Source organism: Runella zeae DSM 19591, from assembly GCF_000423565.1.
Classification (GTDB): Bacteria; Bacteroidota; Bacteroidia; order Cytophagales; family Spirosomataceae; genus Runella; species Runella zeae.
The window spans coordinates 344,609-402,279 of sequence record NZ_AUIF01000003.1 but is presented as its reverse complement, the minus strand read 5'-3'; the positions used below and the strand labels follow the sequence as shown (position 1 = coordinate 402,279).

Sequence of the window (57,671 nt, the reverse complement as noted above, 5' to 3'; positions counted from 1 at the left end):
TTTTTCTTTTCCAACGACTTGGCATCTACTTTTCTTACTACTTCATTCTTTAAAAACTTAATACGCCAAACCCCCAAATGTGTGGCATCATCCTTAAAGCATTCCTTACAAATCATGTGGTCTTGGGGGATAGGAGAAGTATATATCAATACCGAATCTCCTAGTTTTTGAATGTTTGTGATTTGGGAAATTTTATTTTCGGCATTATAGACATAAGCATCCATTACTTCTTGTTCTTTGCTAGAGAGATTAGGGTTTTTGACGTCCTTTTGTCCCAACAACATAATCTGCACTCCATATAAGGCTTCCAACGAATCTATTTTTTTGACACCTTCGAGCTTACACAATTGGGTTAGCTCCCCCTTTGGAGACTGCCGCTGTGCTGCATCCCAAGAGGCTTGAGCTTGCTTTACTATGCGCGCACCCCAATCGTCTACTATTGCTACTATTTGCTGAGGAGTAACCCGCTTTATCTGCATACTTTTTATTTTGTCTACTGCTTCTTTCGAGCCTTCAAGTCGCTGCTCCGAATGGCATCCGACAAAAAACAGGCCAAAACTTAATACGTACCCAATAAATAGTCTATGATTCACCGCAATTTTTTGGTTCAAAGTTAGTGCATTATCCTTAGCACCATAAAAACGCCGCACGCCAATGTTTGGTTCAAGCCAAAATTTGGTAAATTGCCCTTTATGCTTAAGTAATGTGTTTTTTGGAGTTTTGTTTTTCTAATAGCCATGACTTTCACCACCCTTCTCATCGACGACGAACCTCTCGCCCGCATACGCTTGCGCCGTCTCCTCTCCCAATTTGGCGATACTTTTGAAGTGATAGGAGAAGCAAGCAATGGAGCCGAAGGACTTACTATGATTGAAAGTCTACGTCCAGCTCTTATCTTTCTCGACATCGAAATGCCTCTCTTAAACGGCTTCGAGATGCTAGCGCAGCTTTCGTTTATGCCAATGGTAATATTTGCCACTGCTTATGACCAGTATGCCATTCGGGCTTTTGAAGAAAACTCTATCGACTATCTACTAAAACCCATTGAAAATGAAAGACTTACCAAAACTATTGAGAAACTTAAAAGTAGATGGGCCGCCGCTCCAACCGAAACTACAGTAGCCGCAGGTTTTGATGCTAATTTGTTAAAACTAATTGAACAGCTCAAACCCAAAAAAGAACTCCATGCTATTTCGGTCAAATTTGCTGACAAAATCTTGCTCATTCCTTTTGAAGAAATTAGCTACTTCGAGGCGGAAGATAAATACGTATTTTTAGCAACCAAGGAAGGCCAAAAATACCTCACAAGCTACACTATTTCTATTCTGGAAGAGAAATTACCATCTTACTTTGTCAGAATTAGCCGTGCAGCAATTCTTAATAGCCGTCACCTTAAAGAAGTTCAAAAACATTTTGACGGAAAGTTTATCTTGGTTCTCAACGATAAAAAATCTACAAAACTTATCTCAGGACAATCGTTCTCCGATAATATACGCAGTTTATTAGAACTTTAGTATTGAAATAATTCATCTGTTTGTATCTAAAAAAAATACTATTATTTTCTTGATTTTTGAGGCAAAAGGGCGCTTTTCAGGTTTTCCTTTTTAGGGTATTGGCGAATATAAAAAATAGAAAAGGGAGGATTTTGATAACGTTCCCGATAACGATTGCGTAAATATTTACCTTTTACTCTTTACAAAATTTAATAGTTTCTATGTATATTCCAATATCTTATTCTTTTATGTCATCTTTGATGGTATAGAAGAGTTTCTAGGAAAAGTCAAATTAGGAATTCTTCATGGCAACTATTTTCGCATCGGTTCAACAAAGTCGTAAATCCGCGCATGTCTTCCACGATACCTATCGGCGCAAAGACGGGCCTACGATCTATCAATTGCAATTGAACCCTTTTGACAAAACTCCTAAATACAAACAAATCGTAGAGTCGATTAGAAGGGACATCAATCGGGGGGTTTTGAAGGAAGGTGATCAGCTGCCTTCGATTAGTGAAATGAGTATCGAATATTTGTTGGCTAGAGATACGGTCGAGAAAGCATATCGCGAACTGAGAGCACAAGGGGACATTATTTCAATCCAAGGAAAAGGATATTATATAAAAGCTACCAACGACAAAAAAATCAAAATCCTCCTCATATTCAACAAGTTAAGCTCTTATAAGAAAATTATTTATTATGCTTTTCTGAAGGCTTTAGGCGAACAAGCTAGTGTTGATTTGCAGATTCATCATTACAGTGCTAGTCGCTTTCGCGAAATCATCGACAAAAATCTAGGGAAATACAATTACTATGTCGTCATGCCTCACTTCACTGAAGACACCGACCATATTACCCCCCTAAAAATTTTGGAAACGATTCCTCCAGAGGAGTTGATATTGTTGGACAGAGATATACCCGAATTAGCTCATAAACCTCTGAGTGTCTATCAAAATTTTTGTAAAGACATTTTTGAGGCTCTCGAATCAGCTCAAGATTTATTGAATAAGTACGATCATTTAGCCCTTGTTTTTCCACAAGACGGTACATATCCGCCCGAAATCGTACAAGGTTTCCGTAACTTTTGTATTAATTATCAAAAAGAATTTTCTATTCTACCTTCTATTTCAGATGAAATACCCATCCCTCGTACCGCTTATATTGTAGTAGAAGAAAGCGATTTGGCGGAGCTTGTCAAAAAAGTACGTCAAACTCCCTATCAACTGGGAGAAGAAGTAGGCATCATTTCATTTAATGAAACTACCCTCAAAGAACTACTCGGCATCACGGTTATCACTACCGATTTTGAACACATGGGGCGCGAAGCTGCCCACTTACTACTTGCCCAACAGCGCATCAAAGTCAAAAATCCCTTTTTTATGATTCGTCGTGGTTCCTTGTAGCAGTATTGAAGATTATATAACTGAGAAGAACAGATAATGCTTAAAGTCTCTATCAATATTGGCAGAGACTTTTTTTGGTAGTCCGAAGCAGATAAACAAAAATAGAGGTGCGTATATACACCTCTATTTTTGTTTTTTAGTTCGTTGATGTAAATAACGCAACGCTTAAACTACTTACAATAACGTAATGAAGCTTTTGAAAACAGCCGCCAAACGCACTGCGTCAAAGATTCGCTGCTCCGAAGCACCATGCGATTTTACGGAGGCTTCGTGAGAAGTGACGCACATTTCACAACCATTAACCGCTGAAATCACTAAACTCAACAGTTCAAAAAATTCTTTTCCCAAGACGGGATTCATCATGATAGACATCCGAATCCCTGCTTGCATATTGTTGTAGGATTCTTTGTTCATAAAATGCCGAAAACGATAAAATACGTTGTTGGCATTCATGAGCGACACACAAGCCGCTACCTCATTGAGCTCTTTTTCTGAAACTCCACGCTGCTGGGCCAATGCCTCCAAAGAGGCAATGAGCGCGGTTGATTTCTCGTTGATAGCAACTCCCAAAGCCAACAATACAGCATCTTTTTCGCCCAAAGAAGGCGCTTTCAACGCATTGGCAACGTTGATTTTGAGGTCTTTGATATAACGATGATCAGCTTCATTGAGGCGATCCAAGAAGAGACTTTCAAACTCAGCAGGCAGATTTACTTCGGCCAGTAAGCTTTTTTTGGTTTCACTAATTGTTCCAAACATAGCTGTAGAAAGTTAGTAAAAAGGAGACTTCCCTTTTGATTGAAAATTTATGCTTGGAGGGTAGCCTCGCCCTGTTTCCAGTTGCAAGGACATAGTTCATCTGTTTGGAGGGCATCCAATACACGCAATACTTCATCTACATTACGTCCTACCGAAAGGTCGTTGGCCGACACCCAACGAATAATACCCTGAGGGTCAACAATATAAGTAACACGGTAGGCGATTTTTTCGTTGGCTTCTAGGATACCTAGCTCTTCTGCCAATGACTTGGAAGTATCGGCCAACATCGGGAATTTAAGCCCTGTTAAGTCCTCGTGGTTTTTGCGCCACGCTAAGTGTACAAACTCAGAATCGGTAGAAGCTCCGATAAGGATAGTATCGCGGTCAGAGAAATCTTCTACTTTTTGATTGAACGCTGCGATTTCGGTAGGACATACAAATGTGAAATCTTTAGGCCACCAAAACATCACCATCCATTTGTCGGCGTTTTTGTGATCTTCTGAAGTTATATCATAAAATTCATTGCCTTTTTCCAAAGACACAACTGAAGTCTTTTTGAATGAGGGAAACTGAGCTCCCAATCCCAACATACGGCTAGCCATGATTGCTTCTATTTAATGGTGAAAATTATTTTTGTACAATTTCAATATTTATTTTAACCAAAATTACGCATTTTCGTATTTGAAAAGTATAATTTTGATAACGATGCAAAACTGTACTAAATCACCTCTTATATCAAATCAATATTTTCTATTGATTGATAGATTTTATCAATATCTATTTTTAAAAAATTGATATTGAGAGCATTAATTTTTGAAGCTACCTATAAAAAAATCCCAAATATTGACCAAAGTCACTACTCGGGATTTGAATTATAAAACGAGAAAGATACTACAGCTTGGCTACTTCAGTACCTGCCAACAAAAAACATCCTAAACCAAAATCCTCATAATCGGGCTGTTTGTCATAACTTAGCGGTTGTCCATCTTTAGGCTCTTTTCCAGTACCCTGCACCCATCCCAAAAAACCACTCGGGTGTACGCAGTCTTTCAGCATAGCATTTGTAGCCTTAGCCACAATTGGCAAATAGATTTTCTTTTCTAAAAGCCCCGTACGAATTCCCCACGCCATGCCATATACAAACAAAGCAGTGCCAGTCAGCTCTTTTCCTCCAAAATCATCCTCATCCGTCAGACTTACATTCCAAAATCCATCAGAACGCTGAAGGGGTACAAGTGCATGCATCATTTCAAGGTACGTTTTTTGATATTCGTCGCGGTGGGGAGCATTTTTAGGCATAATATCCAACACCCTCACTAGTGCCGCTACTACCCATCCGTTTCCACGAGACCAGTAGCAATTGTTGCCCTTAGGGGTTTTGTAAGGGGGGTCAAAATCTTTGTCACGCCACCATAGCCCTTCAGCGGGATTGTACAGACCTTTATCACCGTGGTGAGTTTTAGTAAACATGTACATCTGGTACATCTTTTCATAATAGCGGTTGTCATTATAGAGTACTCCCAGTTTTGCAAACACTGGCATTGCCATCTGTAAGGCATCTACCCACCACCAATCATCTTCTTTAGGGCTGTTGACCATATTGTCCATGCTGGCTTTTATATCACGGATTCGTTCTTCTTTTTTGTCCATGAGATAGAGGTCAATGTAAGTTTGACCACAGCATTGGTCATCGCCATTACGAGTAGTAATCCCATTCCGCAAGCCCCACTTGTGGGCTTCTCCCCAGGATAGAGCGTATTCCAAATATTCTTTTTGGGGATGGAGTTGATAGAGCGCCATTAATCCTTCATAATACACTCCACGAGTCCAGATATTGCTTGGACGTGTACGGTCTTTTCCAACAATAGGCTTCCCTACCTCAGGCCATTTGTTCATAAAATAGGCATTGGCCGTAGTCATGGCCTTGAGTAGCTCTTTCCGTTTAGGGAGTTTTTGAGCTAATACGATGGGTGTGGTTATGATAAGTAGCAGTATCGCTTTGTAAAAATCTCTCATGTTTTTGGAAGTATTAAAAACATACACATTTTACTTCTTTTGTAACAGCTGAACGGAGCTATCATTGATTTCAAACTGCTTGTTATTCAACAGATTAATAACTTCGGCTCCTGCCAAAATCACGGGTCCATAACCATGCGCCGCGAAGGGGCTAATAGGACGATGATAATAAAAAGCAGGGTCAAAACCCATACCAGTACCCACGCAGGTTCCCTCTACTTGCCCTTTTTCATTGACCTTGGTAGCCACTGCATTCCAAGCTACAAGTACCGCAGGAGCATACGCAAGGCCATCTATCCAGCCTTTATTGATCGCGTGAGCCAGAGCATAAGTATAAATAGCGGTAGCGGAAGTTTCCAAATAAGAATCTTCTCTATCCAACAATTGATGCCAAAAACCTGAGCCTGACTGATAAGAAGTCAATCCCTTCGCATGGGCTTTCAATAAAGCTAAAATCGCAGGACGTGCTGGATGATTTTCGGGTAATACATCCAATACTTCTACTTTGGTCAAGATAGCCCAGCCGTTAGCCCTTGCCCAGTGAAACTGAGGATGCTCACTCATGCCTTCTATCCATCCGTGCATGTATATGCCCTTCTCTTTGTTAAACATCCTTTTAGAAAATTGTAGAATTTGTTTGGCCGCTTCGTCATAGTATTTTTTATTGCCAGTAAGTTTGCCCATTTGAGCGAGAGCAGGTACTCCCATAAACAAATCGTCGAGCCAAAGCGAATTGGGTTGGGGGCGATTTCGGGCCAGCGTCCCGTCCTTTAAGCGATGTTCTTTGTTTAAGATATAATCAATGTGAATATCAATCAGGGGTCTAAGGTTCGACTGATTTCCTGCACGAGTGGCTTTAATCATGGCGGTACACATTGCGCCACAATCATCCAAAGCATGAGGTGACAACAATCCTCGAAGGGGGCCTTTGGTACCCCAATCGGCGTGTTCCTCGGTTGTTTTTTTAAAATAAGGAGCTGCATTGGCAATAAATGCCAAGCGCTTATCAGTGTATTCTTTGTATCGATTGTCGCCAGTCACCTGACTTGCGAGTAGCATACCAGCATATGTAACGCCCCATTCGTAGCTTACGAGGCGATAGTCTCCTTTTTGTAAAGCAGTGTTTTCATCAATTTTGGATAAATCCGCAACGATTTCACCCGTTTTGGCATTGACAAATGCGGTGGGAGTAACCGTATTTAAATAACCATGAATCCGATCTATTACACTTTTTACCTCTTTTGGGTCCACAATTCCATACGGAACAGGAAAATCAGGCTTTAATAAGTGCAAGGGTGTATTGGAATCATTGGCATTCACCACATTGCGCTGAGCCAAAAGAGGAGTTGCTAGTATCATCATCACTCCCATTAAGAGGAGTTTTTGGTTGGGCATAAGGATTTTCATAGGTTTTTTGGAAATCATTGTTTTGGATAGCTACAAAATACATAGCTTTTAACTCATAAACATTCCCGTACTCACCTGTAATTTTGAGCCGAGTTTCCCAAAACCAAAATCCCCCAACTTTTTGAGTTGAGGGATTTTTAGCAAGGTTATATATTGTAGTTTTTATGCTCTGTCTAAGCTTCCACCATACATGCTCCTACGGTCACGTTGGAGGTTTCGTCTATCAAGATAGCCGCACCATTGGCCCGATTGTTTTGATATGAATCGTAGGCCAACGGTTTTGCCGTACGAATCACCACTTTGGCCACGTCGTTTAGCTTGAGGCTTTCAACATCTTCCAATTGCTCATAATTGTTGATATCGATGCGGTATTCTATTCCTTTAATAGAACAACGAACGCGCGTAGTACCATGCTGCAGGGTGTATTTATTACCTACTTTTAGTTCTTTACGGTCGTCCATCCAACAAATCGTAGCTTCCACATCTTGGCTTAACACGGGCTGATTGCCATTGCCACTAATCAAATCCCCACGGCTAATGTCCACGTCTGTTTCGAGCAAAAGAGTCACCGATTGGGGAGCCGACGCCTCTTCTACTTCTGCGCCATATATTTCAATTTTGGCAATTTTGGAGGTTTGCTCCGAAGGAAGTACGGTGATAGGATCTCCTTTTCGGAAAACACCGCTTTGAATGCGCCCTGCATATCCCCGATAATCGTGCAACTCTTCGGTTTGAGGACGAAGCACATACTGTACCGAAAAACGCGCATCAGTTAGATTAAGGTCGTTCAATACATCCACATTTTCGAGATAATGAAGCATTGTTTCGCCCGTGTACCAAGGCATTGCTTCAGATTTATCAACGATGTTATCTCCCGCCAAAGCACTTACGGGAATGATTTTCAGGTCTTTGATATTGAGTTTACTAGCGAGTTTTTGGTATTCTTGGGCAATCTGCAAAAACACATCTTCCGAATATCCCACCAAATCCATCTTATTGACTGCTACCACAATATGCGGAATCCCTAACAATGAAGCAATAAGAGAGTGGCGGCGAGTTTGCTCTACTACTCCTTGGCGCGCATCAATCAGGATGATTGCCAAGTCGGCATTAGAAGCACCCGTCACCATATTGCGGGTGTACTGAATATGTCCCGGCGCATCAATACTAATAAACTTACGATTGGGCGTTTGGAAATATTTGTAAGCCACATCAATCGTAATTCCTTGCTCTCGCTCCGAACGAAGCCCGTCGGTCAGTAATGCCAAGTCGATTTCGCCATCGCCTCTGGTTTTACTAGCACGTTCTACGGCCTCCATTTGGTCGGCCAAAATACTTTTTGTATCGTAAAGCAAGCGGCCGATAAGGGTACTTTTTCCGTCATCAACACTACCTGCGGTTATAAATCTTAGAATGTCCATAGCCCCTAAATCCCCAACGAGGATTTTTTTATTATTTTAAATGTTTGTTTTTAACTCCCCTACTAGGCAGCTGCCACTACGGGGTAAGAAAGGAAGTTTAAAAATATCCACCCTTTTTACGGTCTTCCATCGCCGCCTCGGTTTGTTGGTCATCGATACGGGTTTCACCACGCTCACTGATACGCGTTGCTTTGATTTCGTTGACTACTTTTTCGATAGTATCGGCCTCTGATTCTACCGCTGCCGTACAAGTCATATCCCCTACCGTGCGAAAACGTACGGTCTTAGTCACTATAACATCTGCCTCATCTTTGTAAATAAAATCGGCATTAGCTAGTAAATTGCCATCGCGCAAAATCATTTCGCGCTGATGTGAAAAGTAAATTGTAGGTAACGGAATTTTTTCACGTTCGATATACGACCACACGTCCAATTCTGTCCAGTTCGAAATCGGAAACGCCCGTACGTTTTCTCCTTTGCTGATTTTGCCATTAAACAAATTCCACAATTCAGGTCGCTGACGTTTGGGGTCCCATTGCCCAAACTCATCACGGAAAGAAAAAATACGTTCTTTGGCACGTGCTTTTTCTTCGTCGCGGCGAGCACCTCCAATACACGCATCAAACTCAAACTCTTCGATAGTATCTAGCAAAGTGTATGTTTGGAGCCAATTGCGCGTAGCATTTTTTCCGGTTTGTTCTTTCAAGCCTTTGGCTTTGATTGTATCTTCTACCTGACGTACAATCAGCTTGGCCCCTACTTCGTTGGCTAGCCAATCGCGATACTGAATAGCTTCGGGGAAGTTGTGCCCTGTATCAATATGTACTAAAGGGAAAGGGATTTTGCCCGGAGCAAATGCCTTTTGGGCTAAACGAACAAGCGTGATTGAATCTTTTCCGCCCGAAAACAACAAGGCAGGACGCTCAAACTGTCCAGCTACCTCACGCATGATATAGATAGCTTCTGATTCGAGTTGGTCTAGATAATTTTTTCGCTGACTACTAGACTCTAAATTTTGGGTATTTGACATGATATATCGTGTCTGATTTTCTAATTTACTTTTACAAAGAGTAACCCCTATATGCTATCTCGCATGTAGGCCGCATTCTTTTTTGCTTTCGTCTTCCCACCACCAGCGTCCCGCTCTGAAATCTTCTCCTTCACGAATAGCACGTGTACAAGGAGCACACCCAATACTTACAAACCCTTTGTCGTGCAAGGGATTATAAGGGACATTGTGAGATTTTACATAATTTTTCACTTCTTCAAAAGTCCAATTCAACAAGAGATTGAACTTAAACAAATCATGCCCGCCATCCCATTCAATAGCTTGCATATCTGTACGGTTGGGTGATTGCTCCGCTCTGATACCAGTCACCCACACTTTAACTCCTTGCAAAGCACGATTGAGAGGTTCTACTTTGCGGATAAAACAACATTCTTTGCGATTTTCGATAGACTCATAAAAACTCAAAGGACCTTTTTCGGTCAACAATTTCTCGACGGCATCGTTTTTCGGAAAAAGCACTTCAATTTTTGAATCATAGCGATTATTGGTTTTCTGCAACGTCAGGTATGTTTCGGGAAACATACGCCCTGTATCCAGTGTAAAGATGCGGATATCGAGGGCATTCCCCAAAATCATATCTGTTATTACTTGGTCTTCGTAGCCCAAACTAGTCGAAAAAGCTACTTGTCCGGGAAACATCTCTGCCAACAAACGCAATGATTCCACTTCCGTTTTGCCTTGTAGTTGTTCTAGCAACGACGAAGCTGTATGAGAAAATACCTCTGTATGCATTTTAATTCTATCGAATTTGTATTGTATATTAATTTCTAAACAACAATATTTGAATGTTCTCTTAAAGAGAGAGCTTCTTCAACTATAAAACTACCCAGCAACCAATGAGGAGATTTGTACTGCCTTAACATTCTTTTGCTACTTATTGGTTCGTTAGTGTTTTGTTTTATACAATTTCCTCAACCTATCATTTTTTCCTAGGCTCGTATTGCCTTTATGGATAGTGAAAGTGAGGAAATTGTAGGCTTATATATCTTCTACACTTTAGCCGTAATCGCCTCAGCGCTTACTACGGCTGCTTGCGTAAAATCTTCTATCAAATCTTCGACCGCTTCCAAACCTACCGAAATACGAATGAGGCCTTCTGTAATACCTAAAGAAGCTTTTTCGTCGGGTTTAAGTTTGGAATGAGTCGTGGTAAAAGGATTGGTAATAATCGTGCGCGTATCTCCTAAGTTGGATGATAAAGTGGGGATTTTGAGGGCTTTCATAAAAGCACTCACTCGCTCAAAACCACCTTCAAGTTCAATCGTCACAATCGCCCCACCTGCATTCATTTGTGCTTTGGCAAGCTCATACTGAGCATGACTTGGCAAATAAGGGTAATTCACCTTTTTGACTTCGGGTAGTGCTTCGAGTGCTTCTGCCAAGCGTAGTGCATTTTGGCTATGACGCTCCATACGAAGCTCAAGCGTTTCGAGGCTTTTGCTCAAAGTCCAAGCATTGAAAGGCGACATTGACGGGCCTGTATGACGGCAGAAAAAGCGAATCGGAGCGATATATTCTGCTTTTCCGACCACAACACCTCCCAAGACACGCCCTTGTCCATCCATAAATTTAGTAGCTGAGTGGACAATCAAGTCCGCGCCAAAATCGGCAGGGGTTTGGATAATCGGCGTTGCAAAGCAGTTGTCAACGTTAAAAATCAAGTTATGTTTTTTGCAAATCCGTCCAATCATCTCCAAATCGACCAACTCTAATCCTGGATTAGAAGGAGTCTCAAGATAAACCATTCGGCTGTTGGGCTGTACGGCTGCTTCCCAAGCGGCCTCCGAAGCATCAGCATCTAAATAAGTATAGGTAATGCCCCATTTAGCCAAAATCTGCGTAATAATCTGATGCGCCGAACCAAACAATGCCCGACATGCAATAATATGATCGCCCGACTTGAGAATCCCTGCCATACTCGCAAAAACAGCCGCCATACCGGTAGCAGTAGCAAGCCCGTCTTCAGCACCTTCGAGCATACATACTTTATCTACAAACTCCTGAACGCTAGGATTTGAAAAACGACTGTAAATATTGCCTTCTTCTGTTTCATCAAAAAGTGCCTTGCCTTGCTCGGCAGATTCGAATGAAAAGCTAGATGTAAGAAACAAAGGCGTCGAATGCTCGCGGTATTGTGTCTTTTTGGTTTGGGTGCGTATTGCTTTAGTCTGACGTTTCATAATTGAGATAAGTCATGAGATAGTCGTAAAATCAAGGACGAGAAGGGAATACCTGCTTTGGAATTTTACGGCTAGCAGTGGGTTTTATATACAGGGTTACAACAGAACCGTTAAAATATTTCGCAAACTTACGATAATTACTACTAATCCGACCATAATCATCATAGCTTTTATGGGCAAGCGGCGTGATAAATGAGCCGCAATAGGCGCTGCAATCGTACCACCTAAAATCAAACCAACAATAATCTGCCAATGAGAGAGACCAATCAACATCACAAACGTAACAGAGCTAGCCAATGACACAAAAAACTCAGCCAAGTTGACCGACCCAATGGTATATTTGGGATGCCGCCCGCTTGCAATCAAGCTCGAAGATACAATGGGGCCCCATCCACCACCGCCGATAGCGTCCATAGTACCCCCAAACAACGCCAATAATCCTACTTTTTTAATAGGTTTTTTCTTAATACGTTTTTGCAAGGCTTTTTGAATAATCAAAATCCCCAAAATCAAGGTATAAACGGCGACAATAGGTTTGATAAAATGGGCATATTGCTCTAAAGAGGTAAGTACATAAGCCCCCAAAGCAGCCCCTATCACACCAGGAATAAGCAATATTTTAAACAATTTGCTATTTACATTCCCAAACTTCAAGTGCATATACCCCGACACCCCACTCGTAAAGATTTCGGACGAGTGTACACTTGCACTCACTGCCGAAGGCGGAATTCCTAGCGTAAGCAAAAATGTAGTGGCTGTCACACCATAGGCCATTCCTAGGGCCCCGTCAATCATCTGAGCTACAAAGCCTGCTAGAAGAAAATAAAAAACTTCGTCGGTGATTTGGAGGGTTTGTCCGATAAGGGTGATACGCTCAATCGTAAAATAACTAAACACCCAATGCCCCACTATCATCAATGCCAAAGCTGCAAAGATATTCATGGCGATTTCGGAGCGAGTACGTTGGCGCAATATGGGAGTTAGGAACTTATCTAACACCCACTCAAAGCTTCCTTTTGGCTGAGCATCCACCTTAGAAGGACTCGAAGCAGTATAAAATACATCCGACTCTTGGGGTAAGTCTTTCAATAAAACTTTGAGCCCTTGCTCACGGGCCAAGGCTGCCAAACGGCGGTCTTCAGTAGCATTGCCAGTGGCAATCAACACTACCTGTAAGCTTTCCCATGCGGCTTGCTCCACGGTATCGTTTTCTATGTTTTTATTTATACCCAAAACTAGATATAGTATATTGATTTTATAGAAATATAAACCTAAATTAAATGCCACGCGTCTGACGTGGCATTACAAAAGTAGAGGCAATATTTAAAAAGTCCAAAAATTACCCTAAAAATCTTGTTAAATTCTTATAAAGATACGATTTCGATACATCCAATGTAGAATCAGCCACTCGACGATGAGTATCGCTGTTCCTCTCACCAACGATTCATAGCTAAGTCCTAAGATTTGGTCGTAGGTTTTGGAAACATGAATTTGGAATGAGTGATGGATAAATTCTACGATTGTGTGGGAGATAATGTAAGCCGCAATAGAATTCATGCCGATTACCATCAGCCAAAAGAAAGCTTTTTTATAGCCTTTGATATCTACTATCCAGTAGAAAAATGCCAGCAAAATAAAACACCAACCTCCGCTAAAAATAGTCCACGTAGGAGTCCAAATACGCTTTACATTCGGGCATATTCCTGTCCAATTGAGCAGTAGCCCAGTCCCTAAAAGTCCAATTCCTATCAATCCAAAACGCTTAACTTTTTGGAGAGGGGCATCTTCATCTTTGAGCCACTGCCCTGCCAATAGCCCCAAAATCATGGTACCAAGCGTAGGGATAAAACTAAGCGTCGAATATCCCCCGCCATTTCGGATGAAAGGCTTTTCGCGGGGAAAGAGATTCATAAACCATTGGTCAAAAGCCCAAGCAGCATTGGTATTTTTGTTCCAATGAGCTGCAAAGCCCGATAAATTATGCTCCCAATCGGCCGCTACACCTACGGCGGCATAATCAAAATTAGCATCAGGAAGTGGATACAAAGCAAACACCAACCAATACCCTACTAAAATAGTGCACAATGCAACCACTTGGGTTTTAAAAGTACGAAAACCAAGCCAAAACAAGATAGGATAGCCCAAACCAATCTGTGTTAGGGTGTCTTCAAAAGTGAAATTGGTTTGCTCGCGATGCGTAGAACGTAAAAAAATTCCCAAAAAAATCAAAATTAATGACCGCTTAAGGGTATGCCCAAACATATTCTTGAACGATTGCCCTTTGGCAAGCCTGCTCGCCACCGAATAAGGTAAGGCTACCCCTACCAAAAATGAAAAAGAGGGTTGAATCAAATCATGTAACGAACATCCTACCCACTCAACGTGGTCTTGATGATAGGCTAAAAATGCCCAAAAACTACTTTCGGGCAATGCTTTGGAAACATGACCAAATTCGAGAACTTCGGCCATCATCAAAAACATAACAAAACCACGGTAAACATCTACCGACGAAACACGAGTGGGTATAGTAGGAGCCATAAAATGAAAAAGGGTTTAGTATCACTAAAAGTACGTTAAGGAGCATTTATAATACCCCAACGAACTATGTAATCAAGTATCCTGTTTTTGATAGTACTTGCTCATCTCGCTTTTATACCCATTTTCCTTTGAAAAATATGCTCTTTGCTTTCGCTGCACTTCTATTTTTTGGGACTATTTTTTATTTTTTTGTGTACGATAACTTTGAATGGAAAGTTACCCAATATCGTACAAACCCTGGCTTACGCATTGTAAGAGATGACTGGAAAGGAAATCCGGTTAATCCAGAAGGTCGGTTTCTAAACGAAAATTTACAACCTTTACCAGGTTTCCAAAAACTGTGGAAATGGCAAACCGAGACCAATCCTCAAAAAGCGGAAAAGAAAGCCGATACTTTTAGACTAAGAGTAATCAATAACAATGATTTTTTGCACTCCCACGAAGATGGCATCATGTGGCTAGGTCATGCTAGTTTTTTTATTCGAATCAATGGTATCAATATCATCACGGATCCGGTATTTGAAAGTCCTTCTCCTCTTATGAAGCGCTATTCTGCGCTTCCTGTGGATGTAACGGAGTTAAAAAACCTTGATTATATTCTTGTTTCGCACGACCACCGCGATCACTGTGACGAAAAAAGCCTCAAAATACTGGCTTCTCAAAATCCCAACGCTACCTATCTTACGGGCTTGGGATTAGATAAAGTATTGTTTGCTTTTACAAAAAGTACCAAAATCCAAACCGCTGGCTGGTACCAAGCTTATCAGACAGATACTTCTAAAATAGAGATTATTTATCTGCCTGCTCAGCATTGGGCAAGGCGCTATTTCAACGATACCAACAAAAGCCTGTGGGGAGCTTACTTAATACGCGCCAATGGAAAAAGTGTATATTTTGGGGCAGACTCAGGATATAGCACTCACTATCAAGATTTTGGAAAATATTTTAAAGAAGTAGATGTGGCCTTATTGGGAGTAGGAGCTTACAAGCCAGAGTGGTTTATGGCATCAAGTCATGCTGGGCCTACGGAGGCATTGAAAGCTGCCCAAGATATGAATGCTCGGCGTTTTGTACCCATGCACTATGGTACTTTCGATTTGTCGGACGAACCTTTAGGAGATGCTTATCGTGTTTTGGAAAATCTAAAAAAAGATCCCCAATACCACGATTTGATTGTGTTGGCAGATATCGGAGAAGTCATCACAATATAAAACAAAAGGGGCTGTCTCAAAAGTAACAGGGCACAAAATATTCTTTGGTTTTAACCTCATCCCAACTCCTGCTAGGAGAAGGGCTTTAAAAATCCCCCTCTCCTTTCTGGAGAGGGGGATTTAGGGGGAGAGGTTGAATATATGCCGAAGATAATTTGGTACTACTAGACTTTTGAGACAGCCTCATTTGGAAGAAAGTCTATCTAAAATCGCTTAACTCACCGTAGTTTTAAAAGCCTTTTTGGCCGCCAAATCGTGAGCTGTGTCATAGTATGAGCGCAGGTTACTCCAATCAAATACATCCGACATATTTTCTACTTTATTGCGTTGTTGGATACGCTCGCGAAGGTTCATCCTCACAAACTTGAAGAGAATATTGGCCAATTGGTCAGCTGCTTGGTCAAAGTTTTGGGTTTTACGATTAATGACATAAATCCCACGATTTTCGTAATCACGCATGATTTGCATGATAAAATCTCCAAAACCCGATAAATCGCTCGTGACCGTAGGAATCCCCCTTACCACGCATTCAAGCGGAGTATATCCCCAAGGTTCATAATAACTTGGAAATATTCCCAAATGACATCCTCTTACAAATTGCCCATAATCCAACCCAAAAAGAGGATTGGTAGAAGCAATAAAATCGGGGTGATACACGATTTTGACGCGGTCTTGTTCATGATTTTTCAATCCCGATTGCTCACAATATTCTGTAATTGAATCAGGTGATTTCAGATCGTGCGTAACATAAGGAGGTAACCGTTTGGTTTTCCAAGTTTGAATGGTTCGACGAAGCCTCAGACGCCAATACTCGTCCACAAACTGATTCAAATCAGGCAAATGATGATCTGTAGAAGAAGCCGAGGCCAAAAAGAGCTTGTCGCCCAATTGCTTCTCAATCGCTTCACAAGTATCTTGGATTTCGCCCAATACCGCTCGCGACTGAAGCACATCAGGATTGATAGAATGGTACGGCTGACGCGTCACAATAAACATCACCACCGTCATGTCCATTTTAGCCTGTACCATTTTCCAATTGAGACGCGCCAATGCTTCCAATGTAATATCGTAGCCTTTGTTGACATACTCATAACGCCCCGAAGTAAAGAAGTAGAGGGTTTTGTCCAAATTGAAAGAATAACTTTGGAAAAAATGCCCCATGATAAACTTATGGATATTCTCCTTATACTTCATGTGCAGGTTTTGGAACTCATGTACTGCAGCAAAACGCTGGATATTGAGTCCATTGGGCAAAACTAAATCGGGATATTTACCCAAAAACACCTCACATTCGCGAGCAGTGACATCGCTGACAGTTGTACTCACGTGCGCACTCAAGTAAGCCAAACGCTCAATAGTAGCCTGAGCTTCGATATTATAATAACGCGCCTCGTGCTTCCAGTCAAAAAAAGGAAGTTTATGGTAAAAATCGCGTTCATTGGAGGCAATATACCTTCCCAACATCGTGGCATGAGTCGTAAATACAGTGGCAATTTTGACATCGTCGCGGCGCAAATCTGGCAATCCAGAGCTTGCCATCCATTCGTGAAAATGAGCCGTGATGTCAAACTTACGTGCATAATCTTCCGCAAATTTCGTCAAGAAAATTCGCACCATTTCGCCAAAAGCAATGGTCTGATTAACTAAGTCTTCGATATTGACGGTAGATATTTGGTGGTGTTCCCAAAGCTCATATTTGATGCGGTTGAGCTGCCCCATCATACTTCGAATATCAAACAACACAACGCGTGGCTTGCCAGTGATGAGCCAGTAGCCATATTCTACGGCAAAACCCTCCTGCCGCATTTTTTCCACGATTTGATAAATCCCCGACCCGTCGTCGGATGTGATAGGTTCGTATTCCGTAAGAGCCCGCTGTGGGAAATAAGGTCCCAAACAGACATAGTCGTCCTCCCATTGATCCACCATAGCCGGAACCTTGCTGCGAATCACGGTATAAATTCCACCCACTTGGTTGCAGACCTCCCAAGCAACTTCAAACAAAAGGGACTTTTTTGCTTTTTTTTCCACGGTAAAGCGAGGTTTTTTATGTACAATTTTTAATTTAAAATGTACAATTTTTTAGGTTTTAAAATGCAATAATAATGCTTATTTCATTTTTGCCAACTAAAATTAAGATTTATGATAGCGAATTTTCAAAAGCATGCAATAGAGCCTTTTCTATCAAATAATGCTATCCTTGAAATACACCCCATGTCTTATTTCTAATGACATAAAATAGGGTATTCTTAGAAAATCACGCTTCTTTAGAACGTGCCTGTTTCTACCCCAACAATACTATGAAAAATTATGATATTATCCCTCAATAATGGGATTGAATTTTGAACATTTAGTACTTGCTAGGATTTGAAGAGATAACCGACGCCTTTTAAAGTAACGATTTCGAGGGTAGTATCCTCTCTAAAATAATCGCGCAGGCGGGTAATATATACATCCAAATTACGAGAATTGAAAAATGAATCATCACCCCATACCCGCTTCAAGATATCGCGGCGATTAACGGTAGAATTGCGGTTTTCGGCCAAAATAGAGAGCAGTTCGGTTTCTCGGTGAGAAAGTTTACGAATCGCTTCAGCCCGATGTAGCTCGTATTTATGGGGAAAAAAAGTGTATGTTCCCAGCACCACCCCTTCTCTTGTAGATGTTGTCTTTTTTTGAAGCGTAAGATTGAGGATATTTTGTATTCTTACAATGAGTTCTTCCATACTAAATGGCTTTCGGATATAATCATTGCCACCATTCTGAAAACCCTTTAGCACATCTTCGGTTTGGGTTTTGGCGGTCAAAAATATAATTGGTACCGTGGGGTTTACTTGCCTAATATCCTGCGCTAATGTGTAGCCATCACGATGCGGAAGCATAATATCTAATACACAAATCGTCGGCTCAAACGCCCTAAACTGCGCCATAACTTCTCTGCCATCAGCTACCATACATACCTCAAAGCCCCGGCTTTCGAGACTTTCTTTTACTATTTTCCCCAAAAAAGGTTCATCTTCAACGTACAGAATTTTAGTCATTGTTTTTTTAAACCGATTTGCGAGGAAGTATGATAACAAATACACTGCCTTTTCCTTCTTCACTTTTTAAGTTAATACTTCCGCCGTGTTCTTTTACTACCGAAGCTACATAGCTCAATCCTAAACCATATCCTTTGACATTGTGGGTGTTGCCGGTAGGAACTCTGAAAAATTTCTCAAAGATTTTTGATTGATATTCGGCTGGAATACCTATCCCTTCATCACTCACCGAAAAGCTAATTTGGGATTCGTTCTCTGTGAGATACAACTTCAATTGGGGTTTATTTTCACTGTACTTAATGGCATTGTCGAGCAAGTTGTAGACCACATTGGTAAGATGAATTTTATCCCCCCAAAATGCAAAGTTTTCTCCAGAGGTTTGATAATCTACGGTAGCTCCACATTTTTCAAACTGTAATTTCATGGAATCCATTATCTGTCCTACTAGCTCCTTCATCTCCAACTCTCCGCGGGTGAGGGTCAACCCTTGCTGCTCAAAAGTAGCCATTTTCAAGACTTTATCCACCAGCAAAGTGAGTCTATTGAGTTCATTTTTAGAAATTTCTAAATACTCTTTTGTGAGTTGCGGGTTTTGGGCCGCGCCGAAGTTTTGCAAAGCCTCAATCGCCACACTGACCGTAGCGATGGGGGTCTTGAGTTCGTGAGTTACGTTGCTGATAAAATCGTTTTTAAGAGCCGTAAGTCGGCGCTGTTGTCGTAAATTGCGATAAATCGCCCCAAAAGCAAGGGCGGTAATCGCCAACAAGAAAACTGAAAAAAGTGCTTGTGGGACAATTTTTTTCAACAAAAAAACTTCATAATCTTTGAACACCGCCCGATAAGTACTCCCAAATGGCATAGTGCTTACTACTGCAGAAGTCAGGAGTTCGTTGGGCAAAAAGGTAGTATCTCCCGCCCACGCTTTCCCTTGGCGAACTACCCGAAAAGAGGCATCAATTTTAGATTTTTGGATTAGCCCTTTGTACTGGACTTGTATTTCGGGGATTTTGAGCGAATCTGCGTCAAATCGAATCACAAAATTATTTTCAATATGGTAACTTTTGGTTTTGGGCGTCTCTTCTTCACGCCTAGGTGATGAAGCTAAACTGTCGTTTATGAGTGACAATTGGAATTTATTTGATTTCGCAAACCGAACATTACCCCGAATACTGTCTTTGGCATCTCGCAAATAAAGCATTACTCTAGCGACTTTACCCACGAGTTTTTGGGCACTATCATGCTCGATAGCTCTCTGGACTATCACCACCTGTGGGGATGGGGCAGCAGCGGAGTCTTTCAACTGAAGCTTGGTAAAATCAATAGGATTGCCGCGATGGATTCTAATCGACTGAATATCTTTGGGATTTATGTTTGCAATACTCGTTTTGTGAAAATCAATAAAACTATCCCGTAGCTGTCGTTGAAGCAGCTGTCCAAGATGCCCCATTACTATACTGTCACTAGATGAAGGCTTTAAATCTACTTTTTTATTCTTTTTCTCTGTAGGCTTTACCGTAGAGCTAAAATTGACCGATACTTTAGTAGATATACCCACTGCTCCTGAGTCTCTATTTAATTTCGAAGGCTTTTTAGTAGACAACTTTATTTTTTTCTGAATCAAAGAGTCTTCTAAGGCTTGAATGGTATTCTTAAATAAAATATCTGCTTCCTTTTGAAGGATTGTTTTTTGTTCCGTGTATTCTTTATAAAGCCAAAATGCTTGAAAAGCCGCTAGTAAAATCATACTAGCGACCATCAAGGTAAGAGATATAGTAGTGGGTTTGTATAACTTCATTTTAGTTTCGGATGATTCTAATCCCTCCTTGTCCGCCCATTTCTTTCATAAACTCATCCCTTTTTTTAGTAAACTCCGCCTCCGTTATTTTTTTGCCTCCGGTGGGGGTTTTCAAGTCGGCATTACCTAATTTTTTAAAATCGATTTTGGTCATGTTATAAATCATGTCGCCGTCATTAACATCCACTTCCAAAATCAAGCCTGGTAAGCCTCCAAAACCTGCGGGGCCACTTGGTACCGGAATCGCCTCCGTAAACCACGCCACTATTGGCTGATTAGTAACTTTGTTGGTCATGGTAGCTTTGAGACAATCATAACCCTGAATTTTTTTGGTATCTCCAGTGAGTTTCCAAGGCATCCGACGCAGCGTGTCTTCTATCAAAAACTTCTGCCCTGCTAGTTCTCGTAACTCTATAGAACGCTGTGTATCGTAATTACGATAAGTCTCATTTTGAGGGACTCTTATTACCATTCTTACAGTAGCTCCATTTCCGTCTGAGGATTCTTGTTCTTCGTTGGGCTGCTGGTCGGCGGCTTTAAACAATGATTCCGATGCCCGTATATTAAGTTGCATTTTGTTGGTACGAAATTCGGGAATCATGGCTTTCATGGACTCATCTTGCATACGTTTGTGCATATTGATTTTTTGGTCATACCACACCACCCCTTCATTTTGTTGGCTGTAGCCGTATATTACCGGACTCATTCCGACTAGCAAAGTTAAGATTTTCTTTTTCATTGATTTATTGATAGTTATTGGTTTTGTTGTCATGTTTTATCCTCTTTGAATCACTCTCATTCCGCCAGAAGGCATTCCTCCCAGAAAACTGTTGAGGCTGTAGGTAAAGCTTACTAAGAAGTAGCGGCCAAGTGACCGAATACGCTCATCTTGAACAAAATTGACCTGCGCCATACGACTGATTCCGACATTGCGATTGAGCATATCGACGACCGAAAACTTGAGTTCGCCACGTTTGTTTTTCAAGAAAAACTTAGATACCGAAGCATTCCAAATAGGTACTTTTTGATTAAAAGAAGAACCCGCAAAATTGTAAATGCTGTAATCCATAACCGAACTGACATTCCAGGTTTTGGTCAATTTAAGATTGGCTTCTATGTCATAGCTTTGATTGACAAACGACTGATTGAGCGCAGGGTTGAGCGAGTAGGAGGTTTGATTGAAAGTCATCGAGCCACTGGCAGATATATCAAAGGCTTCTTTGTAGCGGTATTCGAGACGTAAAGTATTGCGGCTTTCGAGTCGTCGGGTTTGATTGTCGGTATCGTTGACTGGCGTAATCCCCCGATTCAACAATAGATTTGTACTAAAATTGACTCGTGTACCGATGGCTTTGATCCGAAACCCTTTTGAAATATTGGTAATGAGATTATAATCGTCTTTGACATTGATAGGCCGATAGGTACGTACTAGATTGGCATCTACTTGCTGGGCAGTAGCGATTTTGTTGGTAGTGTAGGTAAGGTTGACAAAAGCAAAAAAGTTACTAAAATTGAGTTGATTAAAACGGAAAAAGTTGAGATTGAGGCGATGATTGTATTCGGGGCGTAAACTAGGATTTCCGGTATAAATATTAAGCGGGTCGCTATTGTCTACGATAGGCGATAGCTGCTGAATACTTGGCTCACGTACATCCGTATCATAAGTCAGGTTAATATTTTGGTTGGTCGCAAAATTGTACTGAAATCTCAGGTTGGGCAGTAGGTTGGTGAAAGTACGGCTGATATGCGTATTTTGCAAAATCAAGTCTCCTTCCAATGCCGACCGCTGCAAGCTTACTCCCGTCGAAAAATTGTATTTGGCCTGATTGAGGCGAAAGTTCATGCCACCTCGCTGGTAGATAAAATCATTACGAAACTGATTGCTGAGTTGGGCATTCATGCGGGGTGCGCGCCCTTCGCCATTTACATCATATACGAGGCGATTGACGTCGTTTTGGGTAAAATTAACCGCATAGTTTATCTCCAAATAGCGACGCTTTCCCAAAGGTTCGGTATAAGAAGCCGTCAGCCCGTAGGTTTGGCGGTCGTTGGTTTGGGTGTTAGTCTGTCGTAAAGTATCTACTTTATTTTTCTCACCGCTTGAATTATAAAAACTGTTCAATGCATTCAAAGTGCCGTTTCGGTCGCTTTGTTCGAGACCTAATAAAAAATTGGTAGATAGCGTACGCCCTTTTTTCGCAAACTTGTGCCGCCACAATAGTTCTGAGTTTATGCGCCAATTGTTGCCTTGTGCAGTCGATTGCCGCGTACCTTCATTTTCGAGCCTATCGTTGGCATTGGTAGCTCGACTACTACTTCCTGTATAAGAAGCGTTTTTGGAATAACTAAGCTGATTAGTCCACTTCAATGAATTGAGCGAATCTATCTTATGATCTAGGGTAAAATTGGCTCGATGCGTAGCGTTATGGGTATTTTGGGCGGTATTTTGTTTTGTTTTAAAATTTCCTGATGGCAAAAAAGTCTCTCGATTGGTCTCACGCTCAATGCGTTGATCTAGCTGATTATAAAAATAATTACTTTGTAATTCGGTCTTTTTATTAAACTGATTGTTGTAATTAAGCCCTGCGCCACCAGAAGTCACGAAGCCGTTGTTTCGTCCTCCAAAATTGAGCGGAATAGCCGCATCTTCTTCCGAATTAAACTGAAGCCTCATAACGCCCCCCGTCATCATTCTTTGAGCTCCGCCCGTAAAATTCATGTAATCGTTGATCGAAAACCCTTGCTGATTGATGTTATTGGCCATTCCCAACACCGACATTTGGCGGGTTTTGCTAAATCGGTTGAAATTGGCTTTGAGCGAATAGCGACTATCAGGCCCTGCCCCGGCGGTGGCATTACCAAAAATGCCCTTCTTTTTCTCTTCTTTCAGAGAAAGATTGATTGTTTTTTCGCGTTGGCCGTCGTCAATACCCATAAATTGCGCTTGATCTGACTTACGGTCAAATACCTGAACTTTATCTACGGCATCGGCGGGGAGATTTTTGGTAGCCATTTTAGGGTCTCGACCAAAAAACTCTTTGCCATCCACGGTCACCCGCTGCACTTGCTGACCTTGGGCGCGTACTGTTCCGTCGCGATCTACTTCTACGCCAGGCAATCTTTTCAATAAGTCTTCGACGGCGGCATTGGGCTGCACCTTAAAAGAACTTGCATTGTATTCAATCGTATCTTGTTTAATCGTCACGGGGTCGCGTTCTCCTTTTATCACTACTTCTTTAAGGTCTTTGGGTATGGGCAGCATCGAGAGCTTTCCCAAGTCCAACAAAGCTCCCGAAGGAGGTGCGATAGACTGAAGAATAGGCTGCAATCCCATGTAAGTCACTTTCAAAAAATAAGAAGCTTGAAGTACATTTTTAAACTCAAATGTGCCGGCAGATTGTGACCTCGAAAACGACACAAGCGAGGTATCTTTCCCGTCAAGCAGCATCACAGTAGCCCCTTCTAAGGGACGCTGCGTTGTGTCTACTAATACTCCTTTGATAGAGAATTTTTGAGCATATGCTCCCGCCGAAACAAACAACAGAATAAATAACATCCAAGGGACAAATGTGAAGGTGAGTTTTTTTCCCACTCTCCAGTTCAAGGCTTTTACTTGTTGTTTGCTCGGCATTAGAAGCTGCAAAATCATGGCTGTATGAAGTTTTGTATGATGTCACAAAACTAATTCAGGGCTTTGGAGAAGTAGGTTAAAGGTCATTGAAACAATGTTAATTAAGGTTAATGCCAAAAGTCCCTATCTTTGTGGCTACTCATCTTAGCTTCTAAAAACCATGCATTGTTATTTCAACGGCTCTATCATGCCTGTAGAACAGGCTTCTGTCAAAATAAACGACCTTGCCTTGCTTCGCGGTTATGGCTTGTTTGATTATTTCCGAACCTACAATGGTGTTCCTTTCCAATGGGATTGGTATTGGGCACGCTTCCAGCGCTCCGCAGAAGTGCTTCGGTTGCCACTTCCACTGAATCAGAATCAAACAGCCGATATTTTGAAGGAGTTGTACACACTCGCGGGTCAACCTGACATTGCGTATCGATTTGTACTGACAGGAGGCTACTCTCCCGATAGCGTGAGCGTGATTGAGCCTAATTTGCTTATTATTGCCGAAAATCTGCCTAAAGACAACCCCGAAGGACGTGTAAGAGGTATCAAAGTGCTTCCGTTTGAATTTGTGAGAGATTTGCCTGAGCTCAAAAGCACCAATTATCTGCACATGATACGCCTTGCCTCAGAGATGAAATCGCAAGGTGCGGCAGATTTGCTGTACCACAAAAATGGAGAAGTTAGCGAGCTTACGCGAAGCAATTTTTTTATTTTTAAAGGAGATACCCTCATTACACCCGACCAAAATATCTTGCATGGTATCACAAGACGAGTGGTGCTGGAATTGGCCGCAAAAACATTTAAAGTAGAAGTCCGTCCTCTCTTGGTCGAAGAGCTCGCCGAAGCCGATGAAGCTTTTACTACGAGTACCACTAAATGGGTAATGCCCGTAGTACAGATTGGAAGGCAAATCGTAGGCGATGGCAAACCCGGTTCAAGAACTTTAGCCTTGCTCGCGGAGTTTGAAAAATTAGTCACTGAATACGAAGCCGTCAAAGCTTAAATCTTACAACCATTTTTTCATTTGATTTTTAATCCCACAACCTATGTCAATCTCTAGCCCTTCCGAACTTATCGGTATGCAAAGAATCAGCGAAGCGGTAGGAATTACGCTCAAAAAAATGCGTGAATATGCCCAGCCCGGTATGACAGCTCAAGAGCTAGATGAATACGGCGGTAGTATTTTGCAAGAATTGGGGGCCAAATCTGCCCCAAGACTTACGTATGGGTTTCCGGGATGGACTTGTATCTGTCTCAACAATGAAGTAGCGCATGGTATCCCTTCCCCCAAAAAGATATTGAAAGAAGGTGACCTCGTCAATATTGACGTATCAGCCGAATTAGACGGATTTTGGGCCGACAATGGAGGCTCTTTTGTGTTAGGAAAAGATATTCATCAGCATCTCCCTCTCGTAGATGCGTCAAAGCAAATCTTACGCAAGGCCATCAACAATATCAAAGGTGGAGTCAAAATCGCGGACATTGGAAAACTCATCGAAACAGAAGCAAAAAAATCAGGACTTCGAGTCATCAAAAATTTGGTGGGACATGGCGTAGGACGCAGCTTACACGAAGCCCCGCGCGAAATTCCCTGCTACCATGACCGCCTCAACCTTGACCGTTTTAAGAAAAACTCTACGGTGGCTATTGAGACTTTTATTTCTACCAAAGCATCTTTTGCTCATCAATCCAACGATGGCTGGACCTTTGTCACTACGGATGGCAGTTTTGTGGCTCAGCACGAGCATACCATCATGGTCACCGATAGCAAACCCATTATTTTGACAGCAAGCAACGAGATTTGGAATTAAATATGAAACCTGCACATTATTGGGTACAAAAGTATCAGATGCAACCTCATCCCGAAGGAGGATATTTTGTAGAAATGTATCGGTCGGCGGAGAGCATTTCGCAGGCTGCGCTTCCTGCTCGTTTTGGGGGAAATCGTAGTTTTAGTACAGGCATTTATTTTTTATTAGAAAATCATCATTTTTCGGCTTTTCACCGCATTCAAGCCGATGAAATGTGGCATTTTTATGCAGGGCAACCTCTTTCTGTATATGTAATCCACCCTGATGGAGTTTTAGAAACAATCAAATTAGGTGCTAACCCGGAGCAAGGGGAGGTATTTCAGGCAGTAGTACCTGCCGGAACTTGGTTTGGTTCAAAACCCAGCCTCGATAGCGAATATTCTTTAGTGGGATGCACAGTAGCGCCAGGTTTTGACTTTGAGGATTTTGAAATGGCTACTCGACAGGAGTTATTAACAACTTATCCACAACACGCCGAAATCATCAGACTATTAACGCATGAGACGAACTAAACCTGAGTAAAGAGCGCAACAACTAACACATAAGACGCGCCAAATAGAAACAGAAGCTCAAAATTAATAGTCAATTTATGTTTGACTTCTCCGAAGTCTTGGGTGTGAAGGTTCAAAGCCTCATGCTACAAAGCTTAAGCTTCTCCGAAGCTATTCTCCCCACAATAAAATTATTACAGTTTGCCTCGAAGAGAATAGGTTTGTAGCTCACAAGTTGCCAAACAATAAATGAGTTCAGAAGATGTCAAACATAAACTTGATTAAAGAGACTCCAATACCTACCAGAATAAACATAAAAAAACCTTCTGTTTAGATTTGAGAGTTGATACGTACTCAAATACAAACAGAAGGTTTTTAGGAACCATCCCAACTCGGGATAACTCACGACTGAAGATTAATCATCTATTTTTTTCAGTACCTGAATAAGCGTCTCGACTTGTTCTAAAGACACCGCAGGGAAGTTGGCAATGCGGATTTGGGTATCTTTATAAGGCCCATAACCACTTCCTACTATCATGTTTGATTTTTTGATTTCGGCAATTACCTCTCCTGAAGGCAGTTTGGTATTGGCTACGATAACGGTGCGCGAGCGGTGTCTTTCTTCTACTACCGAAGGCGTAAAGTTTTGACTTGTTTCTACAAATTTATTGAGCAATTTGTACTTTTCTTCCGTCTGCTTGCGTACTGTATCCGCTCCTATTGTATTCAAATCTTCGGCTACTTTTCCAAGCAAATAGATGCCTATTACATTGGGAGTAGCAGGGGTTTCAAAGTTTTTGAAATTTTTCCACAACATAGGTAGCGTATTGTGCCCCCCAATGGTCAAATCTTCGTGCTTTTGGAGTTTTTCGGCCTTGGCGAGGCAGCGCTCGTTTACAATCCAAACCCCCAAACCAGCGGGAAGACCAAAGGCTTTTTGTACGGAGAAAAAGGCCGTATCTACTACACTAAAGTCCAAATCAGGATAAGGCGCCGACGAGACCATATCGACCGCGATGATTTTTTTGGAGTTGCTACGCTTTAATTTGTGAATGTCAGGCTCCCGCATCTGTACGCCTGAGCTGGTTTCATTGTGGGTTACACAAATCACCTCGGCGTATTCGGGTACTTCTACTTCGGCATAGTCAAATCCTTCTCCAAAAAGCTTTTCTTGTTTATGAGCGTACTTTTTTAAGGAAACAGCATATTCAAAAAACTTCTTCGAAAAAGACCCATTTACCAAGTGAAAGCTCTCGTACTCTACGCAATTTAAGACCACTCGCTCCCAGATTTCGGACGCTGAACCTGTAAACAAAATAGCGTGCGATTCGGGGATATTCATCAAAGTACGCAACTGCTCTACCGCAAACTTGTAAATGTCTCTAGACTTCTGACTGCGGTGCGAAATAGACCCGAGTTGCTGTGCCACGGCATCCTGCAAATGTTTCTCAAAAGTAGGATACATCTCAGCCGGTCCGGCCGTAAAATAGACTTGTTTCATCTGATTTGTTGCCCCTAACCTACAAGGCCATTTGGTTTGAGGGGGCAAAATTAAGCTAAAAAGCTAGTTTTTAGCTAGTAAGCTTTTGTTAAATCTTGGACACCGATAACTAAAAACCTTGAAAATCAAAGGCTTATCGTATCATTATTGAGGCACGATTTTATTGAAAAATCCTTTTCTTAACTACTTTTTGTGCTTATTTTGACAACTACAGCCTTTTTAGTGAGGTTTTCAAAAAACTTGCACAAATGCGTCAAATCGCATTTATCGCATTGTGGGCTACGCGCCAAGCACACATATCTGCCATGCAAAATAAGCCAATGATGCGCCAATGGAATCACTGAATCAGGAATATACTTTACCAATTCTTTTTCGACGGCCAAGGGGGTTGTGGCGGTTTTAGAGACCAAACCCAATCGGTGAGATACCCGAAACACGTGCGTATCTACCGCCATAGCAGGTTGATTGTAGATGACCGATGCAATCACATTGGCTGTTTTGCGACCTACTCCTGGCATTTGTTGAAGTTCTTCTATGGTACTAGGCACTTCCCCTCCAAACTGCGCTAGGAGCATTCTTGCCATACCCACCAAGTGTTTGGCTTTGTTGTTGGGGTATGAAATAGAACGTATGTATTGAAAAACTTCCTCTGCATTGCTATCGGCCAGGGCCTGCGGGTCGGGATAGCGCTCAAACAGAGCAGGAGTCACCATATTGACGCGCTTATCGGTACACTGTGCCGACAAAATTACCGCCACCAACAATTCATAAGGATTGGTATAATGAAGTTCGGTTTCAGCTTCGGGAAATTTTTGGGAGAAATGTTCAATCAGGAGACGATAACGTTCTTTTTTCTGCATGGAAGTCAATACTTTTTAGGTATCAAAGATACTTTCTTTCAAGCAAAAGCAAGTGGCGGAGCAAAACGAATTTATTTACTTCGCCTTCTTTAGGTCGCCACCTATCGCAAAACCTCTCGTTTATATTTTTATCCAATAAACTGTTTTGGATAAAAGCCCTTTGTAAGCTACTATTTTCAGTTTATTGCCTTCCACATATACTTCGCAGCGAGCCGTTATATCTTTCTGTGGATTGTAGACAGTACCTCTCCAAGCTCCTTCCAAAAATTTCACATCCTTCAAGACTATTCTTTTTTGGGGGTCCACTCCTATAAAGCCCGTAGCTGTTTTGGTCACTACAATAGTCACCCCTTCTTCTTCGGTTTTATAGGTTCCGGCTAGATTATCGTGCGGAGGATATATCATCATCCCGCTTTTTAAACATAGCCAGAGTCCTAAGATTACCATTACTTTCATGTTTTGATTTGTTTAGATTTTAGGATAACTATGCCATTCATAAAAAAGTCCATCAGGGTCGCGTTTTGCTCTGATTTCTTGTACTTTTTTCAAGTGGTTTTCTGATAAAAAAAGCGCTGTACGTTTGTGAAGTCCTTCATCAGCAAGCTGAATTCCGGTAGATAAGTGTGCCATACGGCGCATCATATTGGCCGCCCAATCGCCATAAAGAGGCGAATCTTCGGCATTGATCCAATTGGCATAAAGTGCCAAATACACCTTATCTTCATTGGAATAAGCCATGTCAGTAGCCAAGCTACCAGGGTGCCAATTGAGCCACAAAAAATGAGATGGCGCAGGAGGTAGCGAATCAGCGATTTGTCTGATAAATGGCAGTAGGTCTTCGATAGAGGCATGAGTCCACATATTGTCTACGCCCCAATGTCTATCCTCAGGATAATGAGTCATAGCCGTCTTGTACAACGCATCTATGCCCGGATCAAAGGCGGGGGTAGCGATAATAGCCTTGTGTTTGATAGGGCTATTTTTCATGAAAGCCATCGCTTCTTCAAACTCATCTTTGGTATCGGCAAAAATAGGCGCCAACGCTTCAATGCCTGGGCCTAAGATATGGAGCATATTGCGACTCATAATCATCTGAAACTCTACTGCTTTTGGAATGCTAGGGCCTACATCATAGGCCCAACGATACACATCTTCTAGGTGTTTGAGGTGAAAATCGTGGGCAATAATGGCTCGATAACGAGGTAAGGGATACAATTTGAGATGGAAACAAATCACCACCCCAAAAAAACCGGGTCCCGCCCCGCGTGCTGCCCAAAACAAATCAGAGTGCTGAGTAGCATTGGCGTGTACCAATTCACCTTCGGCCGTAATGACATCAATGCCAATCACACTTTGACACGCAATCCCCAATTTTCGTCCATTCCAACCGTAGCCTCCCTGCAATAAATATCCTCCTATGCAAACTCCCTTGCAATGACCCGCCGGAAAAAACAAGTTGTGTTTGTACAACTCTAGCATCAACACACTCCCTCCTACTCCTGGCCCTGCTTTGGCCGTCATAGCATCAGGGTTGATTTCATAGTGATTGAAGTTTTTCATCAAAATTAAAATGCTATTGTCGCGCAAGTGGTTGGCGCTAAAACTATGTCCTCCCGAACATACCGTGATTTTTTTACCAATAGCTTTGGCATATTTAAGGGTCGCGATAATATCTTCGATGGTCTTAGGTTCCACTACCGCATCAGGACGCCGTTTGGGGGCTGTTTTGTTAAACAATGTTCCTAATACTAGCCTATCAAAGGTCGGGTCTGTTGACCGAGTAAACGTTCCTGATAGCTGTAAACTAGGACTTTCAACACCAAATTCCTTATAAAGTTGGGGAAGGAAAGCCGCGAGATGATTCATTTCTTCCGAACAATGTCTCAATAAATCAGGCGCAAAATTTTTGGGTAAACTACGTAACTTGCGAATAAACTCAGTTGCCAAATCCGCCAAAAAACCTTGCCGACGAATGCTCACATAGGCTCCTCCTACCCAAAAACGTGACCGCATCTCACAGCCTCCTTCTACCGCGCGCACTTGATGTACCAGATATCCATAATCAACCGGCAAAGAAGCATGACCCAGCCTAGCACAGATATAAACCGCCTTCTCAGGATGATTGATGGCATCAAATGAAAAGCCAAAATCAATCGGAGATTTGAATTGAATAGCCGCCTCAAGCAGCTCTTCGCCGATGTATTCTTTAATAATCGAATTGCGTCCTATATACGCTATATTGGGTTGATTGTCTTCCCAATGCGCACTCACATGGGCTTGGGGGTGCCATAGTTTGTATCGATTATCTTGCGAACCATGCCACCCAAACCACCAATCCCACATAGCAGGGCTTACACCCGGCATAGAGGTATGCACCGCTACGTGAATACTACCGTCGGGATATTGGGTATAGGCATTCTCAAATTCGGTATAACCTTCCTCTTCAAGATAGCAAGCCTCCGAAAATGTAGGTAAACTATGAGGTGCAACAGGAGAAATAGAGAGCGCATTTTGTACGGATGCAGCGAGAGTTTGAATCTCTTCATGGAAGTATTTGGCATGTACTTCGGTATAGTCAGGCGCCTGATAGCCAATATATTCTTTTCCCATTTCTTAAATTTTTTAGGTATTATTTCCAAAATCTTGCCACAAAACTACAGCCGGACTTGTAAAACTACCCTTGAATTAATTCAAGAAATACATCCTTTACTTGCGGTGCTTGAGCTTGCTGAGCCACTCGGGAGAGATACCCATAAACTCGGCAATAAATCGCGACGGAACCCGCTGAATAACGACCGGAAGTTGACTAATGAGATATTGGTAAAGTTGCTCAGAAGTATAAGCTATCAGTTTGAGTTTTAGGTCATTTTCCTCTTGCAATGCCTTAGTAACCATAGAATGATAAAACCTAAAAAGAGCCATATCTTCAGACATCAATAGTTGTAAGTCTTTTTTGGATAACACCAACACTTTAGCCCCACTGATGGCCCTTAGTTCGCAGCGCGTAGGCAATTCGGAAAAAAAACTATCGACACAACTCATAAAAGGATGTAAGTTGTCTAAGTAAAAGTTTATTGTTTTTTCTACTTCGTTTGCTTCATCTACATATCGGCATACAAACCCACCCTCTAATACAAAAAAAATCTTGTCGCATATTTCGCCCGGTATTACTAACAACTGCTGGTTTTTTACTTCTTGAAATTTGATAATTTCTAACAACTTCCTCACAGAATCTGACGAAACATTGGCCTTGAGAAGTTCTTGTAACAGGAGCTGAGGCAACATGATGGTATATTTAAATGGCCCTAAAACTACTAATTCTTACTTCTGACGTTTTTTCCCTATAAAAGTATCACAAACCCACCTAATCATTATAATCCCGCAATCTGGGGGATTTAAGGGTTGTACAAGTTTTGCCTATCTTTGTGTTTTCTCCTTCATCTATTCATCAATATACATGACAAAAACCACTATCTCTTTCTCGAAACACGTATATGCGGTCGGTCTTTTTGTTTGTTTGGTAGCAGGCCACTTAGCCGCCCAACAAAAAACGCTCTCTCTCACCGACATCTTTGGCCCGCAAGGCTCCATCTTCACACCACGTACCGTGTCGGGGGTCAATTGGATGAAAGCTGGCGGATTTTATACCACTCAGCAAAGTGGTAAAATCATCAAATACAGCATTGCGACGGGCGAAGCCGTCGAAACGCTGTTTGACCAAAGCACCGCCCGCGTAGAAGGCAGCAATCAAACCATCCAATTTGAAGCATACGAACTTAGCGGCGACGAGCGCAAACTCCTTCTTGCCACCAATATAGAGCGAATCTACCGCCGCTCTTTCAAAGCAGATTTTTATATTTATGATTTAGCTTCCAAAAAACTCACGCAGCTTTCCAAAAACGGAAAACAAATGCTGGCAACGCTTTCGCCTGATGGCAGCAAAGTGGTTTTTGTGCGCGACAATAATCTTTTCGTGACCGACCTCGCCACTATGACCGAACAATCCATCACTACCGATGGCAAACGCAACGAAATCATCAACGGCGCGTGCGATTGGGTATATGAAGAGGAGTTTAGCTTTGTCAAAGCTTTTGAATGGTCTCCCGACGGCAAAAAAATTGCTTTTTATCGCTTCGACGAAAGCCGTGTGCCTGAATACAACATGCAAATCTGGGGTGATTTGTACCCCAAAGATTATCGTTATAAATACCCTAAAGCGGGCGAGCCTAACTCTATCGTGCAGATTTGGATTCATGACTTAGCCACCGCTCAAAAAACCAAAATAGACGTAGGTACCGAAACTGACCAATACATCCCACGTATCAAGTGGACGCAAAACCCCAATTTGCTTTCCATCAAACGCATGAATCGTCTCCAAAATCGTCTGGATATTTTGCACGCCGACGCTACCAATGGCCAAACCCAAACCGTATGGAGTGAAGAAAGCAAGACTTATGTGGATTTGGAGTTTACCGACGACCTCACTTACTTAGCCGACGGCAAATCTTTCATACAATCGTCTGAAAAAAGCGGCTATAAGCATTTATACCAATACGACATGACGGGCAAATTGCTCAAGCAACTTACCTCGGGCGATTGGGAAGTAACCGATTTGCTGGGGATTGATGAAAAAAAACAAGTGTTGTATTTTACTTCTTCAATGGAGTCGCCCATGGAGCGGCATTTGTATAGCTTGAATTTGGCGATACCGGTTGCCAAAAAATCAAAAAAAGCATCCCCAATCACCCCGCCACAGCCTGTCAAACTTAGTACTCAAACTGGCTCTAATACCATCAATATGAGCCCTGACTTTAGTTACTATTTGCTCTATCATCAATCTTCACAACAGCCTCTGACGGTCAGCTTACACGAAGCTCCTACTCACAAAATAGTCAGAACCTTAGAAACCAACCAAGCCTTGCGCGAGCGCCTTGCGGCTTACAATCTGCCTCAACAAGAATTTTTTAAATTTACCACCTCGCTAGGTACAAGTCTTAACGGCTGGATGATCAAACCCACTGATTTTGACGGCAGCAAAAAATACCCTGTCTTGATGTTTGTGTATGGAGGGCCTGGCTCTCAGACCGTAAACAATACTTGGACCAATGCGCTCACGGCTTGGTTTAAACTTCTAGCTACCAAAGGCTACATCATCGTGTCGGTAGATGGACGCGGCACGGGTGCGCGTGGCAATGCCTTCCGAACCGCTACTTACGCCCAACTTGGCAAACTCGAAACCGAAGACCAAATCGAAGGAGCAAAATACTTAGCCACTCTCTCTTATGTGGATGCCTCCCGAATCGGTATTCATGGACATAGCTACGGGGGCTATATGACCTCTCTCTGTATGACTATCGGGGCCAATTACTTCAAAGCAGGAATTGCGGGAGCACCCGTGACTACTTGGCGATACTATGACACCATTTATACCGAACGCTACCTCAAACGCCCCCAAGACAATGCAGCAGGCTATGATGACAACTCGCCTATTCAGCATGTCAACAAACTCAAAGGCAAGTTTTTACTTATCCACGGTACAGGCGACGATAATGTACACTTCCAAAATTCGGTGGATTTTGTCAATGCGCTCATCAAAGCAGGCAAACAATTTGATTCGTTTTACTATCCCAATCGCAACCACGGTATCAGTGGCGGCAATACGCTCATGCACCGCTACCAAATGATGACCGACTGGGTTCTCAAAAACTTATAAAAAGTGAAACCCTTCCTACGATTTAAAACTGTAGGAAGGGTAACTTTATTTCTCTTTAAATAGTCCCTTCATAGGATAAATCCAAATATTCAATCTTTTCTAATTTACCTAATACTTGATTAAGTAAGCTTTTACGAATCTCTAGTTCAAGACTACATTCATTGTCAAAGTGCTGATTTTTGGGAATCAGTTCAAAACTCTTGATTACTTTCATCACCTCGTTCATTTGCTCATAAGGATACACCAAACGATATACATCTTTGACATGCTTTGTTACGATTTCCGCTTCTTTGAGAACCTCCTCTGTGGCGGTTTTATAGGCATTGATAAGCCCCGGTACTCCCAATAGCGTACCACCAAAATACCTGACCACCACTACCAAAACGTTGGTAATATCGTGGGCATAGAGTGTATTGAGAATAGGCTTGCCTGCCGTGCCCGAAGGCTCACCGTCGTCATTGGCTCGAAAGTGGCTTCTATCAAGTCCAAGCCGATAAGCATAACAGTGATGAACGGCTTTGGGGTGAAGTTCACGCAAGGCTATCAAATAAGGTTTGGTATCTTCTTCCTGACGAATAGGATACGCAAATGCTAAAAATTTGCTCCCTCTGTCACGAAAAAAACCTTCTACTGGAGTGACTATAGTTTTATAGGTATCGTCAAACAACATGCCCTAGAAAATAGTTAAATAATATGCCTTACAATTTATTGTTTTTAAAATATCCCAACATTGTCAATTCTTTAAATTTATCAATCTAAATATCCTATTTCGATTGTCAAGATGGTTTATTGACAAAAAAACTAAGTATTTCGTTTTTTAAATCCGGACAAAATTATCAATTTGACCACAAACTTAATTACAACCACTTATCCATTAGTAATTGTAAAGTTTTAGCCAAAGAACTTATTTTACCTTTCAATCCTATTTTTCATCTTAAATTATTTGACCCATGAAACAACCTAAATTACTGCTTTTTGCGGTAGTACTCGTTTGGGTAAATGCAGCCTTTGCTCAAACAGACTTAAAAAAGCCTATCCCTTTTGATTCTAAGGTGAGGTACGGAAAATTGCCTAACGGCATGACTTATTATATTCGTAAAAACGAAGAACCCAAGAAAAGGGCCGAGTTGTATTTAGTCAATAAAGTAGGAGCGATTCAAGAAGAAGACAAAGAGAATGGACTGGCTCACTTCACAGAGCACATGGCCTTCAATGGCACCAAAAACTTCCCTAAAAACGAGTTGGTAAGCTTCCTGCAAAGAGCCGGGATCAAATTTGGGGATGATCTCAATGCATTTACAGGACAAGACCAAACGGTGTATCAGCTTCCAGTCCCTACTGACTCAGCCGATATTTTTAACAAGGCTTTTGTGGTATTAGAAGACTGGGCTCATAATCTAAGCATGGATGGCGAAGAAATCGACAAAGAAAGAGGTGTCATCTTAGAAGAGCTTCGCGGTGGCAAAGGCGCCCAACAACGCATGAGAGACAAGTGGCTTCCTATCCTAGTGGGAGATTCTAAATATGGAAAACGCAACATCATCGGGACGGAAGATATCCTAAAGAACTTTAGCCACGAGACAATTCGCAATTTCTACAAAACATGGTATCGCCCTGATTTGCAAGCTATTGTTGCGGTAGGGGACTTTGATATTGACCAAGTAGAAAAAACCATTAAGCAGCGTTTTGGGTCTATCCCCAAAGCAGTGAAGCCCAAACCTTTTGGCAAGTTCCCGATTGCAGATTTCAAAGGTTCGCGTGTGGCTATCGTCACCGACCCAGAGTTTCCTTATATGATGGCTCAAATCATCACCAAACTCCCTAAAGCAGAGGAAAAAACCTTGAATGATTCACGCGAATCGCTCAAACGCAACTTGTTTAATCAAATGCTTCAAGCTCGCTTGCAAGAGCTTACCCAGCAAGCAGACCCTCCGTTTTTGTTTGGAAATGCGAGTTATAGTGGCTTCTTAGGCGATTATGATTCTTTCTTCAATATCGCAGTAGCCAAAGACGGCAATCTCGAACGCGCCGTAAAAGCAGTATTAGATGAAGGCGTACGTGCCAAAAACTTTGGGTTTACAGAGACCGAACTTGAGCGGGCAAAGGCTCAATTGATGACAAGTGTCGAAAAACGTTTTAAAGAAAAAGATAAAACGCGCTCGGCCAATTATGTCAACGAATACATGTCTCATTTCTTGGAAGAAAATCCAACGCCCGGTATTGAATTCCAGTATGAGTTTGTAAAAGAACAACTAGGAGGTATCAAACTAAACGAAGTCAATACCCTAGCCAACAAATACTTAACCAACGACAACCGCACGGTGATTGTGATGTCGTCAGAAAAAGACAAAGCCAAATTACCTAACGAAGCCACTGTGTTGGAATGGATTAACACCGCAGGAAAAGGCGTAACTGCCTATGTAGATAAGGTAGTAAACAAACCTTTGGTCGAAAATCTACCCGCTGCTGGCCGCACAGTCTCTACCAAAGAAATCCCCGAAGTCGGTGTTACAGAGCTTACCCTTAGCAACGGGGTAAAAGTAGTATTGAAACCTACTGACTTCAAAAACGACGAAATTCTCATCGGCGCACGTAGCCAAGGTGGAACTTCGCTTTATGACGAAAAAGATTTTATGAGTGCGGGGCTTTCTGACGCGGTAGTAGAAGAAAGTGGCGTAGGCGAATTTAGTCAAAATGCGCTAAAAAAATACCTCTCAGGCAAAGTAGTCAACGTGAGTCCTTTCGTGGGTGAAATTGAAGAGGGTTTTTCAGGAAATACAAGTCCCAAAGATGTGGAAACTGCGCTTCAGCTTATTTATGCGTATTTTACCAAACCTCGCAAAGACGATGATGTTATCAAAGGATTTTTGAATACTCAACGCTCGGCGATTCAAAACATGAAGGCCTCGCCTTCTCCCGAAATGGTATTCCAAGATAGCCTCAATACGGTACTAGGCAACTACAACTTCCGCCGCTTGCCTATCAGCGTAGAACGCTGGGATATGGTCAACGCCGACCGCGCTTATGCGATTTATAAAGAGCGTTTTGCCAACCCTGCTGATTTTACTTTCTTCTTTACAGGTTCGTTTAAAGTAGAGCAACTCAAGCCTTTGCTTGAAAAATACTTGGGTGCATTGCCTACCCAAAACCAGAAAGAGTCGTTCCGTGATTTGGGAATCCGCGCTCCTAAAGGCAAAATTGACAAGAAAGTTTACAAAGGTATTGAGCAAAAAAGCCAAGCGACTTTTGTATTTAGCGGCGACTATGACTACAACGACGACAACAACTGGCAGCTTGATGCACTTGAGGAAATTTTGAACATCAAGCTAATTGAGGTAATCCGCGAAAAAGAAAGTGGGGTCTATGGTATTGGCGCTCGTGCTAGTTACAGCAAAATCCCTGCACCTCGCTACAGTTTGCGTATTGGCTACGGAACCGGCCCTGACCGCGTCGAAGAGCTTGGCGTCAAAACATTGGCAGTGATTGACGAAATCAAGAAAAACGGAGCTACCCAAGCCGACATCGATAAGTTCAAAGCCGAAACTCGCCGTGCTACTGAAGTCCAAATGAAAGAAAATGGGTTTTGGCAAAACCAACTCATTGATGCCTACACCAAAGGCGAAGACCCCAAACATCTTTTGGATTGGGAAAAACAATTGGATAAAATCACGGTAGCAAGTACCAAAGCAGCGGCCAACAAATATCTCAGTACTGACAACTTTATCAAAGTGGTGTTGCTTCCTGAGAAAAAGTAGATTGAGTTTCTTTTAAAAACAAAAAAAGTCAGGAAAACCACCTGACTTTTTTTGTTTTATCTTCTCCGCTTCTTTTTTGGTGCGGGTTTTCGTCTAACAGGTTTCTTTTTGATGTATTTACGAGCCTCTGCTTTCTGGATAGCGGCCTCTTGTTCATCATGCGTAGTTGTACCGTCTTTTACAATGTCAGCAGGAGCGCCTAATTGCGAGACAGCCTTAGACTGAGCCGTAATTTCGGGCAAAGAACTTTGGGTAATAGATGCAATGGAAACACTAGGCTCAAAGGGACGTAACCTAAACTCATAGCTATATTCTTTGTCGGTCAAAAGGTATTCTGGATGAGTGCGCGGCGTCCAGCTATCATCACCTCCTAGCCCCATCAATTGGTAATCTAGATTTAAGGTTGTAGTTAGACCTTTCGACAATTGTTGAGTCGTTTTGGCTTTTAGCAAATCTTCTTCTGTATAATCCCGCACACTAAAGTTGAGGGTAGGAGCACCCATTACCATCATTCCAAAACCTAATGAGTCGGTCAATGCAGCCCAACGAACATCTGCTTTATTGCCATTTTCTTGCGCCATGATATATGGAAAATACTGCTCAGCCACTGTACCGCTGTATTCTCCAATTTTGGCCGCAGACTTCCGATCCCAATAGCTCTCAAAAGGTCCACGTCCATACCAAGTCAAGTTTCTAAAAGAAGCAGGTATCTGCAACTGCATCCCTACTTTGGGTAGCGGAGGCACGTTAGTGCCATTTACAGTGATTGAATTATTAACATTTACATCTCCCGAACCAAAAACCGTATAAACAGTTCTAACTACAAAATTGGTACCACCTTTGCCGACCCATGTGCTTTGGGTATGTACCCGTGCCACAGACGGACTAATCTGCTCTACTCTAATATCCCCGCCTAGCCGTCGGAGGCTATCAAGGCCAGCCGTACGCCAGCGTTCTGCAAAAGATTCTTTACCACCTCCTTCATCATTATCGGTAGGTACTCGCCAAAAATTTGGTTGTAAAGGAGTGACTATCAATTCTCTGTTTTTATAAATCCAAGAGCTAATTCCCACTACTTTACGGTCAAAAATCATTTTAAAATGGGGATTGGTGAGCTGAATCCCTCCACCTCGCACCAACCCAACTTTTACGGTAGCATTAGAGGGCCAGGTCACGGTAGTTTTTGGCGAAATCGGAGCTTTTACAAACAACTGCTCAGAAGCTACTTCATACCCTGCCGACGCCCAAGCGGTGTTGGCTTTGAGTTGTAGACTTAAAGTAAGGAAATATTCGGCACCATTACCCGTACTTGGTATTACAAAGGGTATTGATAGCTTTTGACTATTTCCTGCCGATGCATTCAAATCATTGATTTGTCCTTTTTGAATAGACTTGCCATTTTCTAAAAGCTCCCATACTAACTTAAAAGGACTCAGGCTCAAAAAATCGTATTTGTTTTGTAGCGTCACAATTGTATTGGAAGGGGCAATCGTATCATTAGGTGTAAACTTTACATACTGATACACATGCTTCACTTCATTGATTTCGGGCTGAGGTACTCTGTCTGGATTGACAAGTCCATCTCCAGCATTGGCGCCGTCGATATGGTTGATATGACTTATATAAGAGCGGCCATTTTTATCTTTTAAAAACAACCCTTGATCCACCCAATCCCAAATGAAACCACCTTGCATATGGGGATTTCTTTCGATGGCCTCCCAATAATCCCTCAAATTTCCGACACTATTTCCCATTGAATGCGCATACTCACAAATAATATAGGGCCGATTAGGGTCTTTTTTTACCATTGCTTCCATTACTTGCACTGATGGGTACATCGTCCCGTTGATGTCAAAATTTGTAACGGGCTGCTCTGGATCTTCAAAAGATTTGGGGTAGTTGGCTCGCCCTTCATAATGGATAGGTCGAGTAGGGTCAATGAGCCGGATGATTTGGGCCATATCTTGGAAGTTTCGTCCCATACCCGATTCATTACCCAACGACCAAATGATGATAGACGGATGATTTTTGTCGCGCTCTACCATCACTTTTCCACGAGCTACAAAAGCATCTTTCCAATCAGCATTGTTGGCCAATATGATTCCTTTGTTTTGCCACAAATCATGGCTTTCAATATTGGCTTCATCAATGACATACAGACCGTATTCATCACAGAGGTCATACCAGAGTGGGTCGTTAGGGTAATGTGAACTCCTTACCGCATTGATATTGTGCTGTTTCATCAATACAATATCCTTTATCATTGACTCTCGGCTTATCGTACGGCCTGTATTGGGTTCAAATTCATGACGATTTACCCCTTTCAACAATACAGGTTTTCCATTTACCAACAATTTTCCTTCTTTGATATTGACTTCTCTAAAACCTACTCTATTGCTCAGAACTTCTACGATTCGACCTTCTCCGTCTACTACTTGCATCGTAAGTTTATACAGATTTGGCGTTTCGGCAGTCCAGCGGGCGGGGGTCGGAATAGTGGCCGTCAGATTCAAGTAGGATTCATCTTTGGGATCCATCATCGGGATGTTTTTAATCCATTCTGTCTGGACAATTCTCCCGTCGGGATCGTACAACTTAAATTTGACTTGATATTTGTCTTGGACTTGAGAGGAGAAATTTTTAACAAAAGCAGATACCTTAAGAGTCGCGTTCTGGTAATTTTCGTCTAGGTCTGTTACTACATAATAATCCCTGATATGAATCGTAGGAACAGTATATAAATATACATCCCGAAAAATCCCCGAAAGTCGCCAAAAGTCTTGATCTTCGAGATAACTCCCGTCCGACCAGTTGATTACTTGAACCGCGATTTGATTGTCTCCGGGCCGTAGGTTTTTTGTGATATTAAATTCAGCCGGAGTCATCCCGTCCTCATGATACCCCACCTGAAGGCCATTGACCCATACATAAAACGCCGACTGCACTCCCGCAAAATGTAAAAAAACATCGCGCCCTTGCCAGTTGGAAGGCAAGCTAAAGGAGGTTCGATACAGACCTACCGCATTGGTATCTGCCACAATACGCGGTGGATTTGCCGGAAAAGGATGCTTGATATTAGTAAAAATGGGGCGGTCGTAAGGTCGACCTTCTTTGGCTCCCACCACCTGCCAATTAGAAGGAACGGGCAAATCATCCCAAGTGGAAGTATTTACATTTAATTGAAAAAAATCGCCAGGCACTTTAGACGGGTGAGATACCCATTTGAATTTCCAGGTTCCGTTCAATAATTTGAAATAAGGAGAACTTGTTTTGTCAAATTTTAACGCGGATACTTCATCGGCGTAGGGAATGAAAGTAGTATGAGGCCGCTCGGTGTTTCGACTAATAACGGCGGGGTTTTCCCAATCGGGTAAATCTTGTGCAAATCCAACATAGGTTAGGAAGAGGGATAAAAAAACGCTTAACTTGCGCATAATTCATAGCGGGTTAAATTCAAGAAACGCAACACAATCTTACAAAATAAAAGCACTTTTGGCATAACCAATAGAAAGAAAACGAAAAAAGCAAATAGATTATTGGATAGGTATTTATATACCATTTACAATACAAAGCATACTAAACACAACAAAAACCACCTATAATAACCTGTAATAGAAGGCATTACTGGCACTTATTTAACCCCTAAATCTTGTTCTATTTTTTCATTAAAACTTCGCCCTTATCATGCTTTTAGCCGTCGACGTTGGCAACACGGATACCGTTTTTGGAATTTGGCAAAACAATAAATGGACTCATATCTTCAGAACACGCTCGCTTACTGAAGAACCCTCTTTTCATTATGAAACCAATCTACGGCTGCATTTTTTGGAAGCCAATCTAGCGCTTGATAAAGTTACTACGACGGTTTTGAGTAGTGTGGTTCCTCCCCTTACCGCTACTATTAAAAATATGCTTACGCACTTATTTGGAAAAGCGCCCATAGTAGTAGGCCCAGAAGTATATCCTGACTTGAAAGTAGAAATTGAACATCCTCACGAAATTGGGAGCGACCTCGTTGCCAACGCAGTGGCGGCTTTTACAAAATACAACCGCAATGCTGTAGTGGTGGATTTTGGCACGGCTCTTACATTCACTACGGTATCAGGACAGGGAAAAATCTTGGGAGTAGCTATCGCTCCAGGCCTTAAAACCGCCGTAAAAGCTTTGTTTTCAAATACCGCCCAACTGCCCGAAGTGCCCTTGAAACTACCCGAATCTGCCATTGGCAAAAATACGACTCATGCCATTCAAGCTGGGATTTTGCTTGGTTATGAAAGCTTAGTGAGGGGGATGATTACACGTATACGCCGCGAACTTGACGGTGACTGTATCGCCTTGGCTACGGGTGGGTTGTCATCTATTATCGACACTTTACACGGAGAGTTTGTGGAAATAAACCGAAATCTGACCTTGGATGGCTTACGTATTATAGGTCAAAAAATTCAAAGTGAAGCAAAAAAATAAGAATGCGTTAGCCAACGCATTCTTACCAACAACACTAACATCTATAGTTTAATTTTATAAGAAAGACCTATCAAAAAGCGGTTTTCTTGCTTTCCTATCAACCGATAATCGGTAAAACCAGAAAGCTCGAGCTTATGATGTTTGTTAATCTTCATCTCCACTCCTGCTTTATTTCGCATTTGGTCAAAACTACCACCAATTTCATAAAATAAGTCAGTCGAGATATAAGGGGTAAAGCGTGTTTTGTTAGGATACGACAATTCAAACTTGTTTCTCACATAGCTGCTATTGTTTTCGGCAGCTTGGTCATCGTCTTGAAACTGATTTTGATAACGCAATCGATAGTCAAATTTCAACTTCCAGAGCTTATGGTCATACGCCAAATCGGCATAAAATCGATTGTATGAACGATACTCATATCCTGAGCCGTCGGCATTTTTTTTGCGCCGCCCGATATATCGATAATACCCCGACACCTCCCAATGTTTTCCCAATTTGTATCCTACTCCAAGCTCTCCTAGGTAAGCCCTCAAAATCGAGATATTGTCGGTCAGGCGAGTCTGGGCATTGAGACTTACCGAAAGCGATTTATTGATTTTTTTTTCCACCCCTATTCCCGACCATAGCCCAATATCAGTGGCTTGGGCATGGGTTAGTTGGGGAGCTACCCATAGCATCACTACCAAAGTTGATATTTGCCAGCCATTAGCAATAAAACAAGCGTTGGAATTAGGCATTTTCCAAAACAGGCTTTTCCAGTTTCTTTTCATCGGAAGCGGTAGTTTGGTAGTAAAAAATGGTAATGAGTGCCGAATCTTTCAAAAAATCCATGTGTTGAATTTCTAAACGATGAATGTCAAGCCCTGTCCTAGCCTGAAGGTCACGGAGCAATTCTGCTTTTTTGTCGGGCAACACCAACTCAATTTTATCATAATAGATATTTTTAGTTAGTTCACGCTTCATCAGTAAGTTGCCTTCTAAGAGCCAAATAGCCAGTATAATTATTCCATTTACCAAGCCCAATTCATCCCAGCTTCCTTTGATAATAGCCGATATAAGCCCAATCGAAATTAGAATAAACAGGTAAGTCATGTCTTTGGCCGAAATTCCTTCGGTACGGTAGCGCAGCATCGAAAACACCGCAAACAACCCAAAAGCTGCTCCCATCGACATTTGTACTTTATTGAGTAGATAGGTCACCAAAAAAATGACCAAATTGAACCCAAAAAATGTAAGGAAGAGGTCGGTTCGGCGATATATACGATAATAAATCAGTCTGACCAAAATCGTTACCGTGAGCAAATCAACCGCAAGTCTTACAAAAAACTTTTCGGGGAGCTTGTTAAACCATTCAAAGGTATCGGCTACTGCCAATTCTTGTAGGAAAATCATCGTTTATTAGTTTAGAGGAAACACAGGTGTTCAGACTGCCCAAGTGTTGATTTTGAGCAAATGCTTCAATTTATTTTTAAATCTATTTTTCTTCACAGTGCTATCTAGGCTAATCACTCCCAAACAATATTTGCTTAGTGAACCTTGGCGCAGGCGATAGTGCTTCATTAAGTCCATAAACATCGAATGTTTGAGCGAATCTTGCTTTACTTCAGCTACTACGAGATGTTCATAGGTTTTGCGCGAGTGGTCGTTGCGAAACGACAAGTTGAGGTCTAGGGTAAGGCGTTCGGCGGTAGTGCGGCTTACCAACGTAAGCCTCGTATAATCGACCCACAAAACTGCTTTCAAAAGTTCAGGTTCAAAGGGCGTCTGACGGCGCAAAAAAGCTTCCGTATCTTTCTCTAACTCAGGAGTAGCAGTTTTGATAGGAATACGCGTTTTGATAGTACGACCTTTATTGTTCTTGAATTTTACTTCTGTAAAACTTGAATTGGTCTGTACATAATTCCGCTGTCGAATCTTATAACGATTAAATCTCCCCGTTTGATGATCATGATAAAGCTGCATATCTTCTGTATCAAAATAGAGCGTTTGATAATCGCACATACGCTGACCTTCAATTTCTAAGAGACGATAATGAGGCCTTAGATCATCAAGAATACTAGACAACATCGACAAAGGAACCAAAAATTTAGCATCGGTTCGATTCATAAGTTTTACGCCGTCCATTTCTGCTAATGAAATAGGTTCGTACAAACTTGTCTTCTGGACTACAGTGGGCGGAATGATAAGTGCTCCCATTTATTTCAAAAAATTATTAACATCCTGATTACGAGTCACCACATGTTGCTTCAACACCGCCAATGCAGAAGTAAATGCCGCAGTATTGGTAAGATGGGTATAAGGTGCTACTTCTTTTTCAGTACCATTTACGTAAGGAGTAATGAGAGTGGTGTATTTCTCAAAAAGCTCGTTCATTTTGGCAGGAGTGAAAACATTATCTGCAAATGCCCTGACGTACTGTTTGTATTTAGCATAGTACACGGCATCTGCCGCTACATTTCGAATTAGTGGCCAGCCTGCCCCCACTTCAGTCATGGATAGAGATACAGCAGCTCTTCCACCGATACCCCCAGCCATATTACCTCCGCTAGTCGAAGTAGAAGTCATAGACATGTTATGATCCCAAGGTATCCAAGTGAGCTTGTTTGTGGGTGAATTATAGAGATAATAGTTGTGCGCCATCGCACCATACGAATCCCAGTTGACGATGGTATTGTTAATAGCCAGATACTTGAGATAATTATCTACGTTAAAAGTCTTCTCCAAATTGGCACGCCATTGAGCAGGGTTGGTGGTTCTATCAGTGTTGTTTAGGGCGGCGACAAAAGCCTGAACGTCACTATAGTCGGGGGTTGTTTCATTATTTTTCTTCTCAAACTGAGATTGCACAAAAGTCTGAAATGTTGATTCGGGCTTATAGATATTCCCTTTATCTTCACCAAACTGTTTTTCGACCATTGTATCATCAATTACTTCCACTGTAGTATATACGCCGCAGTATTTAAGCCCTTCTCCAAAATCAATATAGATTTTATAGAAAGCTGTTTGTGCAGCTGCCACTCCTCCCATTCTGAAAATATCAGCTACTACTTTTTCGCGGATAAGCGAATTGTCGGAATAAGCAGGCGACATCGACAACTCCTGAAAACCATAAAAACGCTGATTGTCTATCTCAGGATATTGGTCTTCGTATTCATCCATTTTGAGACGGAAAGGCAACTTATAAATCCCTGCTCTCCAAGTAGATGAAAGACTGGAGTTACCTTTGAGCCGAAAGCCAACTTTATTCCAAGTTTTTCCATTAAACTTCATGGTAGCGGCCACATAAATAGGGTCGCCCGAAATAAGATCAAGAGCGCCATTCCCATTGCCTCCTGGTACACCCCCGCTAGGAGGTGCCCCTCCTGGATTTCCTCCAGGGTTTCCTCCCGTATTCATACCCCCACCTGCTCCAAAAGCCGTTCCGCTTTTGGTCTGCATGTCTGCTTTGATAGCCGTCCAATCAGCCGCTGTTAGCGTGATTTCGAGGGTATTGACTTGGTTTTGTAGAAATACCACTTCATAGTTGGGTTCCACATCATTACTGTGTGATTCTGTAGTCCAATCTGGATTAGAACTACTAGGCGTGACGTCCGAAGTTTTATCTTTGCACGCCATAGTAAGGTACAACAACGCGGTGATTATCCACGCATATCGAATCGATTTCATAATTAAACTGAGGTGTCAGGTAAGTTATTAATTTATACGCAAAATCCTTAGAGGCCGTTGCAAGTTACTTTTGTACTTTTTCGAGAAATACGCTCATTGCTTTCTGCCTTTCCACTACGTGCTCATTCAATTGGGCGGTACTATTCTCAAAATCTTCGGTATTTTTCAGGTGTGAATAAGGTCGCTTTTCTTTTAATTCTCCCGTTATATAGGGAGCAATAAGAGCATGATTTTTGGCAAATAGTTTTTCCATATTCTCTGGTGAAAAAACTCCCTTCCTAAATGCATCCACGTACGAAATATATTGATCAAAATAGACAGGGTCATCGGCCAAATATCGAATCAAGGGCCATTGTTTTCCTACCTCTTTTATATTAAGCGATACATTGCCCATCATGGGAGGAGCACTGGGAGGAAACCCAAAACCCTCAGGTGGACTTCCTCCCAATGGGCCTGTTCTAGCCATTGGGCTGCCCTTACCGCCTCTGATCAACATAGCCTCGTTATGATCAAACCAACCCTTTCGTAGGCGAATGATAGAGGTAATAATTGTGAGGCATAGCCCCATACGAATCCCAATTGACGATACTGTTGTTCACAGCCAAATATTTCAGAAAATGAACCACGTCAAACGTTTTCTCAAGCTTAGTCCTCCACTCAGGGGCATTGCTTATACGAAGTGAATCGTCGTTCAGAATATTAACAAACCCCTCAACATCACTGTAATTTGCCTCTTTCTTGTGATTTTTTTTCTCAAATTGGCCCCTATTAAATCGTGATAGAGTAGATTCAGGTTTATAAATATTGCCTGAGGATTCGCCAAACTGACTTTGAATCATGGTGTCGTCTATTACTTCTACCAAAGTATAGATGCCACAGTATTTGAGTCCTTCTCCAAAATTGATATAGATTTTGTAGAAAGCAGTTTGAGCGGCAGGCACCCCGGCTTGCCGAAAAATATCCGACGTAATTTTTTCGCGAATTAGGGAATTATCGCCCACTGCCGGCGAAAACGACAGCTCTTTGAAACCATAAAAATCTGGGTTTTGATTTTGGGGAATCCGCTTTTTAAATTCATCAAAATCTACCCTAAAAGGAAGTTTATATATCCCTTCCCCCCAAGTACGCATAAGCGTTGAATTTCCTTTGAGTCTAAAACCTACACTGCGCCACACCTTTCCCCTAAATTTCAAGGATGCTTCTACGTATTGAGGCTCTGCATTTCCAAAAAACATCGGTGGCCTCCCTCCTTCTCTAGGAGGTCTTGGGCTCTGCTCTTTGTCAAAAGGCAGTCGAGATGGGTTGCTCATTTTACCAAACTCCTGCTTGAATTTGGCTTTCATGTCTACATTGATTGTATCCCAAGCGCTTTTTGACAAGGTTATTTCAAGGGTATTAACGCGGTCTTGCGGAAACACCACCTGATAGTTTGGTTTTGATGGCGAGGTTGTTTTTACCTGCGAGGTAAGGTGGCCATAGGTAGCTACTCCACCTAACATCCCTATTCCGGCTATTATAAAAATCTTAGTGATTGCCATTTTTATGCTCTGTTTGTGAAGGATTACGGTCACTAAACGCAACCTGTGGCAATCTCTTGGCTAAGTGTAGAGAGGGAGGCTAAATGTGTAGAACAATGTTAAGAAATTGTTAAGAAAATTAACCTAATATTGCCTCACTCTAAAAATTCATAAACAATGAAGTACCTCCAGCGATACAATGTTTTGCTGCATATATTGGGGTGGAGTGTGTTTATATGTACTCCCTTCTTAGTCTTTCCATTTTCTGAATTTTCGAAAGAACCTCACTTCAAAAGGATGATATTCATCAAATTATTTGAGAATGGACTCTTTATTTTATTTTTTTATCTCAATCTCCAACGATACACCCCGGCCTTGCTCACTACCAAAAAGGCATTGCCTTTTGTAATAGCTTTTTTGGTAGGTTTCTTTATTTGTCTTTTGGTCCCAGATTTCTTACTACGTTCTTTTGTCTTTAATGGACAAGGTTTTATACCAAAACCGCCCGCTAACTTTCGTGGTGTGCCTCCCCCTCCGCCACCTTCTTTTTTTATTCCTATTCCTCGTATTATCGCTACTTTCTTGTCTTTTTCTTTTGTGTCATTAGTAAGTTCGATGCTTGCTCTAGTGAGGGATCGCCTCCACGAACAAGAAGAAAAACAACAGATTCAGTTAGAAAAAGTAGCGGCCGAGTTGGCGGTTTTAAAACTTCAAATCAGTCCGCATTTTTTGTTCAATACCCTCAACAATCTACGTTGGCTTACCCGCCAAAAGTCTGACAAAGCGGAAGAGATCGTGGTAAAATTATCTCAACTTTTGCGATACATGATTTATGAAGCAAATGCCGAAAAAGTCCCCTTAATAAAAGAAATCAATCACCTAGAACATTACATCGACCTTCAAAAAATAAGGCTCACGTCCAAGGATGAGGTTTTGTTGATATATGAAGGAGAAATCGACTCGTTAGTCATTGAGCCGTTGTTGTTTATTCCTTTTGTAGAAAATGCCTTCAAATATGGCCTACACAGCAGTCATAGGAGTCAAATTATTTTCAAGATAATCGTCCAAAATAAGAAACTCAATTTTAGGGCCGAAAATCCTATTTTTGACAACAACCTACCACCCGAAGGACAGTCTGGCATTGGGATTCAAAATGTACGCCAACGCTTAGCGTTACATTATCCAAGCACCCATGATTTACAAATCAAACAAGAAAACGGTATTTTTAAAGTCAGCCTCCATTTAGTTTTACAACCATGACACGACTTAAGTGTATTGCGATAGATGATGAGCCTTTTGCGCTTGAAATGCTTGCCGACGATATTGGCCAAGTAGATTTTTTGGAGTTAGTAGCTACTTTTTCCAATCCACTCTCGTCGGTAGAGCTACTTTCTGAAGGAATGATTGATTTGATTTTTTTGGATATACAAATGCCCACTCTGACGGGCATTCAGTTTTTAAAGAACCTTCAAAAACCTCCAATGGTGATTTTTATTACCGCCTATCAACAATACGCCCTAGAAGGATATGAGCTCAACATCATTGATTATTTACTCAAACCTGTGCCCTTTCAACGATTTTTAAAAGCCTGCGAAAAAGCCCAAGAATTGTTTTTACTACGTCAAAAAGATATAGTAACACCCTCAGAAGCAGCGCAGAATTTCTTTTTTGTTTTTTCGGAATACAAGCAAATCAAATTGTTTTTTGATACGATTCTTTACATAGAAGGAATGAAGGACTACGTCAAAATATACACTACCCAACAGACTAGGCCTATTTTGACACGACTTAATTTGAAAGCCATAGAAGCCAAACTCCCCGTCAGTCAGTTTTGTAGAGTACATCAATCGTTTATTGTAGCACTCGACAAGATTACGGCATTTCAGAAATCTAAAATTCAGATTTCACAAACGCAAATCCCCGTCGGTAGTCGGTTTTTGAGTCAATTTGAGGAGCAATACCGCAAGCCTAACTAACGTGCCAAAAGTAGAGTGCCTGTTTTGACAAATCCTTTGCCTAAAGAGTCTTTGATCTCGATACGGTAAATATAAGTTCCCTCCGAAGCTGGCTGACCATTGATTTTTCCATCCCATCCGTCAAAAGCGTTATCGGTTTCAAAAAGAGGCTGTCCCCAACGATTGTATATAATTAGCTTTGAGGTATCCAAAAACTGTCCTTTGGGAGCAAATTTATCGTTGATATTGTCATCGTTTGGCGAAAAAGCATCGGGTACAAAAACCGTAGCTTCACGCTGAAATACAAAAAAATTGGAATAACTAGCCCCCGCTCCTCCTTGAGGATAAGCAATGATACGATACCTAAACAATTGTTGATTGGGGTTATAAACCTCTGGATTATAACTCAGATTACCTCCTACAGGTACCTGATCTACCAAAATGCCTTGTTCGTCCAAAATCTCCAATTCGTATTGATTCACCTGAACCTCAAAGGGAGACTGAGAGGTCCAGTCCACCGTTGAGGTGGTTTTGGAAGTGAGATAAACACTACAGAGAGGTGGCGTAGGTTCTGAGCGATTTCCGCAAGCATTTTCATATTGAATTTTATAACAATAAGATTGTTTGGCAGGGTCTGCTTCGTTGTCGATATACAAAAATGAGTTACTTTGGGTAGCTATTTCTTTAAAATTATTACTACCATCATCCGAACGTAGATAAACTAACTTATAAGAATTTGTAATGCCCGAAGTAGGAGATGTACTGATTACGTGTATTTTTTGGGTACTTTCATCTACACTAACAGAGGGCGTTCTTACTCCAGAGGGAATGATGTTAGAAATCGCTTTGACGCATTTGAGCGATGATACCGACTCCACTCCTCCCGATAGCTGAACCACCAATTGATAGCAATATTGCTCTCCACACACTACATTGGCGTCGATTTGGGTAGTAGTAGCAATACTCGGAACCACCTGAGCTATGGATGAGTTTCGGACAATCCTGTAGCCCAGAAAATTTGGATCCGTAGGATATTGCTTCCATTTCAGTTCATTTTGTCGGTTTTGGGCGGTTACTTCTAGGTTGGTAGCACATACTACATTAGAGAGTTGCGTAGAAGTATTTTCGCAGCCATCTTTTGCAGAGAGTCTAAAGCAATAATCGTTGTTGAGGGCGTTGATGTTACTTACTATCACTGTAGTAGTATCATTGGTAGTCATAAGTTGGCCTGAGCTACGATAAGTTCCGTTGTTTTCGCTTACCTCTACTTCGGCAGCAGCACCTTGGGTACCTCTCACCAAGATTGCTACAGTGCCATTGTCGCGCACTGTTACTTTACGAATAGCCACTGATGAAAGAGGTGTAGTATTGAGTGCTATACCTGCGGAGGGTTTGACACAGCCTCCTACCACCTCACCTCCTACCAGTCCCGACACCAAAACATTGGCAGTACTGATGGCCGAGGAATAAGCATGAAGAGATTTCATATTGCTGCTTTTTGATACCAAGCTTGTGGTACCATCTCCCCAATCAATTCTGAACTCATCATACCGCTGCGCTGTGCTATCGTCAGGAATAGTGACTTGCACTTGGCGCCCACTACAAGCTCTTACCGTAAAATTAGGGGGGTAATACACCTCCACTGTTCGGCAAGCAATGGAGCCGGTACCATTACTAGCAAATTGTAAAATCTGATAAGTACCTTGCTTAAAATATTTGAATTTTTTTACATTCGTTAGTCCCCCGTTAGGTAACGTAGGATCCCCTCCTCTATAATCAAAAACATAGGTATCATTTGCCACTGTTCCTTCAACCGTCACCTCAAAACCGTTGTTTTGGAAAGCACAGCCTTTGACTGTTCCATTCGTGCCATTGACCTTGAAGCCTCCCTGAGCTGCATTGGAGTTTGTACACCAGTTGATTTGCTGAGCATAAACACCTGTAAAACAGACACATGAAAACAAAAATAAAAGATATCTCCTCATAGCTTTTCGATTTCTACTTTCCTTCCCGCCAAAGAACGTATCTTTGCTGAAAGTTGTTTCACTAACACACTGAGTACGGTTTTGCTTTAACAAGTATGTAAGCATAAAACGTGATTTTCAACATTCTATTTCTTATCTGATACATGGATAGCAATAATAATACCAATTCCATTCCACTCGACTCAATTGAAGATGCGATTCGTGAAATTAGGGAAGGAAAAATCATCATTGTAGTTGATGATGAAGACCGAGAAAATGAGGGAGACTTCATATGTGCTGCCGAAAAGATTACCCCAGAGATGGTCAATTTTATGGTCAAAGAAGGACGCGGTTTGATGTGTGCTCCTCTTACAGTAGAACGCTGCGACGAACTGGGTCTTAAAATGATGGTCGGTAACAATACCTCTAGTCACGAAACTCCTTTTACTGTTTCGGTAGATTTGTTAGGTTATGGCTGTACTACGGGAATTTCGGCTTCTGACCGCGCCAAAACTATCCAAGCCTTGGTAAACCCTGACACGCGCCCCGAAGAACTTGGGCGCCCCGGACATATTTTTCCGCTTCGTTCGATGCCGGGTGGGGTATTGCGGCGTACGGGCCATACCGAAGCCGCCATCGATTTTGCTAGATTGGCGGGATTGGCGCCCGCAGGTGTGCTAATCGAAATTCTTAACGAAGACGGTAGTATGGCTCGCCTGCCTGAGCTGAGGGTATTGGCCGACAAGTTTGATATGAAGCTAGTATCCATCAAAGACCTGATTGAGTATCGCCTTCGTACCGAAACGCTCATCAAGCGCGAAATCGCCGTAGATATGCCTACTGAATGGGGGCATTTTGAGATGGTTGCGTTTAGACAAACCAATACCGACGATTTGCACTTAGCTCTCATTAAAGGCACTTGGGAAAAAGACGAACCTATTTTAGTAAGAGTGCACTCTTCTTGTGTTACTGGCGATATTTTTGGATCGTGCCGGTGCGACTGTGGACCACAGCTTCATGCTTCTATGCAAATGGTCGAAAAAGCTGGCAAAGGAGTGGTGGTTTATATGAATCAAGAAGGCCGTGGGATTGGTCTTATCAACAAATTGAAGGCTTATAAACTTCAAGAAAATGGCCTTGATACTGTGGAAGCCAATATTGCTCTGGGCTTCAAAATGGACGAGCGCGATTATGGTGTAGGAGCCCAAATTTTGCGCGATTTGGGAATCAGCAAAATCAATCTGATTTCAAACAATCCTAAGAAAAGAGTAGGCTTGATGGGATATGGTCTCGAAATCGTGGACGTAACTCCCATCGAGATGCTTGCTAACCCTCATAATGAAGGATATTTGCTTACTAAAAGAGACAAAATGGGCCATCGCCTGACCCAATTTGAGAGTGTAAAAGAATAAAGTTTTTTAACTCTTCATATACCAATAAAAAATGGAAATCGGTGAATGCCGATTTCCATTTTTTATTGAACCACCTCCTCCTAAAACAATACCGCTCTAATTACCAAAGGGCTAGAAGTAGGATAAATATTTTCGGAAGGATACGAAGGATTGACGAGACTATTGTAGCTCAGATTGTAAAGCAACATAATGTTGAATGCTTTAATAAATCGCCCACCTATGGGTGTAGAATAGGAAGCTCCCACCAGAGCAGAATTAATCCATTTACGACGGGCAATCCCATTGGAGAGATAATCGCGGTATTGGACATTTAGGGTTTCGTACTCTGCGTTTAGATTGATGCTTTCAAATACATTAAACATCCCAAACACTCTCCCTCCGTAGTTATCGTAGCTTTCTTTGTAGGCAGCAGTACTCCCAAAAGAACGATAACGAATACTCGTGTATTGATAAGTGACACCAGCACCCAAGGCCAAGCGGTCTGTTACTTGATATCCCGCCACGGGCGATACGCCTATACTCGTCACTGTTCCAAACGAAAGCGGGCCGATACTTCCCCCTAAGCGCAATTTGTCCAAAGCTGAAGGAGCACGCTCGGGTTTTTTCTTGGGAGGTTCATTCATAACCTTGATAGGTCCTTCTTCCTGCCTTACCGGAGGTGCATCGGGATTAGCTGTATTTTGGGCCAAGGCCGAAAATGCAAAAAGCCAGCCAAGAACCCCTAGCATCAATGTGGTATTTCTCATGGTGTTGTTATAAATAAAGAATAAAAGATACTTAGTATAATACGTGCGAAATAAGGCTTTTGTTTCAAACGAAATTCAAAGATAAGCTATTGCGTAGTTAGCTCTCTGAAAACTTCTTCGAGCGGTTTACCTTCATTTTGTAAATCTTCCAAAATACGATTGGCCACTACTCTACCTCGATTGATAATGACAACACGATTGCAAATAGCCTCTACCTCTTGCATAATATGCGACGAAAACAATACGGTTTTTTGTTGACCAACGGTCTTGATAAGATTTCTAATCTCAATGATTTGATTGGGGTCTAGGCCTGTAGTAGCTTCATCCAAGATAAGTACGGGTGGATTGTGAATCAATGCCTGCGCCAAACCTACACGCTGCCGATAGCCTTTGGATAACTGCCCAATTTTTTTGTGTTGCTCTATCTCTAACCCACACATTTCTATCATTTCATTGACTCGAAGGGTAAGTTCTCTACCTTTGAGGTCATACAAGGCTCCCACAAAACGCAAAAACTCTTTGATGTACATATCAGTGTAGAGAGGATTGTGCTCTGGCAAATACCCTATACTACGCCGTACCTGCATGGAGTGCTGAGCTACCTCAAAACCATTGACTTCTACTTTACCGCTAGTAGCCGATAAATAGCAAGTGGTGATTTTCATGGTAGTAGATTTACCCGCACCATTAGGGCCCAAAAAACCTACAATTTCTCCGGGATTTACATCAAAACTTATATCATCGACAGCCTTTTGACTGCCATAAATTTTCGTAAGGTTTTGGATACGGATAGACATGTTTTTTATAGAATTGGGGCGAAAATACAAAATTCTCACGTAGGGTCTTGTATCTTTGCTAGTAGGATTGAGGTAGATTATACGTTATCTGAAATTTTTTATCTTTTAATTCGCTTCAGATAACATTTAACGGACAATATTTTATGAGATTGTTTTATCGTTTTACATTCATATTTTTAAATTTACTACTAGCTCAAAATAAGTTATTTGCGCAGTTTCCTTTTATTGTGACCAGCAATGTACCCACGACTATTTGTTCGGGTACTAACTTGTCAGTGGCATTTTTGGTTTCGAACGTCACCGGAAATCGCCAATATACCGTTCAGCTTTCCAACTCTAGCGGGTCTTTTACTTTTTCTACTCCTACCGTACTTGCCACTGGTACAAGTAGCCCTATTGTAGTTACTATTCCTGCCAACACCCCCGTGGGAGATTATCGTATTAGGGTCATTACAGATGTGGCGGGTGTTACTTATGTCCCCTCCGAATCTTTTACCCTACTCCATCCCGCTACAGCCACTCTCAAAGGCGACACTACTATCATCAGAGGAGGAAGTGCCACCCTCACTGTGCAGTTTACAGGCAGTAGTCCTTGGACTTACACATTTACCAATACAAACACAGGCACTACTTCCACCAACCCTCTCCTAGGAGCTGTACAGCCCACTGTTTCGACGACCTATGCCTTACAATCTGTTAGTAATGCCTGCGGCCCAGGCACCGTGGCAGGCAGTGCCCGTATCAAGGTACTTCCTATCATCAATGCCAGTTTTACTCCTACAAGCCTCTGTGCGGGAGCTTCTTCGTCAGTAGCATTTACTCAAATAGGTACTTTTGATACCACTCAAGTGACGTATACTGCCCAATTGTCAAATGCTACGGGGAGTTTTGGCAGTCCTATTGCCATAGGTACAGCTACTGCTAGCCCTATTAGTGTGGTGCTGCCAGCCAATCTCGCCGCTGGAGCGGGCTATCGTATCAGAGTAGTAGCCAATGCCGCAGCCTCTTCCAATACCACTGATGCTTTTGCGATAAAGCCCTTACCCACTGCTATCATTACTGGCACCAATACCATCGGTATTGGCGACTCTACCAACCTTTCCGTTGCGTTTACGGGTGAAGCACCTTGGACTTACCAAATCAGTGGCCGTACCGCTGCCACTACCAATACCTCCCCCACCACCGTACGAGTAGCCCCCACTACTACTACTAACTACACGCTCACTTCAATAAGCAATGCCTGTGGCATAGGTACCGTTTCGGGCAATGCTCTTATTACGGTCATTCCTCGTATTAGCGTGGCAGAATTAGCTTTAGGAAGTGTGTGTGCCGGCGTAGGAGTTAGTTTGCCTTTTACCGTTAGTGGCATTTTCTCGACGACCGTGACATATACAGCTCAGCTATCTGATGCCGTAGGGAGTTTTACAAATCCTTTGTCATTAGGAACCGCCTCAAGTAGCCCTATCAATATTACTTTACCGACTACCTTACCCGCTGGCAGTTTGTACCGTATTCGGGTGATTGCCAGTGCTCCTGCTAGCAGCGTAAGCAGCGAGCCTTTTGTACTTAAAGTACGTTCTAGTGCTTCTATTAGTGGCAATACAACTATCAATTTTGGAGAAAACACCTCTTTGGTACTTACCTTCTCAGGAGAAGGCCCTTGGACCTATACTTTATCCGACGGAACTACTGGCTCAACTTCTACTTCTCCTTTGACCATAAACCTGACACCTTCTCAAACCACGGCTTATACCATCACGTCGGTCAAAAACGCCTGTGGAGAAGGAACTGCTACTGGTAGTGCTACTGTGACGGTGATTCCCCGCATCATGACCGAAGACTTGAGCACTGGCATCTGCGCTGGTAAAGAAACAGACATAAAATTTACGATTGGCGGCTCACTCCCAGCCAATACGGTGTTTCAAGCGCAATTATCCGATAAAAATGGGTCTTTTGCCAACCCAACCATTATTGGTACGGCCAGCCAAAGCCCCATTAAAGTATCTATCCCTACAACGCTCGAACAAAACGGGAAATATCAAATACGTACCATAGCAGTAAATAATGCGGCGATTGTGAGTGTTCCCTCTGCTCCTTTTTCGTTGGCTCTTGCGCCTACTGCCGTGCTTAGCGGTGGCGGTAATTTCCCAATCAAACCGGGCGAAGAGTTTTTATTGATTATACAGCTAGGAGGTGATGGTCCTTGGACGTACGTATTGTCTGACAATACCACGGCTACTACTAGCACGTCTCCTGCTATCGTCACAGTAAAGCCCGATTTCCCCACAACTTATACCTTAAAATCAGTCTCTAATGGTTGTGGTACGGGTACGGTTTCGGGCAGCGCCACAGCCAATGTCATCATTACGAGCATCAATCCAGCTCAGCAAGATATTTTTACGGTGTTCCCAAATCCTTCTACCAATCAGCTTTATCTCAAAACCTCTCATCCCAAAGCTCAAGAATGGGAACTGCTGGATTTACAAGGTAGACTAATTCAAAAACGGCAATGGGATATGAGACCTGATTTTGAAGATACGATTGATATACGTAATCTTCCCTTAGGTACTTATCTGATTCGCGTCAAAATTGAAAACCAATGGCTTCATAAAAAAATCATAAAAAAGTAAAGGCGGGAATTCCCGCCTTTACTTTTTAGCCTTGATGTTCTTTCCTCAACAAATCGTTGACAGTTTTGACGGGGTTGAAAGTAATAAGCGGCACTTCCACAAATACCGTATTCCAATCAGACATCGAACCATTCCAGAGTCCCGGAAGCTCTTGCGCTTTTAGATCTTTACCATCTTTTGATTTTTGGGTAATAAATCCTGTATTAATATCTCTAAAAGACATCAGTGAAAACTTTTTGCCTTTGTACCCCCTCAACGAACACACCAAATCGACGGGATTGAAGTGGGTAGCAGTATCAAACAAAGCTTTTTGTGCCGAATCACTCATATCAATCTGCGCTGATTCTACCACTTGAAGAGAAGTAGTACCATCAGGATTAAGGGCCCAGAAAGGGCCACCACCTGGCTCACCCACGTTTTTAACCATACCACAA

46 protein-coding genes (2 of these 46 running past the window's edge) are annotated in these 57,671 nt (G+C 42.0%); 13 read left to right on the top strand and 33 right to left on the bottom strand.

Going from position 1 to position 57,671, the window contains the following annotated elements:
• Positions 1-593: the 5' portion of a hypothetical protein gene (locus G563_RS0101740; RefSeq protein WP_157585001.1), read on the bottom strand. It extends 7 nt beyond the left edge of the window; only the first 593 of its 600 coding nucleotides appear in the window; its start codon is at positions 591-593; the stop codon falls past the left edge of the window.
• A 144-nt stretch (positions 594-737) separates the two neighbouring features.
• On the opposite strand from G563_RS0101740, the gene G563_RS0101735 reads away from it, so the two are divergent.
• Together G563_RS0101735 and G563_RS0101730 are read left to right on the top strand one after the other, a co-directional pair.
• Complete coding sequence (locus G563_RS0101735) at positions 738-1,514, top strand: LytR/AlgR family response regulator transcription factor (RefSeq protein WP_028663775.1); 777 nt, start codon at positions 738-740, stop codon at positions 1,512-1,514.
• Between the two features lie 284 nt (positions 1,515-1,798).
• Positions 1,799-2,896, top strand: coding sequence for a GntR family transcriptional regulator (locus G563_RS0101730; protein ID WP_084650728.1), 1,098 nt, complete (start codon positions 1,799-1,801; stop codon positions 2,894-2,896).
• 174 nt (positions 2,897-3,070) lie between these two features.
• Here the strand turns inward: G563_RS0101730 and G563_RS0101725 are convergent, their stop codons facing one another.
• The 10 genes from G563_RS0101725 to G563_RS0101680 all read right to left on the bottom strand — a co-directional run bounded on the left by G563_RS0101725 (position 3,071) and on the right by G563_RS0101680 (position 14,286).
• Positions 3,071-3,655 (bottom strand): carboxymuconolactone decarboxylase family protein, encoded by a 585-nt coding sequence (locus tag G563_RS0101725; protein ID WP_028663773.1) that lies wholly within the window; start codon positions 3,653-3,655, stop codon positions 3,071-3,073.
• Between the two features lie 47 nt (positions 3,656-3,702).
• Positions 3,703-4,257, bottom strand: a complete 555-nt coding sequence (locus G563_RS0101720; RefSeq protein ID WP_028663772.1) for a peroxiredoxin — start codon at positions 4,255-4,257, stop codon at positions 3,703-3,705.
• A 289-nt stretch (positions 4,258-4,546) separates the two neighbouring features.
• Complete coding sequence (locus G563_RS0101715; protein ID WP_028663771.1) at positions 4,547-5,671, bottom strand: glycoside hydrolase family 88/105 protein; 1,125 nt, start codon at positions 5,669-5,671, stop codon at positions 4,547-4,549.
• A 30-nt stretch (positions 5,672-5,701) separates the two neighbouring features.
• On the bottom strand, positions 5,702-7,078 hold the full coding sequence (locus G563_RS0101710; RefSeq protein WP_028663770.1) for a glycoside hydrolase family 88/105 protein: 1,377 nt from the start codon (positions 7,076-7,078) through the stop codon (positions 5,702-5,704).
• Between the two features lie 173 nt (positions 7,079-7,251).
• Positions 7,252-8,499 (bottom strand): sulfate adenylyltransferase subunit 1, encoded by a 1,248-nt coding sequence (locus G563_RS0101705; RefSeq protein WP_028663769.1) that lies wholly within the window; start codon positions 8,497-8,499, stop codon positions 7,252-7,254.
• Between the two features lie 97 nt (positions 8,500-8,596).
• Complete coding sequence (gene cysD / locus G563_RS0101700) at positions 8,597-9,529, bottom strand: sulfate adenylyltransferase subunit CysD (RefSeq protein ID WP_028663768.1); 933 nt, start codon at positions 9,527-9,529, stop codon at positions 8,597-8,599.
• Positions 9,530-9,583: 54 nt separating this feature from the next.
• Positions 9,584-10,300 carry a phosphoadenylyl-sulfate reductase gene (locus G563_RS0101695; protein WP_028663767.1) on the bottom strand — a complete coding sequence of 239 codons (717 nt, stop codon included), beginning with the start codon at positions 10,298-10,300 and terminating at the stop codon, positions 9,584-9,586.
• 257 nt (positions 10,301-10,557) lie between these two features.
• Positions 10,558-11,748: a trans-sulfuration enzyme family protein gene (locus tag G563_RS0101690; protein WP_028663766.1), complete on the bottom strand. Its 1,191-nt coding sequence runs from the start codon at positions 11,746-11,748 to the stop codon at positions 10,558-10,560.
• A 96-nt stretch (positions 11,749-11,844) separates the two neighbouring features.
• The gene (locus G563_RS0101685) at positions 11,845-12,948 is read right to left on the bottom strand and encodes a sulfite exporter TauE/SafE family protein (protein ID WP_229598424.1); all 1,104 of its coding nucleotides are present in this window, start codon (positions 12,946-12,948) and stop codon (positions 11,845-11,847) included.
• Between the two features lie 156 nt (positions 12,949-13,104).
• Positions 13,105-14,286, bottom strand: coding sequence for an acyltransferase family protein (locus G563_RS0101680; protein ID WP_028663764.1), 1,182 nt, complete (start codon positions 14,284-14,286; stop codon positions 13,105-13,107).
• A gap of 137 nt (positions 14,287-14,423) precedes the next feature.
• Between G563_RS0101680 and G563_RS0101675 the strand changes: the two genes are divergently transcribed.
• On the top strand, positions 14,424-15,497 hold the full coding sequence (locus G563_RS0101675; RefSeq protein ID WP_084650727.1) for an MBL fold metallo-hydrolase: 1,074 nt from the start codon (positions 14,424-14,426) through the stop codon (positions 15,495-15,497).
• Between the two features lie 213 nt (positions 15,498-15,710).
• Here the strand turns inward: G563_RS0101675 and G563_RS0101670 are convergent, their stop codons facing one another.
• From G563_RS0101670 to G563_RS0101650, 5 genes are all read right to left on the bottom strand, one after another.
• Entirely contained in the window at positions 15,711-17,528 is a 1,818-nt protein-coding gene (locus tag G563_RS0101670; RefSeq protein ID WP_028663762.1) for a glycosyltransferase family protein, read from the bottom strand.
• Positions 17,529-17,857: 329 nt separating this feature from the next.
• Entirely contained in the window at positions 17,858-18,538 is a 681-nt protein-coding gene (locus G563_RS0101665) for a response regulator transcription factor (RefSeq protein WP_028663761.1), read from the bottom strand.
• A 7-nt stretch (positions 18,539-18,545) separates the two neighbouring features.
• A complete protein-coding gene (locus tag G563_RS36685; protein ID WP_051210695.1) occupies positions 18,546-20,333 on the bottom strand; it encodes a sensor histidine kinase in 1,788 nt (595 codons plus the stop codon).
• A gap of 1 nt (position 20,334) precedes the next feature.
• Positions 20,335-21,072 (bottom strand): GLPGLI family protein, encoded by a 738-nt coding sequence (locus tag G563_RS0101655; RefSeq protein WP_169579706.1) that lies wholly within the window; start codon positions 21,070-21,072, stop codon positions 20,335-20,337.
• A gap of 36 nt (positions 21,073-21,108) precedes the next feature.
• Positions 21,109-23,982: an outer membrane beta-barrel family protein gene (locus G563_RS0101650; protein ID WP_051210693.1), complete on the bottom strand. Its 2,874-nt coding sequence runs from the start codon at positions 23,980-23,982 to the stop codon at positions 21,109-21,111.
• A gap of 142 nt (positions 23,983-24,124) precedes the next feature.
• On the opposite strand from G563_RS0101650, the gene G563_RS0101645 reads away from it, so the two are divergent.
• Genes G563_RS0101645 through G563_RS0101635 form a run of 3 tightly spaced genes read left to right on the top strand, consistent with a single transcriptional unit; the run spans position 24,125 to position 26,278 of the window.
• Entirely contained in the window at positions 24,125-24,958 is an 834-nt protein-coding gene (locus tag G563_RS0101645) for an aminotransferase class IV (RefSeq protein WP_028663758.1), read from the top strand.
• Between the two features lie 43 nt (positions 24,959-25,001).
• The gene (gene map / locus G563_RS0101640) at positions 25,002-25,766 is read left to right on the top strand and encodes a type I methionyl aminopeptidase (protein ID WP_028663757.1); all 765 of its coding nucleotides are present in this window, start codon (positions 25,002-25,004) and stop codon (positions 25,764-25,766) included.
• A 2-nt stretch (positions 25,767-25,768) separates the two neighbouring features.
• Entirely contained in the window at positions 25,769-26,278 is a 510-nt protein-coding gene (locus G563_RS0101635; RefSeq protein ID WP_028663756.1) for a cupin domain-containing protein, read from the top strand.
• A gap of 394 nt (positions 26,279-26,672) precedes the next feature.
• Here G563_RS0101635 and G563_RS0101630 read toward each other — a convergent pair whose 3' ends face one another.
• From G563_RS0101630 to G563_RS0101610, 5 genes are all read right to left on the bottom strand, one after another.
• Positions 26,673-27,758, bottom strand: a complete 1,086-nt coding sequence (locus tag G563_RS0101630; RefSeq protein WP_028663755.1) for an aminotransferase class V-fold PLP-dependent enzyme — start codon at positions 27,756-27,758, stop codon at positions 26,673-26,675.
• A gap of 179 nt (positions 27,759-27,937) precedes the next feature.
• Positions 27,938-28,618 (bottom strand): endonuclease III, encoded by a 681-nt coding sequence (gene nth / locus G563_RS0101625; RefSeq protein WP_028663754.1) that lies wholly within the window; start codon positions 28,616-28,618, stop codon positions 27,938-27,940.
• A gap of 120 nt (positions 28,619-28,738) precedes the next feature.
• Entirely contained in the window at positions 28,739-29,074 is a 336-nt protein-coding gene (locus G563_RS0101620; protein WP_028663753.1) for a DUF2147 domain-containing protein, read from the bottom strand.
• A gap of 12 nt (positions 29,075-29,086) precedes the next feature.
• Positions 29,087-31,228, bottom strand: coding sequence for a DAPG hydrolase family protein (locus G563_RS37850; protein WP_051210692.1), 2,142 nt, complete (start codon positions 31,226-31,228; stop codon positions 29,087-29,089).
• Between the two features lie 96 nt (positions 31,229-31,324).
• Complete coding sequence (locus G563_RS0101610; RefSeq protein ID WP_028663752.1) at positions 31,325-31,903, bottom strand: Crp/Fnr family transcriptional regulator; 579 nt, start codon at positions 31,901-31,903, stop codon at positions 31,325-31,327.
• A gap of 172 nt (positions 31,904-32,075) precedes the next feature.
• Between G563_RS0101610 and G563_RS0101605 the strand changes: the two genes are divergently transcribed.
• Positions 32,076-34,331 carry a S9 family peptidase gene (locus G563_RS0101605; protein ID WP_051210691.1) on the top strand — a complete coding sequence of 752 codons (2,256 nt, stop codon included), beginning with the start codon at positions 32,076-32,078 and terminating at the stop codon, positions 34,329-34,331.
• A 55-nt stretch (positions 34,332-34,386) separates the two neighbouring features.
• Here the strand turns inward: G563_RS0101605 and G563_RS0101600 are convergent, their stop codons facing one another.
• A complete protein-coding gene (locus G563_RS0101600; RefSeq protein ID WP_028663750.1) occupies positions 34,387-35,001 on the bottom strand; it encodes an IMPACT family protein in 615 nt (204 codons plus the stop codon).
• Between the two features lie 280 nt (positions 35,002-35,281).
• Between G563_RS0101600 and G563_RS0101595 the strand changes: the two genes are divergently transcribed.
• Positions 35,282-38,086 (top strand): M16 family metallopeptidase, encoded by a 2,805-nt coding sequence (locus tag G563_RS0101595; protein WP_028663749.1) that lies wholly within the window; start codon positions 35,282-35,284, stop codon positions 38,084-38,086.
• Between the two features lie 56 nt (positions 38,087-38,142).
• Here the strand turns inward: G563_RS0101595 and lacZ are convergent, their stop codons facing one another.
• Entirely contained in the window at positions 38,143-41,520 is a 3,378-nt protein-coding gene (gene lacZ, locus G563_RS33475; RefSeq protein WP_037325760.1) for a beta-galactosidase, LacZ type, read from the bottom strand.
• A gap of 250 nt (positions 41,521-41,770) precedes the next feature.
• On the opposite strand from lacZ, the gene G563_RS0101585 reads away from it, so the two are divergent.
• On the top strand, positions 41,771-42,550 hold the full coding sequence (locus G563_RS0101585; protein ID WP_028663748.1) for a type III pantothenate kinase: 780 nt from the start codon (positions 41,771-41,773) through the stop codon (positions 42,548-42,550).
• A 41-nt stretch (positions 42,551-42,591) separates the two neighbouring features.
• On the opposite strand, the gene G563_RS0101580 is transcribed toward G563_RS0101585, so the two are convergent.
• The 6 genes from G563_RS0101580 to G563_RS33470 all read right to left on the bottom strand — a co-directional run bounded on the left by G563_RS0101580 (position 42,592) and on the right by G563_RS33470 (position 47,754).
• The gene (locus G563_RS0101580) at positions 42,592-43,320 is read right to left on the bottom strand and encodes a DUF2490 domain-containing protein (RefSeq protein ID WP_028663747.1); all 729 of its coding nucleotides are present in this window, start codon (positions 43,318-43,320) and stop codon (positions 42,592-42,594) included.
• Positions 43,280-43,942: a DUF4956 domain-containing protein gene (locus G563_RS0101575; RefSeq protein ID WP_028663746.1), complete on the bottom strand. Its 663-nt coding sequence runs from the start codon at positions 43,940-43,942 to the stop codon at positions 43,280-43,282. Before G563_RS0101575 ends, G563_RS0101580 begins: the two co-directional genes overlap by 41 nt.
• A 30-nt stretch (positions 43,943-43,972) precedes the next feature.
• Entirely contained in the window at positions 43,973-44,746 is a 774-nt protein-coding gene (locus G563_RS0101570) for a polyphosphate polymerase domain-containing protein (RefSeq protein WP_028663745.1), read from the bottom strand.
• Positions 44,747-46,216 (bottom strand): CotH kinase family protein, encoded by a 1,470-nt coding sequence (locus G563_RS0101565; RefSeq protein ID WP_028663744.1) that lies wholly within the window; start codon positions 46,214-46,216, stop codon positions 44,747-44,749.
• A 64-nt stretch (positions 46,217-46,280) separates the two neighbouring features.
• A complete protein-coding gene (locus G563_RS36675) occupies positions 46,281-46,682 on the bottom strand; it encodes a CotH kinase family protein (protein WP_169579705.1) in 402 nt (133 codons plus the stop codon).
• Positions 46,683-46,725: 43 nt separating this feature from the next.
• Entirely contained in the window at positions 46,726-47,754 is a 1,029-nt protein-coding gene (locus G563_RS33470) for a CotH kinase family protein (RefSeq protein WP_084650724.1), read from the bottom strand.
• A gap of 156 nt (positions 47,755-47,910) precedes the next feature.
• Between G563_RS33470 and G563_RS0101555 the strand changes: the two genes are divergently transcribed.
• On the top strand, positions 47,911-48,993 hold the full coding sequence (locus G563_RS0101555; RefSeq protein ID WP_028663743.1) for a sensor histidine kinase: 1,083 nt from the start codon (positions 47,911-47,913) through the stop codon (positions 48,991-48,993).
• A complete protein-coding gene (locus G563_RS0101550) occupies positions 48,990-49,709 on the top strand; it encodes a LytR/AlgR family response regulator transcription factor (RefSeq protein WP_028663742.1) in 720 nt (239 codons plus the stop codon). Before G563_RS0101555 ends, G563_RS0101550 begins: the two co-directional genes overlap by 4 nt.
• On the opposite strand, the gene G563_RS36670 is transcribed toward G563_RS0101550, so the two are convergent.
• Positions 49,706-51,673: a T9SS type B sorting domain-containing protein gene (locus G563_RS36670; RefSeq protein WP_028663741.1), complete on the bottom strand. Its 1,968-nt coding sequence runs from the start codon at positions 51,671-51,673 to the stop codon at positions 49,706-49,708. The two genes, G563_RS0101550 and G563_RS36670, sit on opposite strands and share 4 nt — an antisense overlap.
• A 143-nt stretch (positions 51,674-51,816) precedes the next feature.
• Between G563_RS36670 and G563_RS0101540 the strand changes: the two genes are divergently transcribed.
• Complete coding sequence (locus G563_RS0101540; RefSeq protein WP_028663740.1) at positions 51,817-53,064, top strand: bifunctional 3,4-dihydroxy-2-butanone-4-phosphate synthase/GTP cyclohydrolase II; 1,248 nt, start codon at positions 51,817-51,819, stop codon at positions 53,062-53,064.
• Positions 53,065-53,144: 80 nt separating this feature from the next.
• Here the strand turns inward: G563_RS0101540 and G563_RS36665 are convergent, their stop codons facing one another.
• A complete protein-coding gene (locus G563_RS36665) occupies positions 53,145-53,810 on the bottom strand; it encodes a hypothetical protein (RefSeq protein WP_051210688.1) in 666 nt (221 codons plus the stop codon).
• A gap of 86 nt (positions 53,811-53,896) precedes the next feature.
• A complete protein-coding gene (locus G563_RS0101530) occupies positions 53,897-54,607 on the bottom strand; it encodes an ATP-binding cassette domain-containing protein (RefSeq protein ID WP_028663739.1) in 711 nt (236 codons plus the stop codon).
• A 143-nt stretch (positions 54,608-54,750) separates the two neighbouring features.
• Here G563_RS0101530 and G563_RS0101525 point away from each other — a divergent pair, with 143 nt between their 5' ends.
• Positions 54,751-57,237, top strand: a complete 2,487-nt coding sequence (locus G563_RS0101525; RefSeq protein ID WP_028663738.1) for a T9SS type A sorting domain-containing protein — start codon at positions 54,751-54,753, stop codon at positions 57,235-57,237.
• Positions 57,238-57,262: 25 nt separating this feature from the next.
• Here the strand turns inward: G563_RS0101525 and G563_RS0101520 are convergent, their stop codons facing one another.
• A protein-coding gene (locus tag G563_RS0101520) for a DUF4301 family protein (protein WP_028663737.1) crosses the window boundary here: on the bottom strand, positions 57,263-57,671 show its 3' portion. The gene runs 1,100 nt beyond the window's last position; only the last 409 of its 1,509 coding nucleotides appear in the window; its start codon lies beyond the right edge, outside the window; it ends in the stop codon at positions 57,263-57,265.

Coding starts and splice junctions, on each gene's coding strand:
- G563_RS0101710 (WP_028663770.1), bottom strand. CDS start 7,078: ATGAAAATCCTTATGCCCAACCAAAAACTCCTCTTAATGGGAGTGATG.
- G563_RS0101530 (WP_028663739.1), bottom strand. CDS start 54,607: ATGTCTATCCGTATCCAAAACCTTACGAAAATTTATGGCAGTCAAAAG.
- G563_RS33470 (WP_084650724.1), bottom strand. CDS start 47,754: ATGGCAATCACTAAGATTTTTATAATAGCCGGAATAGGGATGTTAGGT.
- G563_RS0101555 (WP_028663743.1), top strand. CDS start 47,911: ATGAAGTACCTCCAGCGATACAATGTTTTGCTGCATATATTGGGGTGG.
- G563_RS0101600 (WP_028663750.1), bottom strand. CDS start 35,001: ATGTTGTTTGACGATACCTATAAAACTATAGTCACTCCAGTAGAAGGT.
- G563_RS0101620 (WP_028663753.1), bottom strand. CDS start 29,074: ATGAAAGTAATGGTAATCTTAGGACTCTGGCTATGTTTAAAAAGCGGG.
- nth (WP_028663754.1), bottom strand. CDS start 28,618: ATGCAGAAAAAAGAACGTTATCGTCTCCTGATTGAACATTTCTCCCAA.
- G563_RS0101680 (WP_028663764.1), bottom strand. CDS start 14,286: ATGGCTCCTACTATACCCACTCGTGTTTCGTCGGTAGATGTTTACCGT.
- G563_RS0101565 (WP_028663744.1), bottom strand. CDS start 46,216: ATGAAATCGATTCGATATGCGTGGATAATCACCGCGTTGTTGTACCTT.
- G563_RS0101575 (WP_028663746.1), bottom strand. CDS start 43,942: ATGATTTTCCTACAAGAATTGGCAGTAGCCGATACCTTTGAATGGTTT.
- G563_RS0101650 (WP_051210693.1), bottom strand. CDS start 23,982: ATGATTTTGCAGCTTCTAATGCCGAGCAAACAACAAGTAAAAGCCTTG.
- G563_RS0101570 (WP_028663745.1), bottom strand. CDS start 44,746: ATGGGAGCACTTATCATTCCGCCCACTGTAGTCCAGAAGACAAGTTTG.
- G563_RS36685 (WP_051210695.1), bottom strand. CDS start 20,333: ATGAAGTTATACAAACCCACTACTATATCTCTTACCTTGATGGTCGCT.
- G563_RS0101635 (WP_028663756.1), top strand. CDS start 25,769: ATGAAACCTGCACATTATTGGGTACAAAAGTATCAGATGCAACCTCAT.
- G563_RS0101595 (WP_028663749.1), top strand. CDS start 35,282: ATGAAACAACCTAAATTACTGCTTTTTGCGGTAGTACTCGTTTGGGTA.
- G563_RS0101715 (WP_028663771.1), bottom strand. CDS start 5,671: ATGAGAGATTTTTACAAAGCGATACTGCTACTTATCATAACCACACCC.
- G563_RS0101675 (WP_084650727.1), top strand. CDS start 14,424: ATGCTCTTTGCTTTCGCTGCACTTCTATTTTTTGGGACTATTTTTTAT.
- G563_RS0101720 (WP_028663772.1), bottom strand. CDS start 4,257: ATGGCTAGCCGTATGTTGGGATTGGGAGCTCAGTTTCCCTCATTCAAA.
- G563_RS37850 (WP_051210692.1), bottom strand. CDS start 31,228: ATGGGAAAAGAATATATTGGCTATCAGGCGCCTGACTATACCGAAGTA.
- G563_RS0101525 (WP_028663738.1), top strand. CDS start 54,751: ATGAGATTGTTTTATCGTTTTACATTCATATTTTTAAATTTACTACTA.
- G563_RS0101655 (WP_169579706.1), bottom strand. CDS start 21,072: ATGAAAAAGAAAATCTTAACTTTGCTAGTCGGAATGAGTCCGGTAATA.
- lacZ (WP_037325760.1), bottom strand. CDS start 41,520: ATGCGCAAGTTAAGCGTTTTTTTATCCCTCTTCCTAACCTATGTTGGA.
- G563_RS0101665 (WP_028663761.1), bottom strand. CDS start 18,538: ATGACTAAAATTCTGTACGTTGAAGATGAACCTTTTTTGGGGAAAATA.
- G563_RS0101605 (WP_051210691.1), top strand. CDS start 32,076: ATGACAAAAACCACTATCTCTTTCTCGAAACACGTATATGCGGTCGGT.
- G563_RS0101735 (WP_028663775.1), top strand. CDS start 738: ATGACTTTCACCACCCTTCTCATCGACGACGAACCTCTCGCCCGCATA.
- G563_RS0101645 (WP_028663758.1), top strand. CDS start 24,125: ATGCATTGTTATTTCAACGGCTCTATCATGCCTGTAGAACAGGCTTCT.
- G563_RS0101580 (WP_028663747.1), bottom strand. CDS start 43,320: ATGAAAAGAAACTGGAAAAGCCTGTTTTGGAAAATGCCTAATTCCAAC.
- G563_RS0101550 (WP_028663742.1), top strand. CDS start 48,990: ATGACACGACTTAAGTGTATTGCGATAGATGATGAGCCTTTTGCGCTT.
- map (WP_028663757.1), top strand. CDS start 25,002: ATGTCAATCTCTAGCCCTTCCGAACTTATCGGTATGCAAAGAATCAGC.
- G563_RS0101695 (WP_028663767.1), bottom strand. CDS start 10,300: ATGCATACAGAGGTATTTTCTCATACAGCTTCGTCGTTGCTAGAACAA.
- G563_RS0101630 (WP_028663755.1), bottom strand. CDS start 27,758: ATGAAACAAGTCTATTTTACGGCCGGACCGGCTGAGATGTATCCTACT.
- G563_RS0101705 (WP_028663769.1), bottom strand. CDS start 8,499: ATGGACATTCTAAGATTTATAACCGCAGGTAGTGTTGATGACGGAAAA.
- G563_RS0101730 (WP_084650728.1), top strand. CDS start 1,799: ATGGCAACTATTTTCGCATCGGTTCAACAAAGTCGTAAATCCGCGCAT.
- G563_RS36670 (WP_028663741.1), bottom strand. CDS start 51,673: ATGAGGAGATATCTTTTATTTTTGTTTTCATGTGTCTGTTTTACAGGT.
- G563_RS0101610 (WP_028663752.1), bottom strand. CDS start 31,903: ATGTTGCCTCAGCTCCTGTTACAAGAACTTCTCAAGGCCAATGTTTCG.
- G563_RS0101725 (WP_028663773.1), bottom strand. CDS start 3,655: ATGTTTGGAACAATTAGTGAAACCAAAAAAAGCTTACTGGCCGAAGTA.
- cysD (WP_028663768.1), bottom strand. CDS start 9,529: ATGTCAAATACCCAAAATTTAGAGTCTAGTAGTCAGCGAAAAAATTAT.
- G563_RS0101540 (WP_028663740.1), top strand. CDS start 51,817: ATGGATAGCAATAATAATACCAATTCCATTCCACTCGACTCAATTGAA.
- G563_RS36675 (WP_169579705.1), bottom strand. CDS start 46,682: ATGGCTAGAACAGGCCCATTGGGAGGAAGTCCACCTGAGGGTTTTGGG.
- G563_RS0101585 (WP_028663748.1), top strand. CDS start 41,771: ATGCTTTTAGCCGTCGACGTTGGCAACACGGATACCGTTTTTGGAATT.
- G563_RS0101690 (WP_028663766.1), bottom strand. CDS start 11,748: ATGAAACGTCAGACTAAAGCAATACGCACCCAAACCAAAAAGACACAA.
- G563_RS36665 (WP_051210688.1), bottom strand. CDS start 53,810: ATGAGAAATACCACATTGATGCTAGGGGTTCTTGGCTGGCTTTTTGCA.